At 65.1% G+C, this 56,757-nt stretch carries 51 protein-coding genes (2 of these 51 cut by a window edge); 22 read left to right on the top strand and 29 right to left on the bottom strand.

Features of this window, described 5'->3' with window-relative positions:
- Positions 1 to 14: the 3' end of an NAD(P)H-binding protein gene (locus ACQR13_RS10280; RefSeq protein WP_315754739.1), read on the top strand. It extends 928 nt beyond the left edge of the window; only the last 14 of its 942 coding nucleotides appear in the window; the start codon falls outside the window, past its left edge; it ends in the stop codon at positions 12 to 14.
- 762 nt (positions 15 to 776) lie between these two features.
- Here the strand turns inward: ACQR13_RS10280 and ACQR13_RS10275 are convergent.
- Positions 777 to 2,531 carry a hypothetical protein gene (locus ACQR13_RS10275; protein ID WP_316193913.1) on the bottom strand — a complete coding sequence of 585 codons (1,755 nt, stop codon included), beginning with the start codon at positions 2,529 to 2,531 and terminating at the stop codon, positions 777 to 779.
- Between the two features lie 287 nt (positions 2,532 to 2,818).
- Positions 2,819 to 4,045: a cytochrome P450 gene (locus ACQR13_RS10270; RefSeq protein WP_315754711.1), complete on the bottom strand. Its 1,227-nt coding sequence runs from the start codon at positions 4,043 to 4,045 to the stop codon at positions 2,819 to 2,821.
- A 280-nt stretch (positions 4,046 to 4,325) separates the two neighbouring features.
- On the opposite strand from ACQR13_RS10270, the gene ACQR13_RS10265 reads away from it, so the two are divergent.
- The 3 genes from ACQR13_RS10265 (at position 4,326) to ACQR13_RS10255 (ending at position 9,383) form a co-directional block, all read left to right on the top strand.
- Positions 4,326 to 5,012 carry a TetR/AcrR family transcriptional regulator gene (locus ACQR13_RS10265; RefSeq protein ID WP_315715751.1) on the top strand — a complete coding sequence of 229 codons (687 nt, stop codon included), beginning with the start codon at positions 4,326 to 4,328 and terminating at the stop codon, positions 5,010 to 5,012.
- A 1-nt stretch (position 5,013) separates the two neighbouring features.
- Positions 5,014 to 6,204 (top strand): efflux RND transporter periplasmic adaptor subunit, encoded by a 1,191-nt coding sequence (locus tag ACQR13_RS10260; RefSeq protein WP_315754709.1) that lies wholly within the window; start codon positions 5,014 to 5,016, stop codon positions 6,202 to 6,204.
- An 80-nt stretch (positions 6,205 to 6,284) separates the two neighbouring features.
- Positions 6,285 to 9,383, top strand: coding sequence for a MexW/MexI family multidrug efflux RND transporter permease subunit (locus ACQR13_RS10255; RefSeq protein ID WP_315715753.1), 3,099 nt, complete (start codon positions 6,285 to 6,287; stop codon positions 9,381 to 9,383).
- A gap of 121 nt (positions 9,384 to 9,504) precedes the next feature.
- Here ACQR13_RS10255 and ACQR13_RS10250 read toward each other — a convergent pair whose 3' ends face one another.
- The 11 genes from ACQR13_RS10250 to ACQR13_RS10200 all read right to left on the bottom strand — a co-directional run bounded on the left by ACQR13_RS10250 (position 9,505) and on the right by ACQR13_RS10200 (position 21,629).
- A complete protein-coding gene (locus ACQR13_RS10250) occupies positions 9,505 to 9,786 on the bottom strand; it encodes a hypothetical protein (RefSeq protein WP_315776418.1) in 282 nt (93 codons plus the stop codon).
- A gap of 25 nt (positions 9,787 to 9,811) precedes the next feature.
- Complete coding sequence (locus ACQR13_RS10245; protein WP_316202325.1) at positions 9,812 to 10,642, bottom strand: ABC transporter permease; 831 nt, start codon at positions 10,640 to 10,642, stop codon at positions 9,812 to 9,814.
- A gap of 64 nt (positions 10,643 to 10,706) precedes the next feature.
- A complete protein-coding gene (locus ACQR13_RS10240; RefSeq protein ID WP_316188161.1) occupies positions 10,707 to 11,648 on the bottom strand; it encodes an ABC transporter permease in 942 nt (313 codons plus the stop codon).
- Positions 11,649 to 11,793: 145 nt separating this feature from the next.
- A complete protein-coding gene (locus ACQR13_RS10235; protein ID WP_315715826.1) occupies positions 11,794 to 13,305 on the bottom strand; it encodes an ABC transporter substrate-binding protein in 1,512 nt (503 codons plus the stop codon).
- A gap of 84 nt (positions 13,306 to 13,389) precedes the next feature.
- Entirely contained in the window at positions 13,390 to 14,100 is a 711-nt protein-coding gene (locus ACQR13_RS10230) for a DUF1028 domain-containing protein (RefSeq protein ID WP_316186855.1), read from the bottom strand.
- A 15-nt stretch (positions 14,101 to 14,115) separates the two neighbouring features.
- Positions 14,116 to 15,918, bottom strand: a complete 1,803-nt coding sequence (locus tag ACQR13_RS10225) for a gamma-glutamyltransferase family protein (protein ID WP_434843557.1) — start codon at positions 15,916 to 15,918, stop codon at positions 14,116 to 14,118.
- 48 nt (positions 15,919 to 15,966) lie between these two features.
- Positions 15,967 to 16,962 carry an ABC transporter ATP-binding protein gene (locus tag ACQR13_RS10220; protein WP_315715758.1) on the bottom strand — a complete coding sequence of 332 codons (996 nt, stop codon included), beginning with the start codon at positions 16,960 to 16,962 and terminating at the stop codon, positions 15,967 to 15,969.
- Positions 16,959 to 17,942: an ABC transporter ATP-binding protein gene (locus ACQR13_RS10215; RefSeq protein WP_316225133.1), complete on the bottom strand. Its 984-nt coding sequence runs from the start codon at positions 17,940 to 17,942 to the stop codon at positions 16,959 to 16,961. Before ACQR13_RS10215 ends, ACQR13_RS10220 begins: the two co-directional genes overlap by 4 nt.
- Positions 17,943 to 17,976: 34 nt before the next feature.
- Positions 17,977 to 18,942: an ABC transporter permease gene (locus ACQR13_RS10210; RefSeq protein WP_315715760.1), complete on the bottom strand. Its 966-nt coding sequence runs from the start codon at positions 18,940 to 18,942 to the stop codon at positions 17,977 to 17,979.
- A 2-nt stretch (positions 18,943 to 18,944) separates the two neighbouring features.
- The gene (locus ACQR13_RS10205) at positions 18,945 to 19,925 is read right to left on the bottom strand and encodes an ABC transporter permease (protein ID WP_315715761.1); all 981 of its coding nucleotides are present in this window, start codon (positions 19,923 to 19,925) and stop codon (positions 18,945 to 18,947) included.
- 108 nt (positions 19,926 to 20,033) lie between these two features.
- Positions 20,034 to 21,629 (bottom strand): ABC transporter substrate-binding protein, encoded by a 1,596-nt coding sequence (locus ACQR13_RS10200; RefSeq protein WP_316186852.1) that lies wholly within the window; start codon positions 21,627 to 21,629, stop codon positions 20,034 to 20,036.
- Positions 21,630 to 22,154: 525 nt separating this feature from the next.
- Here ACQR13_RS10200 and ACQR13_RS10195 point away from each other — a divergent pair.
- Both ACQR13_RS10195 and ACQR13_RS10190 read left to right on the top strand, forming a co-directional pair.
- Complete coding sequence (locus tag ACQR13_RS10195; protein WP_315715763.1) at positions 22,155 to 22,415, top strand: DUF6489 family protein; 261 nt, start codon at positions 22,155 to 22,157, stop codon at positions 22,413 to 22,415.
- Positions 22,416 to 22,553: 138 nt separating this feature from the next.
- Positions 22,554 to 23,558, top strand: a complete 1,005-nt coding sequence (locus ACQR13_RS10190) for an alpha/beta fold hydrolase (RefSeq protein WP_315715764.1) — start codon at positions 22,554 to 22,556, stop codon at positions 23,556 to 23,558.
- Between the two features lie 99 nt (positions 23,559 to 23,657).
- Here the strand turns inward: ACQR13_RS10190 and ACQR13_RS10185 are convergent, their stop codons facing one another.
- Complete coding sequence (locus ACQR13_RS10185) at positions 23,658 to 24,578, bottom strand: alpha/beta fold hydrolase (protein WP_315826389.1); 921 nt, start codon at positions 24,576 to 24,578, stop codon at positions 23,658 to 23,660.
- 146 nt (positions 24,579 to 24,724) lie between these two features.
- Between ACQR13_RS10185 and ACQR13_RS10180 the strand changes: the two genes are divergently transcribed.
- The 8 genes from ACQR13_RS10180 to paaE all read left to right on the top strand — a co-directional run bounded on the left by ACQR13_RS10180 (position 24,725) and on the right by paaE (position 31,129).
- Complete coding sequence (locus ACQR13_RS10180) at positions 24,725 to 25,498, top strand: hypothetical protein (RefSeq protein WP_315826485.1); 774 nt, start codon at positions 24,725 to 24,727, stop codon at positions 25,496 to 25,498.
- A gap of 187 nt (positions 25,499 to 25,685) precedes the next feature.
- The gene (locus ACQR13_RS10175; protein WP_315715766.1) at positions 25,686 to 26,162 is read left to right on the top strand and encodes a phasin; all 477 of its coding nucleotides are present in this window, start codon (positions 25,686 to 25,688) and stop codon (positions 26,160 to 26,162) included.
- Between the two features lie 93 nt (positions 26,163 to 26,255).
- The gene (paaX, locus tag ACQR13_RS10170; protein ID WP_434862798.1) at positions 26,256 to 27,137 is read left to right on the top strand and encodes a phenylacetic acid degradation operon negative regulatory protein PaaX; all 882 of its coding nucleotides are present in this window, start codon (positions 26,256 to 26,258) and stop codon (positions 27,135 to 27,137) included.
- A 78-nt stretch (positions 27,138 to 27,215) separates the two neighbouring features.
- Entirely contained in the window at positions 27,216 to 28,205 is a 990-nt protein-coding gene (gene paaA / locus ACQR13_RS10165) for a 1,2-phenylacetyl-CoA epoxidase subunit PaaA (RefSeq protein WP_434862797.1), read from the top strand.
- A 15-nt stretch (positions 28,206 to 28,220) separates the two neighbouring features.
- A complete protein-coding gene (gene paaB / locus ACQR13_RS10160) occupies positions 28,221 to 28,508 on the top strand; it encodes a 1,2-phenylacetyl-CoA epoxidase subunit PaaB (RefSeq protein WP_009025702.1) in 288 nt (95 codons plus the stop codon).
- A 129-nt stretch (positions 28,509 to 28,637) separates the two neighbouring features.
- Entirely contained in the window at positions 28,638 to 29,414 is a 777-nt protein-coding gene (gene paaC, locus ACQR13_RS10155; protein WP_434862796.1) for a 1,2-phenylacetyl-CoA epoxidase subunit PaaC, read from the top strand.
- Positions 29,408 to 29,911, top strand: a complete 504-nt coding sequence (gene paaD, locus ACQR13_RS10150) for a 1,2-phenylacetyl-CoA epoxidase subunit PaaD (RefSeq protein ID WP_316202278.1) — start codon at positions 29,408 to 29,410, stop codon at positions 29,909 to 29,911. The genes paaC and paaD overlap by 7 nt, the downstream gene beginning before the upstream one ends.
- A gap of 138 nt (positions 29,912 to 30,049) precedes the next feature.
- A complete protein-coding gene (paaE, locus tag ACQR13_RS10145) occupies positions 30,050 to 31,129 on the top strand; it encodes a 1,2-phenylacetyl-CoA epoxidase subunit PaaE (RefSeq protein ID WP_434843551.1) in 1,080 nt (359 codons plus the stop codon).
- A gap of 246 nt (positions 31,130 to 31,375) precedes the next feature.
- On the opposite strand, the gene paaK is transcribed toward paaE, so the two are convergent.
- Positions 31,376 to 32,704, bottom strand: coding sequence for a phenylacetate--CoA ligase PaaK (paaK, locus tag ACQR13_RS10140; protein ID WP_315757796.1), 1,329 nt, complete (start codon positions 32,702 to 32,704; stop codon positions 31,376 to 31,378).
- A 43-nt stretch (positions 32,705 to 32,747) separates the two neighbouring features.
- Positions 32,748 to 33,197, bottom strand: a complete 450-nt coding sequence (gene paaI / locus ACQR13_RS10135; RefSeq protein ID WP_315754681.1) for a hydroxyphenylacetyl-CoA thioesterase PaaI — start codon at positions 33,195 to 33,197, stop codon at positions 32,748 to 32,750.
- A 232-nt stretch (positions 33,198 to 33,429) separates the two neighbouring features.
- Here paaI and ACQR13_RS10130 point away from each other — a divergent pair, with 232 nt between their 5' ends.
- Positions 33,430 to 34,476 carry a YeeE/YedE family protein gene (locus ACQR13_RS10130; protein ID WP_434862812.1) on the top strand — a complete coding sequence of 349 codons (1,047 nt, stop codon included), beginning with the start codon at positions 33,430 to 33,432 and terminating at the stop codon, positions 34,474 to 34,476.
- Between the two features lie 191 nt (positions 34,477 to 34,667).
- Here ACQR13_RS10130 and ACQR13_RS10125 read toward each other — a convergent pair whose 3' ends face one another.
- The 6 genes from ACQR13_RS10125 to ACQR13_RS10100 form a co-directional block, all read right to left on the bottom strand.
- Positions 34,668 to 35,885, bottom strand: coding sequence for a bifunctional alpha/beta hydrolase/OsmC family protein (locus ACQR13_RS10125; RefSeq protein WP_316193923.1), 1,218 nt, complete (start codon positions 35,883 to 35,885; stop codon positions 34,668 to 34,670).
- Between the two features lie 860 nt (positions 35,886 to 36,745).
- On the bottom strand, positions 36,746 to 37,111 hold the full coding sequence (locus ACQR13_RS10120) for a hypothetical protein (RefSeq protein WP_315754677.1): 366 nt from the start codon (positions 37,109 to 37,111) through the stop codon (positions 36,746 to 36,748).
- A 151-nt stretch (positions 37,112 to 37,262) separates the two neighbouring features.
- Positions 37,263 to 37,925, bottom strand: coding sequence for a sulfite oxidase-like oxidoreductase (locus tag ACQR13_RS10115; protein WP_434862795.1), 663 nt, complete (start codon positions 37,923 to 37,925; stop codon positions 37,263 to 37,265).
- 41 nt (positions 37,926 to 37,966) lie between these two features.
- Positions 37,967 to 39,289, bottom strand: a complete 1,323-nt coding sequence (locus ACQR13_RS10110; RefSeq protein WP_434862794.1) for an MFS transporter — start codon at positions 39,287 to 39,289, stop codon at positions 37,967 to 37,969.
- A gap of 225 nt (positions 39,290 to 39,514) precedes the next feature.
- Positions 39,515 to 40,939 (bottom strand): amidase, encoded by a 1,425-nt coding sequence (locus ACQR13_RS10105; RefSeq protein ID WP_434862793.1) that lies wholly within the window; start codon positions 40,937 to 40,939, stop codon positions 39,515 to 39,517.
- 79 nt (positions 40,940 to 41,018) lie between these two features.
- The gene (locus ACQR13_RS10100) at positions 41,019 to 41,795 is read right to left on the bottom strand and encodes an SDR family oxidoreductase (RefSeq protein ID WP_316194547.1); all 777 of its coding nucleotides are present in this window, start codon (positions 41,793 to 41,795) and stop codon (positions 41,019 to 41,021) included.
- 158 nt (positions 41,796 to 41,953) lie between these two features.
- Here ACQR13_RS10100 and ACQR13_RS10095 point away from each other — a divergent pair, with 158 nt between their 5' ends.
- Positions 41,954 to 43,027, top strand: a complete 1,074-nt coding sequence (locus ACQR13_RS10095) for a tartrate dehydrogenase (RefSeq protein WP_316185162.1) — start codon at positions 41,954 to 41,956, stop codon at positions 43,025 to 43,027.
- Positions 43,028 to 43,341: 314 nt separating this feature from the next.
- On the opposite strand, the gene ACQR13_RS10090 is transcribed toward ACQR13_RS10095, so the two are convergent.
- From ACQR13_RS10090 to ACQR13_RS10080, 3 genes are all read right to left on the bottom strand, one after another.
- A complete protein-coding gene (locus tag ACQR13_RS10090; protein WP_434862792.1) occupies positions 43,342 to 44,253 on the bottom strand; it encodes an NAD(P)-dependent oxidoreductase in 912 nt (303 codons plus the stop codon).
- A gap of 252 nt (positions 44,254 to 44,505) precedes the next feature.
- A complete protein-coding gene (locus ACQR13_RS10085; protein ID WP_434862791.1) occupies positions 44,506 to 45,756 on the bottom strand; it encodes a Zn-dependent hydrolase in 1,251 nt (416 codons plus the stop codon).
- Positions 45,753 to 46,715, bottom strand: coding sequence for a LysR family transcriptional regulator (locus ACQR13_RS10080; RefSeq protein ID WP_315715785.1), 963 nt, complete (start codon positions 46,713 to 46,715; stop codon positions 45,753 to 45,755). The genes ACQR13_RS10085 and ACQR13_RS10080 overlap by 4 nt, the downstream gene beginning before the upstream one ends.
- A 113-nt stretch (positions 46,716 to 46,828) precedes the next feature.
- Here ACQR13_RS10080 and ACQR13_RS10075 point away from each other — a divergent pair, with 113 nt between their 5' ends.
- The 6 genes from ACQR13_RS10075 to ACQR13_RS10050 all read left to right on the top strand — a co-directional run bounded on the left by ACQR13_RS10075 (position 46,829) and on the right by ACQR13_RS10050 (position 52,419).
- Entirely contained in the window at positions 46,829 to 47,647 is an 819-nt protein-coding gene (locus ACQR13_RS10075) for a putative hydro-lyase (RefSeq protein ID WP_316185165.1), read from the top strand.
- 81 nt (positions 47,648 to 47,728) lie between these two features.
- Positions 47,729 to 48,973 (top strand): ABC transporter substrate-binding protein, encoded by a 1,245-nt coding sequence (locus ACQR13_RS10070; RefSeq protein WP_316185167.1) that lies wholly within the window; start codon positions 47,729 to 47,731, stop codon positions 48,971 to 48,973.
- Between the two features lie 147 nt (positions 48,974 to 49,120).
- The gene (locus ACQR13_RS10065) at positions 49,121 to 49,999 is read left to right on the top strand and encodes a branched-chain amino acid ABC transporter permease (protein ID WP_315715789.1); all 879 of its coding nucleotides are present in this window, start codon (positions 49,121 to 49,123) and stop codon (positions 49,997 to 49,999) included.
- Complete coding sequence (locus ACQR13_RS10060) at positions 49,999 to 51,003, top strand: branched-chain amino acid ABC transporter permease (protein ID WP_315715790.1); 1,005 nt, start codon at positions 49,999 to 50,001, stop codon at positions 51,001 to 51,003. The genes ACQR13_RS10065 and ACQR13_RS10060 overlap by 1 nt, the downstream gene beginning before the upstream one ends.
- Positions 51,000 to 51,731: an ABC transporter ATP-binding protein gene (locus ACQR13_RS10055; RefSeq protein WP_316164358.1), complete on the top strand. Its 732-nt coding sequence runs from the start codon at positions 51,000 to 51,002 to the stop codon at positions 51,729 to 51,731. The genes ACQR13_RS10060 and ACQR13_RS10055 overlap by 4 nt, the downstream gene beginning before the upstream one ends.
- Positions 51,715 to 52,419, top strand: coding sequence for an ABC transporter ATP-binding protein (locus tag ACQR13_RS10050; protein WP_316164359.1), 705 nt, complete (start codon positions 51,715 to 51,717; stop codon positions 52,417 to 52,419). Before ACQR13_RS10055 ends, ACQR13_RS10050 begins: the two co-directional genes overlap by 17 nt.
- Before the next feature lie 242 nt (positions 52,420 to 52,661).
- Here the strand turns inward: ACQR13_RS10050 and ACQR13_RS10045 are convergent, their stop codons facing one another.
- The 4 genes from ACQR13_RS10045 to ACQR13_RS10030 all read right to left on the bottom strand — a co-directional run.
- On the bottom strand, positions 52,662 to 53,564 hold the full coding sequence (locus tag ACQR13_RS10045) for an ABC transporter permease (RefSeq protein WP_315749155.1): 903 nt from the start codon (positions 53,562 to 53,564) through the stop codon (positions 52,662 to 52,664).
- 1 nt (position 53,565) lies between these two features.
- Complete coding sequence (locus ACQR13_RS10040) at positions 53,566 to 54,501, bottom strand: ABC transporter permease (RefSeq protein ID WP_315749156.1); 936 nt, start codon at positions 54,499 to 54,501, stop codon at positions 53,566 to 53,568.
- A 95-nt stretch (positions 54,502 to 54,596) separates the two neighbouring features.
- The gene (locus ACQR13_RS10035) at positions 54,597 to 55,886 is read right to left on the bottom strand and encodes an ABC transporter substrate-binding protein (protein ID WP_315714958.1); all 1,290 of its coding nucleotides are present in this window, start codon (positions 55,884 to 55,886) and stop codon (positions 54,597 to 54,599) included.
- A 35-nt stretch (positions 55,887 to 55,921) separates the two neighbouring features.
- On the bottom strand, positions 55,922 to 56,757 hold the 3' portion of the coding sequence (locus ACQR13_RS10030; protein WP_316185385.1) for an ABC transporter ATP-binding protein. 199 nt of this gene lie beyond the right edge of the window; only the last 836 of its 1,035 coding nucleotides appear in the window; its start codon lies beyond the right edge, outside the window; it ends in the stop codon at positions 55,922 to 55,924.

The following is a 56,757-nucleotide window of genomic DNA, read 5'->3' as shown; positions in this document are numbered from 1 at the left end:
ACGCTGTGTTTTAACCTCGATCTCTCCGCGTCATTGCGAGGAGCGCAAGCGACGAAGCAATCCAGAGTCGCGGGCGCGGCCCTGGATTGCTTCCGCCGTCGCCCTTCGGGCTTTGGCGGACAGGTCGCTTCGCTCGCAATGACGGAGAGATGAGACATGCGGTCTTCTTCTCGCGGCGCGTTTCGCGTCCGAGCTTTACCGTTCGTCCTGCCCTCTTCGAGAAGAGGGCACGGGGAATGCCGGGCGCTGGCCGCACCCATGGCCCGCCTGCGGAAAAAATGCAGGCGGCAGGAACCACAGGTTCAGCCGAGAACACCCGGCATTCCCCGCGCGATGGTTTGACGGCTGCTTCGCGTTCTCCCCGGTGCTCCGGGCTTTCTGGCCACCGTTGCCCGCGCGGCGCGTGAGCGCCGGCGCAAGCGTGACACCAGCGTCGGGGTGTCAGGACCACGCGACTTGACCGTGCGCATCGCTGCCGTTCGTCCGCGCGAGGTTCACTCGCGCGCAGCACCGACACGCCCACCGCATCCCGCACCCGACGTTCGTGACGACCGCGAAGCGCCCCTCGTGTGAGGCGGGACGATAGCTCTATAGCATCTTTCCCGGAAAGTCGAAATAGAAATCTTATTAATCGAAGGGAAATTTCCCAATCGTGAGAACCACTATCGCGGCAATCCCTGTATGCCCCATTGATGCCAGCGCAACTCAGGCCTGACTTAAAGTGTACAACAGGATGAATTTTGGCAAATGGGTTCTCGCGAATCTCTACTGTTTGCTTATCCGAAGACTAAGCTCCAGAGCCGCTCCGGCAGATTCAAATCCGCAACGCCACGAGAAACGCCGAGAATATGGAGGCCGAGCCACGGCATTACATATCCGACTATGCCGAGCAATAGCAGTATCTGAGCGGCGACGCCAAGCGTTGCGCCTACGAACGTTTGAGCGGTGAGTACAAGTGCAATCCAGGGGCGATCAAACGATGGCACAGCCTTTCCGTTAGGTAAGAAACGCAGCAACAGAGCGCGTAAACCTGGGACCCCGCGCAAAAATGCGGCGCCTCCAATCATAAGGTTCACAAAGCTTGGTATCATGGAGGAAATCAAGAGCGCGTAGAGCCACCAATACTCCGGCTCGGCAGGGTGGCTAGCAATTCCGTCAAATAGCGATTGTAGCGGCAGAATGGGCTTGCCGCCATGGTGAATCCTGATCGTGTCAAATGCCTGCACAGCAACCACCATCGCGATGGCTAAGATCATAATGATCATTGCTGCTAGGGCCGTATCTAGTAGCGCGAGCAAGTACGGCCACCAGCCGCCTCGTTCGAGGCCTCGGCGTAAGAGCGCCCTAGTCATTCCCAGGGAGGCCCAATCAAAGGGTGCGTTGACGAGCGTAAGAAGACCGAGAAATAGCAACAATGGGCCTGATGGATCTAAGGAACTCGTTGATGTAAGAACCGCTGGTGCAGATAGGCAGAAGGCGGTTAGCGCCATCACGATTGTGGCGAGCAGTAATCCCTCCTTCTGTTTTGCTATGGCAATACGATTAATTAGGCGTAGAGCAATGATAATCGCTGTGAAGGCAAAGTAAAAAGTGACGGCTATGGCGGTGGCCACGGTCAATACAATTAGCGCGATGGTTAAGACGACAGCCGTTGAAGTAGTGCCCGCATAGGCGGAAGCTGCGCTAACAATCGAAAAAGTCCCTGCGACTGCACCGACGAAAATTATCGCGAAAGCGACCGCGAACGCGACAGCTAGAGCGCCAGCATAGGGGAGCGTGATAGACCCGGTTAATGCGACGGCGATTGCGACGGCGCACACCCCATTGATAACGACAGTGCTAGCGCCCGCACCTGCTACGACCGTAGCGAGAACTACAGTCAGGGCTCCCCATGCATAGATATCTAGCTTGTCTTTTTCTTTGTATGATAGCCAAACGACAAAGCCGGTGATAGCGCAGAACGGGGCCGCCAATACTCGCTGCCAGCCCGCTACTCCGGATTGCAAGCCGAGGGCGGTTTCCGCCGGGCCGGCATGGCCGGAGATTATCCAAATTAGTACTATAGTGGCAAAGGGGTAGATCAGGGCAAGCCATAAGCAACGATCAAAAGCTGGCGCTGTCCAGAGCGGCTGCGGTGCGTGAAGTCCAAAAGCTTTTGGAAAGAGCGTGCGATCTGCCATGCCCGTATCCCCAAGAAAGCGTTCAACTTTGTCGAGAAAGGCGGTGAGACGTTCGTGGTAGATTCTTGCCGCAGTATTGTTGCCAGTCAGATTCTGGCGAAGTGCGTCGTAGGACGTGCGCGCTGGACTCCCTATGGGGGCGCCACCTGCGCCAAGCACCGCGACTGTGCGTCGGTAAAGCAAAGAAAATGCTAGCGCTAAGATCGCAGAAATAAGCGTTAGGCCGGTGGTGAGCAGAATCGTTGCCTGGTTTGAACTACCGGCGAGCCAAGCGCCCGTCGCGGCCGCAGCGGTCACCACAATATGAGTTAATGTCTTGAAAATATTGGTATCAAGCGATTGGCTGGTCATCCTGAGCCTTCCCCGTTGGCTCAACCAAAAGTTATATGATAATCATTCGAAAGATTCTGGTTGGGTGTCAATCCTTCAATCAACGGGTAGGTGAGCGGCCGTACTTTGTCGTATTTGTGGGTGGGCGACCGCAGTGGTATGGCCGAAGGTGGAGCACGGTGCTTGGCTGCTCGTTGCAGGACCTTAAGATGCAGAGTTTGTGAACAACTTCATCATCAGAGCAAGGAAGCAACGACTCCAGGGCAACTGTTGTCCTCTGTTGATGCTATTCGTTTCCAACTAGTCTCTTACGGCTGGCTCTGAACCACACACGGCACGTTCGCAAACCCGCGAAACCGCACCCGGCCGCCGCGCACTGGCTCGCCCTCGAGCTGATAGTTCGGAAACCGCGCCAAGAACCGCCCAATTGCCACGGCGCCCTCCAGCCTTGCCAGCGCCATCCCTGCGCATTGATGGGCGCCGGTGCCGAAGGCGAGGTGGCGGTTGGCGAGGCGGGTGATGTCGAAGCGTTCGGGATCGTCGAACTGGGCGGGATCGCGGTTGGCAGCGCCGATGCACAGCGTGACCGATGTTCCGGGCGCCAACGCGATGCCGCCAAGCTCGACGGCTTCCGTCGTCATCCGATTGCCGAGCTGGTTGGAGCTCTCGTAGCGCAGGATCTCTTCGACCGCGGTGCGGATCAGGTTGGGGGCCTCGATCAGCCTCCTGCGCTCGGCCGGATGCTGGCCCAGCAGCACGAGGCCGTTGCCGATCAGATTGGTGGTGGTCTCGTGGCCGGCATTGAGGAGGAAGATGCAGTTGTGCAAGAGCTCCGTCTCGCTCAGCCGCTCGCCGTCGGCCTCGCCCTGGATCAGCCGGGTCAGCACGTCGCGTTCGGGATTGCCGGGAGCCGCGCGCCGCCGCGCGACCAGGTCTTTGAGATAAGTCAGCATGTCGCCGACCGCCTGGTTGCCACGGGCGAATTGCTCGGCCGACAGCACCGGCTCGAGCGCGCCGAGGATGGCGAGCGACCAGTCGCGCAAGGGGGCGCGCTCCTCGTGCGGCACGCCGAGCAGGTTGCCGATCACTTCGATCGGAATTGCCGCGGCGAAATCCTCGATCAGCTCGAAGCGGTCCTTGGCGGCGATCCAGTCCAGCAGTCCGTCGACCAGCGCGATCAGCGCCGGCTCCATCTCGGCGATCGCGCGCGGCGACAGCGCGCCCATGATCAGGCGGCGCACCCGGGTGTGCGCCGGAGGATCGTTGAAGACGAGGCTCGTCGTGTGATGCTCGTACAGCAGCGAGTTGCCGTATTTGGGCGCGAACTCGCGCTTCTTGTCCGACGAAAACGTCCTGGTTGCCTTGTAGGCGGTGATCAGATCGTCGTAGCGGGTGAGGAAATAGGAGCCGTTGCGCATGCGCTTGACCGGGGCGTGCCGGCGCAGCGCGCGATAGGTCGGGTAGGGATCGGCGTAGAACTCCGGCGTCAGGCTCTCGAGATCGAACTGGCTGGCGAGCGCTGCGTCGTCGGTCATGTCTGGTCCTCCCGGCCGATTCTTGTTTTTGTCCCGGCGACCGTCGCACGGCGAGCGGCGGAAGAAAATGTGCCCGCCGCGGTGGTCTCCGCGCGGCCTTGCGTCCACCGATGGAGCGGTGCCCCAGATCCGCCGCTTTGAGAGGTATAAAATTGCCTTTGGCGCCGGTGAAATCCCGCCTGCAATTTCAGGGACTTGGCCGCCGACCCTGCTGCGCCGCGGCATCTTTCTTGACACAGATCAAGTGAGTATTTACTCACGGCCGATGTCCACTTTGCGCATGACAAGCGATCTCCGCAGGCAGCTGATCCTCGGTGCAGCCAAGCGCTGCTTCGCGCGTCATGGCTATGCCGGCACCACGACCAAGAGCGTGGCCGCCGCGGCGGCGATCTCGGAAGCGCTGCTGTTCAAACATTTCCCCTCCAAGGCGGCGCTCTATGCGGAGATCCTCACCGAGGAGTGCGAGACCGATCCGGATTTCGAGGTGCTGCTCAGCCAGGAACCTTCGACCGCGACGCTGGTCATGCTGATGGCCGGGATGGTCCGGCATTTCCTCGGCATTGCCGACGGCCCCAATGAGGAAGAAGAGCAGCGGCTGCGGCTGATGGCGTCGAGCCATCTCGACGATGGCGAGTTCGCAAGGCTGCTGTATACGAAGATCGATGATCTGATCGGCGCCAAGTTCGTTAACTCTCTGGACAGCGCCGTTGCCTCCGGTGACGCCGTGCGATTGGCGGCCGCGCCGCGCGATCTGTTCTGGTTCGCGCATCACACGGTCTTGATGGCGGCATTGACGCGGCTTCCATCCATTCCCTGTGTGCCGTATGGAACTGCGGCGAGCCTGGAGCGCCAGCTCAGCGAATTCATCCTGCGCGGCATCGGACTGACCGACGCCGCCATTGCGTGCTACCTCGATCACGAATTGTCGCAACCTCCGGCCCGGCCGGCGACGGCAGAAAGTGCATGACATGAACATTGCGACGGAACCCAAGCTCTCAGGAAAGCCGGTCCACGGCAAGCCGCGCAAGCGCACCCGCCCGGTGCTGTGGTTCATCGTGGTTGGCGGCCTGCTCGTGGCGCTGGTCGGCGGTCTCGTATGGTTCAACATGTTCCGCGACAAGATGATCGCGCAGTTCTTCGCCAACATGAAGCCGCCGCCGCTCAACGTCAGCGTCGCGACGGCGAGTTCGGAGACGGTGCCGAACCTGTTGACTGCAGTCGGCGATCTCGCCGCCGTGCATCAGGTCAACGTGACCTCGGACGTCAGCGGCCGCATCACCGACATCATGTTCACGCCGGGCTCCACGGTGAAGCAGGGCGCGCCGCTGGTGCAGCTCTATGACGCGCCGGATCAGGGCGATCTCGCCAACTACAAGGCCCAGGTGACTGTGGCGCAATTGTCGCTTGATCGCGCCAAGCAGCTGGCGTCGCGCCAGTTCGGGCCGCAGGCGACCGTCGACCAGGCCCAGGCCGCCTACGACCAGGCCCAGGCCGGCATCGCCAAGACCGAGGCGCTGATCGCGCAGAAGCTGGTGCGCGCGCCGTTCGACGGCGATCTCGGCGTCCGCAAGGTCGAGGTTGGCCAGTATCTCAGCGCCGGCACGCAGATCGTGTCGCTGACCGATCTGTCGGAGCTGTGGGTGAACTTCACCGTGACGGAGAAGGACAGCGGCCAGCTCAAGGTCGGCCAGACCGTCCGCATCGGCGTCGATGCCTATCCGGGCCGGACCTTCGAAGGCAAGATCACCACGATTGAGCCGCAGATCGCGACCGACACGCGCAACATCCGCGTGCAGGCGACGATCGCCAATCCGGAGCGCATCCTGAAGCCGGGCATGTTCGCCACCGCCACCGTGGTGCTGCCGGACAAGCCGCCGGTGCTGACGGTGCCGGAGACCGCGGTCGACTACACGCTGTATGGCGACTCGGTGTTCGTCATCAACGAGAAGAAGACCGACGACGGCAAGACCGCGCTGACGGCCGACCGCATCTATGTGCAGACCGGCGACCGCATCAACGGCCGCGCGGTGATCCTCAAGGGCCTCAAGGAAGGCGATCGCGTCGTCGCCGTCGGCCAGCTCAAGATCCAGTCCGGCGCCGCGGTCGCGATCTCCACCGATCCGCTGCCGCCGGTCCCGGCGAAGCCGCCGCGCTACTGAGCGACCTCTGATCCAATGGCGGGCCGCCCTGAGGCGGCCCGCCCGGACCTCATCTGACTTCTGCTGACGGGATTGCCGCGATGCGTTTCACCGATATCTTCATCAAGCGCCCGGTGCTGTCGGTCGTGGTCAGCCTGCTCATTCTGCTGCTCGGCCTGCGCGCCGCCTTCGTGCTGCCGATCCGGCAATATCCGAAGCTGTCCAACACCGTCGTCAACGTGACGACCGTCTATCCCGGCGCCTCCGCCGATCTGATGCAGGGCTTCATCACCACGCCCTTGGAGCAGGCGGTCGCATCCGCCGAGGGCGTCGACTACATCACCTCGTCCTCGGTGCAGGGCACCAGCACGATCCAGGTGTTCATCAAGCTCAATTTCGATCCGAACCAGGCGCTCACTGAGGTGCTCGCCAAGGTGAACTCGGTCCGCTACCTCATTCCGAAGGAATCCAACGATCCCATCGTCACCAAGACGACGGGACAGACGACCTCGGTGATGTATCTCGGCTTCTCCAGCGAGGAGCTGTCGGGCTCGGCGATATCAGACTATCTGACGCGCGTGGTGCAGCCGGTGCTGTCGACCGTCGATGGTGTCGCCGCGGCGAACATCCTGGGCGGCCAGACCTTTGCGATGCGGATCTGGCTCAATCCGGAGAAGATGGCCGGCCGCAACGTGTCGCCGACCGATGTGGCGGCGGCCATCGCCGCCAACAACTTCCAGTCCGCGGCCGGCCAGGCCAAGGGCTATTTCATCGTCTCCAACGTCACGACCAACACCGGCCTGACCGACGTCAACCAGTTCAAGCGGATGATCGTCAAGGCCAAGGACGGCGGCTTCGTCCGCATGGAGGACATCGCCACCGTCGAGCTCGCCGCGCAGAGCACCGACGCCAGCGTCGCCTTCAACGGCGAGCGCGCGATCTTCATCGGCGTCGACGCGACGCCGCAGGGCAACCCGCTCAACATCGTCAAGGGCGTGCGCGCGCTGTTCCCGGACCTCGAGCGCAATTTGCCGCCGTCGATGAAGATGAAGGTGGCCTACGATTCCACCAAGTTCATCCAGTCGTCGATCGACGAGGTCGAGCACACGCTCGGCGAGGCCGTGCTGATCGTCATCGTCGTGATCTTCCTGTTCCTGGCGTCGCTGCGCTCGGTCATCATTCCCGTCGTAACCATCCCGCTGTCCTTGATCGGCGTCTGCACGATGATGCTGGCGTTCGGCTTTTCCATCAACCTGCTGACCCTGCTCGCCATGGTGCTGGCGATCGGCCTCGTCGTCGACGACGCCATCGTGGTGGTGGAGAACATCCATCGCCATCTGGAGGAGGGCAAAGCGCCCGTGCAGGCCGCATTGCAGGGCGCCCGCGAGATCGTCGGTCCCGTCGTCTCGATGACGATCACGCTGGCTGCGGTGTATGCCCCGATCGGCTTCCTCGGCGGTCTCACCGGCTCGCTGTTCCGCGAATTCGCGTTCACGCTCGCCGGCTCGGTCATCGTCTCCGGCGTCATCGCGCTGACCCTGTCGCCGATGATGTGCTCGGTGCTGCTGCGCAGCGCCGAGGAGGGCCGCTTCGCGCGGCTCGTCAACCGGGTGTTCGGCGCGATGACGCGCTGGTACGGCCGGCAGCTCGACCGCTCGCTCGACTACCGGCCGGTGACGGCGCTGTTCGCGCTGACGATCCTCGGCCTCGTCGGCTTCCTCTACATGCACACCTCGAAGGAGCTGGCGCCGGAGGAAGATCAGGGCATCGTGTTCTCGATCACCAAGGCACCGAAATACGCCAACATCGACTACATCAACTTCTACACCGACAAGGTCGACAAGGCGTTCCAGAAGTTCCCCGAGACCGACCTTCGCTTCGTTCTGAACGGCATCCTCGGCCCGCAGGGCGGCTTTGCCGGCATGCTGCTCAAGCCCTGGGACGAGCGCACGCGCTCCTCGATCAAGCTGAAGCCGCTGGTGCAGGCGGAGCTGTCCAAGATCGAGGGCATCAACGCCTTCGCCTTCAACCTGCCGGCGCTGCCGGGCGGCCCCGGCGGCCTGCCGGTGCAGATGGTGATCAGCTCGACCAGCGGCTTCCAGGCGGTCTATGAGCAGATGGCCAAGCTGAAGGACGCCGCCCGCAAGAGCGGCATGTTCATCGTCTCCGACAGCGACCTCGAGTTCAATCAGCCGGTGGTCAAGGTCTGGATCAATCGCAGCAAGGCGAGCGATCTCGGCATCACCATGCAGTCGATCGGCAACACGCTGGCCGTACTGCTCGGCGGCAACTACATCAACCGCTTCAACCTCGAGGGCCGCTCCTATCAGGTGATTCCGCAGGTGCCGCGTGACAAGCGGATCTCGCCGGAATCGCTGTCCGGCTACTATGTCGCGACCTCGGCCGGCCAGCAGGTGCCGCTGTCGACCGTCGTCAACATCGAGACCGCGACCGACCCGAACTCGCTGACGCATTTCAACCAGCTCAACTCGGCGACCTTCTCCGCCGTGCCGATGCCGGGCGTCACCGTCGGGCAGGCGGTCGACTTCCTGGAGAAGCAGGCCAAGAACCTGCCGTCCGGCTTCAGCCACGACTATCTCGCCGACGCCCGTCAATACGTCCAGGAGGGCAATCAGCTCGCCATCACCTTCGGCTTCGCGCTGGTCATCATCTTCCTGGTGCTGGCGGCGCAGTTCGAGAGCCTGCGCGATCCGCTGGTGATCATGATCAGCGTGCCCATGGCGATCGTCGGCGCGCTGATCCCGCTGTTCTTCGGGCTGGCGACCATGAACATCTACACCCAGGTCGGCCTGCTGACGCTGGTCGGCCTGATCACCAAGCACGGCATCCTGATGGTGGAGTTCGCCAACGAGCTGCAGCTCAACGAGGGGATGGACCGCCGCACCGCCATCGAGACGTCCGCGCGCATCCGCCTGCGGCCGATCCTGATGACCACGGCGGCGATGGTCACCGGCCTGATCCCGCTCTTGACCGCGACCGGCGCCGGCGCCGCCAGCCGCTTCTCGATCGGCCTCGTCGTCGTCGCCGGCATGTCGATCGGCACCTTGTTCACACTGTTCGTGCTGCCGGCCGTCTACACCGTCATCGCCACCAACCACCAGGCCGCCGCCAAGTCGCTGCGCGCCCGGCAGATCGCCCAGTTCGACGCCGAGACCGACCACGCGCTGAAGGCGACGTGAGCGGGCAGTTTCTTTGGGGGGCTGAAGATCAACGGCGGCTGCTCCTGGCAGTCGCCGTTTTTGTCGGGCCGTCTCTTTCTCCCCTTACTGTCGTCACGGCCGGCGGCGCCCGCCGCGGCGCTCAGCACAGCGGCCTCTTAAAGAACAGATGGTCGAGCAGGATCAGCAGAGCGGCGATGCCGATGATGATGAAAAACGCGAAGGCGTAGTGCAATGACCGATGGAAGTGCGCGCGATAGGCGCGGGAATATTCGTCGGCAGTGACACGGCGGAGCGTGAACCAGCCGCGCCATTCCGGTGCATGGCTCGCCATCAAGACCCGCTCGCGAAACGCCAGCGCCCAGATCACGACGCCAGCCCCCATGTCGACGATCGTCAACAATCGCAGGAGATCCTCAGCCATTCGAGCTAGCATGGAGAGACCTCGCTCACTCGTCCTGCTGCGGATCGAGCGCGTCGCGCAGGCCGTCGCCCAGCAGGTTGAGCGACAGCACGACCAGGAAGATCGCAAGCCCCGGCCAGATCGCCATCCACGGCGCGTTGGTGAGGAAGCGCTGGGCGGCGTTGAGCATGCTGCCCCAGGACGGGGCGGGCGGCTGCTGGCCCAGGCCTAGGAATGACAGCGCGGCCTCGGCGATGATGGCGGCGGCGACCGACAACGTCGCCTGAACCAATAGCGCCGGCATGATGTTCGGCAGGATGTGCCTGACCGCGATCTGCAGGTCGGTATCGCCGACGCTGCGGGCGGCCTCGACATATTCCTCGACCTTGACGCTCATCACCTCGCCGCGGGTCAGCCGGACGAAGATCGGCGTCGCCGAGATGCCGATCGCGATCATGGCATTGCCGAGGCTCGGCCCCAGGAACGCCGCCAGCGCGATCGCCAGGATCAGGAACGGGCAGGCCAGCATCGCGTCGGTGATGCGGCTGATCAGAGCATCGAGGAAGCCGCCGCGGTAGCCTGCGATCATGCCGATCGGGACGCCGATCGCCAGCGCGATGGCGACCGAGATCGCTCCGGCCAGCAGCGAGGCCCGCGCGCCGTAGATCACGCGGGCCAGCATGTCGCGGCCGAGATCATCGGTGCCGAGCCAATGCGCCGCCGACGGCGCCTTGCGCACCAGCGCCCAGCTCGTCTTGATGGGATCGTAGGGCGCCACCACCGGCGCGAGCACGGCGAGGAGGATGAAGGCCGTGATCAGGCAGAACCCGACCATGGCGCCTTTGCGCTTCACCAGTCGGCGCAAGGTGCGCTGCATCGGCCGCTCGAGCGGAGCGAGGGCGCGGGCTCCGTGCGGAGCTGACAGCATCGTCTCGGCCATCTCAGCTCCTCAGCCGCGGATTGACGAGGACATAGGCGAGATCGGCGATCAGGTTCAGCATGATGTAGACGGTGGCGGTGACCAGCACGACGCCCTGCACGACGGCGTAGTCGCGATTGAACACGGCATCGACGATCAGCTTGCCGAAGCCGGGGATCGAGAAGATCTGCTCGGTCAGCACGGCGCCGGACAACAGCGTCCCGAGCTCGAGCGCGCCCAGTGTGATCACCGGCGTCAGGGCATTGCGCAGCGCGTGGCGCAGGATGACCTGGCGTTCAGAGATGCCCTTGGCGCGCGCGGTGCGGATGTAGTCGCTGCTCAGCACCTGCAGCATCGCGCTGCGGGTGTGGCGCATCAGGATCGCGGCGATGGCATTGCCGAGCACGAAGGCCGGCATGATGGTGGCGGCGAGACTGGCCCGCCAGTCCTCGGCGGGCGAGACGTAACCGGAGGCGGGCAGCCAGCCGAGCTGGATCGAGAACAGGAAGATCAGCATGATGCCGAGCCAGAAGTTCGGCGTCGAGATGCCCCACAGCGCAAACAGGTTGGCGGCATAGTCCCAGGCCGTTCCGCGCTTCACGGCGGAAACGATGCCGGCGGGAATGCCGATCAGGAACGCGATCACGATCGCCATCGAGGCGAGCTGCAGGGTCACGGGCAGCTTCTGCAGGATGAGGTCGCGCACCGGCATCTTGATGCGCAGCGACTCGCCGAAATCGCCCGAGAGCACGCCCTTGATCCAGTAGCCGTACTGAACCGGAAGCGGCTGGTCGAGCCGATACTGTTTGCGGATCTGCTCGATCACCGCCGGATCGCGCTCCTCGCCGGCCATCACCAGCGCGGGATCGCCGGGCAGGAGCTGTTGCAGCGAGAAGATGAGGATGGAGACAAAGATCAGCGTCGGGATGATCTGGGCGATGCGGCGGGCGAGGAACGTCAGCATGATCTGCGTCCCTCGCGGCAGTCACCCGGCGCGTCATCGGAAACCGGTCGTGCTCCCAGCGTTCCCTCCCCCACAAGGGGCGAGGGAGCGCAGCGCGCGCGAGGCGTCGCGGTCGCGTCCCAACGAAGGGGGGCCAAGTGACTGCTCACTTCAGCTTCAGGCCGATCACGCGCACCAGGCCGTCCGGCATCTGCTTGTAGCCCTCGAGCTTCTTGGTGTGCGCGATCAGGATGCGTCGGTGGTAGAGGTAGAGAATCGGCTCGTCCTCGATCTCGAGCTTGGTCAGCTTCTCGTAAAGCGCCTTGCGCTGGGCCATGTCGGTCACCAGCCGTGCGTCGCTGAGCGCCTTGTCGGCCTCGGCGTTGGCCCAGACGCTGTAGTTCTGCGGCGCGTTGCTGTGCAGGAACACGTAGCTGTTGCCGTCGGGATCGATCCGGCCGCTCCATGACAACATGAACGCCTGATAGTCGCCGGCCTCGGCCTGCTTCAACGAGGTCGCAAACTCCGTCACTCGGATCTTCATGTCGAAGCCGGCCTCGGCGGCCATCGACTGTACGACCTGGGCGGCCGCCTCGGTCTCGGCGCCCTTCGGTACCATGAAGTCGACCGCGACAGGCGTCGTCACGCCGGCCTCCTTCAGCAGCGCCTTTGCCTTCTCGACATCGCGGGCACGCACCGGGAAGGCCTTCTGATAATAGGGATGCGAGGGATTGACCCACTGGTTGCCCGGCATGAATTCGCCGTTGAAGACCACCTGGTTGAGCGCCTCGCGGTCGATCGCGAGATCGAGCGCCTGGCGCACCTTCGCGGACTGGCTGAGTGGGCCCTTGGCCTTGTCCTTGCCGATGTTGAGCGTGATGCCCTGATAGCCGAGCTCGATCGCGGTCGACAGCGCAAGCTTGGAATCGGCGCGCACGTCCTTGATGTCGGTGGCGAGCACGCGCTCGATCAGGTCGAGGGCTCCGGACTTCAGGTTCGCCAGCCGCACCGTGGCGTCGACGATCGGCTGGTAGACGATCCTGTCGATGAAGACGTTGTCCTTGTTCCAGTAGTCGGCGAACTTCTCGAACACGATGCGGTCCTGCTGGACGCGCTCGACGAACTTGTAGGGACCGGCGCAGACCGGATGCAGGCCGAACTTGTCGCCGGCCTCCTTGGCCGCCTTCGGCGACACCATCATGCCGGCGCGGTCGGTGAGCTGGGCGATCAGCGGCGAGAACGGCGCTTTCAACACCAGCTTGATCGTCAAGGGATCGACGACGTCGACATGATCGAGCGAGGCCAGCTCCGGCTTGCGGAACGAGCCGGGGAGGGTGAGATGGCGGTCGAGCGAGAACTTGGCGGCCTCAGCGTCGAACGGCTCGCCGTCATGAAACTTGACGCCGGGCCGGAGCTTGATGGTGACCTCCTTGCCGTCGGCCGAGGTCTGCTGCGACAGCGCGAGCTGCGGCACGATGTTGAGCTTGTCGTCGATGTCGAACAGCTTGTCGCAGGTCGCGGCGAAGACGATGCGGCCGACATAGGTGCGGGCCATGGTCGGATCGAGAACGTCGGGGTCCTCGGCAAGGCCGATGCGCAAGGTGGTCTGCGCCTGCGCGACCGGCCCCCAAGAGGCGACGACAACGGCCGCGACCGCGGCCAAGCACCAGTTCCTCATCATCCGATGTCCCTCACGCGAATGCAGCCTGCGTTGTTGCACTATCAATACCAACCCCGATCACGCGCCGTGCTTCCGGCTCGGTCATGTCTGGTTCGCGAGCGCGGCGGCGATGCCGGCATCAATCGTGGCGCGATCCGTGATCCCTGCCGGATTGTCGCGCGTCGGCATGAACTGCCGGAACACGGCCCAATGCTTGCGGCTAACGCCCTCCAGTCGTTCGAGCTCTGCCAGCGGATCGGGGTGATCATCGACACGCAGATCGAGCTCGGACCATTCCTCCTTGCCGTGGACCAGAAGAGCGGCCGACTGTTTGCCGCGCTTGTCACCGCCGGCGGCCTCGCCGGCCTTCATGGCCGCGATCAGGCGCAGGGCGAGGGGCAGGGCGCTGTTGGCGAGAAAGGCGTTCGCGGTTTCGTTCAGCACCTGCGGGCCGGCCAGCATGTTGCCGGCAATCGAAAAGCCACGGCCTTCGAGATGGCCGCACCAGTCGATGCAGTCGCGGCCGGTGTGGGCGGCAATCTGGCCGTTGTGATCGAGGATGTGGAGCTGGCGGCTCTCGCGGCCGGGATCGGCAGATGTCAGCAGTTGCACGATCTCGCGCGGATGCCGGCCGTCGTGCAGCAGCGTGACGCCGTCGATGCCGTAATAGGGATTGACCAGCGCCTGTGTGGCGATGCCGCCGTGGCCGGCGACGATGAAGGGCACGCGCGCGCCGACGGCGAAGAAGCGGGTGGCGACGGCGATGCCGATCCGGCCGGTGAGATCGTCCTTGGCAATGATCGACCAGGTCATCGTCGCGTTGCTCTCTTATCGTCCGGCGGCGTAACCCTGCATGCCCCGTGGATTGGCCGCGGCGCGGCGGCGGCGGCCGACGCGTGAGGCCGCGGTGAGCCGGCCTTCCGACCAGTCCGGCCCGACCTCGACGACATGGCCGCGGCGGCGCAGCTCCTCGACGGTCGCCTTGGGCACGCGGCCCTCGACCACGAGCACGCCGGGGCGCGCGGTGCGCGGCCAGAACGAGATCGGGAAATGCTCGGAGTGCCACGCCGGGGCGTCGATCGACTCTTGCAGGTTCATGCCGGCATGGACGTGGCGCAGGAAGAACTGCGTGTTCCACTGGTCCTGCTGATCGCCCCCCGGCGACCCCCAGGCGACGTAAGGCTCGCCGTCGCGCAGCGCCATGCTCGGGGACAGCGTGGTGCGCGGCCGCTTGCCCGGCACCAGCGCGGCCGGATGATCCTCCTCGAGCCAGAACATCTGCGCGCGCGTGCCGAGGCAGAAGCCGAGCTCGGGGATGACCGGCGATGATTGCAGCCAGCCGCCGGAGGGCGTCGCCGAGATCATGTTGCCTCGGGAATCGATGATGTCGAAATGCACGGTGTCGCCGCGCACCTCGCCGAAGCGGCCGACGGTCGGCTCGCCCGAGCCCATTGCGCCGACGGCCTCGCGGCGGCCTTGGGCCTCGCGCAGCTTCACCTTGGCGCCGTAGCCGTCGAGCGTGCCGGGACGCAGCTCGAGCGAGGCCTTTTCCGTAATCAGCTTGCGGCGCTCGTCGTTGTAGGCATCCGATAGCAGCGTCTCGATCGGGATGTCGGCGAAAGCAGGATCGCCGTAGAATGCCTCGCGGTCAGCGAACGCCAGCTTCGCCGCTTCGATCTGCCAATGGATGAAGTCGGGTCCGGTTGGATCGAGGCCGTCGAGCGCAAAGCCCTTGAGCAGCGCGAGCTGCTGCAGCAGCACCGGGCCCTGGCTCCAGACGCCGGCCTTGCAAACGGTGTAGCGGCCATACTGATAGGTCAGCGGTGCCTCGATGGTCGGCTGCCAGCGCGCCATGTCGTCGGCTGTCAGCACGCCCTTGTGGCGCGAGCCCGAGACGTCCATCACTTCCTGCGTCCGGCAGAAGCGGTCGATAGCCTCGGCGACGAAGCCCTGCGACCAGGCCTTGCGCGCGCGCTCGATCTGCGCGTCACGATCAGCACCCGCGCTTTCGCCTTCACTCAGGATGCGTGCGTAGGTTTCCGCGAGCTGTGGATTGGTGAACAGCGTGCCCGGCCTCGGCACCTCGCCATTGGGCAGATAGAGCGCGGCCGAGGTCGGCCAATGCGTCTTGAACAGCTGCTCCACGGTCTGGATCGTCGCCGAGATGCGCTCGACAAGCGGATAGCCGTCGCGCGCGTAGGAAATCGCCGGCTCCAGCACGTCGCGCAGCCGCATCGTGCCGTAGTCGCGCAGCAGCAGCATCCAGGACTCGAACGTGCCGGGCACGCAGGCCGCGAGCAGGCCGGTGCCGGGCACCATGTCGAGGCCTTCGTTCCTGTAGTGCGCGATGGTGGCGCCTGATGGCGCCGGGCCCTGGCCGCAGATGACCTCGGTGCGACCGCGCTTGACGTCGTGCAGGATGATCGGCACGTCGCCGCCGGGACCGTTGAGATGCGGCTCCACCACCTGCAGGGTGAAGGCCGCGGCGACGCCGGCATCGAAGGCGTTGCCGCCGCGCTCCAGCATCGCCATGCCTACCGCGGTGGCGAGCCAGTGCGTGGAGGTGACGACGCCGAAGGTGCCGTCGATCTCGGGGCGGGTCGTGAAGGGATCGGGGTTGATGAAGCTCATGTGACTTTCATTCTGATGATCGGTCCGTCCGCATCACGACTCGTTGCCTCATGCAGGAACGGCCGCGCTCGCCGGCTGGTTCACCGCATGGCAGGCCACGCCGCCGATGAGTTCGGGCGACTGCTGCCGACAGAGATCGAATGCAAGGGGACAGCGTGGGTTGAAGGTGCAGCCCGAGGGCGGATTGATCGGGTTCGGGATCTCGCCTTTGACCGGAATGCGCTGGCGGCCGGACATCGACAGGTCCGGCACTGCGCCGAGCAGCATCTTGGTGTAGGGCATGCGCGGGTCGCTGAACAGCGTGCGGCCATCGGCGATCTCGACGATGCGGCCGAGATACATCACGCCGATGCGGCTCGCCATGTGGCGGACGACTGCGAGATTGTGGCTGATGAACAGATAGGTCAGGCCGAACTTGTCCTGCAAATCGCGCATCAGATTGAGGATCTGCGCCTGCACGGAGACGTCGAGCGCCGAGGTCGGCTCGTCGCAGACGATGAACTCGGCCTCAGAGGCGAGCGCGCGCGCGATGGCGATGCGCTGACGCTGCCCGCCAGAGAATTCGTGCGGGAATTTCTGGCCGTCGTCGGGATGCAGGCCGACCAGCGTCAGCAACTCGCCGACGCGGTCCTTGATCTGGCGCTCACCCTCGATGATGTCAAAGGCGCGGATCGGCTCGGCGATGATGCTATCGACGCGGAAGCGCGGATTGAGGCTCGCGTAAGGATCCTGAAACACCATCTGGATGCGGCGGCGCAGCTTGCGCCGCACCTGGGCCTGGCGCGCTTCGCTCATCGACACGCCGTCGATGATGACCTCGCCCGACGTCGGCGCCAGCAGCCCGACCACCATGCGTGCGACCGTGGTCTTGCCAGAACCGGATTCGCCGACCAGCGCGAAGGTCTCGCCCTTCCTGATGCCGAAGCTGACGCCGTCGACCGCCTTCAGGAACTCCTGCGGCTGACGCTCGATCACGCGGTTGAGCCAGGGTTTCGAGACGTCGAAGACCCGGCGCAGGTTCTTGACCTCGACGAAATCGGTCATGCCGCGGTCTCCGTCGCGCGATCGTACAGATGACAGGCGACGGCCTGCGTGCCCTGGCGCAGCGGCTCCGGCCGGTCGACGCGGCAGCGGTCGAAGGCGAAGCTGCAGCGCGGATTGAACGAGCAGCCGGGCGGGATCGCGGACAGTCGCGGCATCGAGCCTGGGATCTGCACCAGCCGCTTCTCCTCGCCCGCGAGCGTCGGGATCGCGCCCATCAGCCCCTTGGCGTAGGGGTGCAGCGGGTTGTTGATCACCTCCTGCACCGGGCCGATCTCGGCGACGCGGCCGGCATACATCACGGCGACGCGGTCGCAGGTCTCGGCGATCACGCCCATGTCGTGGGTCACCAGCATCACGGCGGTGCCGTGGTCGCGGCCGAGCCGCTTGATCAGCGAGATGATTTGCGCCTGCACGGAGACGTCCAGCGCGGTGGTCGGCTCGTCTGCGATGATCAGCTCCGGCTCGGCGCACAGCGCCAGCGCGATCACGACGCGCTGGCGCATGCCGCCGGAGAATTCGTGCGGATAGCCGTCGATGCGCTTCTCGGGCGCCGATATGCCGACCTCGGCGAGCAGGTCGATGGCTCGCTTGCGCGCCTGCTGCTCGGTGAGGTTGGTGTGGGTCCTGATGGTCTCGATGATCTGGTCGCCGACGCGATACAGCGGATTGAGCGAGGTCAGCGGATCCTGGAAGATCATGCCGATGCGCTTGCCGCGCACCTTGCGCATCTCCTCCGGGGGCAGGTTGTCGATCCGCAGGCCGGAGAGCTCAATCTCGCCGCCGGAGATGCGGCCCGGAGGATCGATCAGGCCGATCACGGCAAGGCCGGTGACGGATTTGCCGGCACCGGATTCGCCGACGACGCCGAGCACCTCGCCCTTGGCGATGTCGTAGGAGACGCCGTCGATCGCGCGCAGGGTGCCGCGCCGGGTCGCGAACTCGACCTGCAGGTTGCGCACGGACAGAACGGGGGCGGTCATGAGCTCAAGCCTCGGAAGGACGCATTCACGCGGGTCATCGCAGTTTCGGGTTGAGGGCGTCGCGCAGCCAGTCGCCGAGCAGATTGATGGCGAGGATCAGTCCGGCCAAAGCGATGCCGGGGAAGGCGACGATCCACCATTCGCCGGCGAACAGATAGTTGTTGCCGATCCGGATCAGGGTCCCGAGCGACGGCATCGTCTCCGGCATGCCGGAGCCGAGGAACGACAAGGTCGCCTCGGTGATGATCGCCAGCGCGAGGTTGATGGTGGCGATCACCAGCACGGGACCGGTGGTGTTGGGCAGCACGTGGCGCAGCATGATGACGGGCGCGGGCAGGCCGATCAGTTGTGCCGCGGCGACGTAGTCCTTGTTCTTCTCGACCAGCACTGAGCTCCGCACCGTGCGCGCATATTGCACCCAGAAGGAGAGGCCGATCGCCAGCACCAGCACGACCAGCATGCTGAGCCAGTCCAGCCGGTTGCCGGACACCGACTTGGCGATGCCGTTGACCAGCAGCGCAATCAGGATCGGCGGAAAGGTGAGCTGGACGTCCGCGATGCGCATGATCACTGTGTCGACCCGGCCGCCGAAATAGCCGGCGATCAGGCCGAGGCCGATGCCGAGCGCGCCGGAAAAGGCGACGCCGAGAATGCCGACCAGGAGTGAGATGCGCAGGCCGTAGAGGATGGCCGAGAGCACGTCGCGGCCCTGCTCGTCGGTGCCGAGCAAGAACGGGCTCTGTCCGTCGGCGGTCCACAGCGGCGAAATCCGCGAGTTCAACAGCTGCAATTGGGCCGGGTCGAACGGGTTCTGCGGCGACAGCAGCGGCGCGAAGATCGCCAGCAGGAAGAACAGCAGCGTGATCACGGCCGCGGCGACCGTCAGCTTGGAGCGGCGGAACGAGTAGAACAGGTCGCTCGCAAGCGCACGCTTCAGCCATCCGTCGGCGGCGCGCGGCGTCTCGACGGGCGTGGGGTGGGGAAGGGCTGCGTCGCTCATGATCAGGCCGGACGGCTGATGGTCGCGCGCAGGCGCGGATCGACCACGGTGTAGAGGATATCAACCACGAGATTGATGGTGACGAAGATCAGCGACACCATCATCAGGTAGGCCGCCATGATCGGGATGTCGACATTCTGCACCGCCTGCACGAACAACAGGCCCATGCCCGGCCATTGGAACACCTGCTCGGTGATGATCGAGAACGCGATCACCGAGCCGAACTGCAGGCCGACCACGGTGATCACCGGCACCAGCGTGTTGCGCAGGGCATGGCCGAAATGAATCGCGCGCGTGGTCAGCCCACGGGCACGAGCGAAGCGGATGTAGTCGGTGCGCAGCACCTCGAGCATCTCGGCGCGAACCAGCCGCATGATCAAGGTCATCTGGAACAGGCCGAGCGTGATGGAGGGCATGATCAGCGCCTTCCAGCCGGAGACGGTGAACAGGCCCGATGTCCACCAGCCGAACCTGACGGTGTCGCCGCGGCCGAACGACGGCAGCCAGCCCAGCGTGACCGAGAACAGGTAGATCAGGAGGATGCCGATCAGGAAGGTCGGCAGGGAGATGCCGATCAGCGACAGCATCTGGAACAGCTTGGCGAGCAGGGAGTCGCGGTGCAGCGCCGAGAACACGCCCATCAGGATACCGCAGAACAGCGCCAGGATCGTCGCGCAGACCGCGAGCTCCAGGGTGGCGGGCATGCGCTCCTTGAGCAGATCGGAGACCGGCTGCCGGAACTGATAGGAGACGCCGAACTTGAACTGCGCCGCGTCGAACAGATAGCGACCGAACTGCACGATGAAGGGATCGTCGAGCCCGAGCGACTGGCGGATGCTGGCCCGTTCCGCGGCCGACGCGTCGATCGGCACGATCTGGCTCACCGGGTCTCCGGCGAAGCGGAACATGGCGAACGCGATGATTCCGACGGCGATCATGACGCCGATGGCCTGAATTGCTCGGCGAAGCGCGAAGGCGAGCATCTGATCCTTTCAGGTCCTTCGAGATGCGGCGGCGCGTAGCATCTGCCGCAGGAAATGAAAAGTCCCGAAAAGCAGTTCTGCTTTCCGGGACTTGTCGTTGCGTCTGGACTACTCGGTCTTGGTGGCGAGGAACAGCAGCACGGCGTTGTCGGCGCGCAGCGGAATCTTCACCTTCTTCGAGACGCCCCAGGCCACCGCCTGCTGATGCAGCGGGATGTAGCCGTAATCGTTGATGCCGATCTCGAAGGCCTGCTTGATCAGTTGATTGCGCTTGGCGGTATCGGTCTCGACCAGGACCTTGTCGGTCAGGGCGTCGAACTCCTTGTTGCAGTAATTGCCGAGATTGGCCTCGCCCCGGGTCGGGTCCTTGGCATCGTCACGGCAGCCCATGATGTCGTGCATCACGTTGTGCGCGTCCATCGAGGAGGGCGTCCAGCCGAGCAGGAAGAACGAGGTGTTGTAGCCGCCGGGCTTCAGCACCTTGGCGAAATACTGCGCCTTGGGCTGGGCGTTCAGGTTCACCTTGACCCCGATGCGGGCGAGCATGCCGACCACGGCCTGGCAGATCGCGGCGTCGTTGACGTAGCGGTCGTTCGGGCAATCCATGCCGACCTCGAAGCCGTCGGGATAGCCGGCCTCGGTCAGCAGCTTCTTGGCGGCGTCCGGATCATATTTCGGCCGGGTGAAGTCCTTCGACAGCGCATAGAGCTGCGGAGCGATCATCAGCGCCGACGGGGTCGACAGGCCGCGCATGACGCGGGTCTTGATCAGCTCGACGTCGATCGCCTTGTAGAAGGCCTCGCGGACGCGGATATCCTTGAACGGGTTCTTGCCCTTGACGTTGGAGTACAAGAGCTCGTCGCGCGTCTCGTCCATGCCAAGGAAGATCGTGCGCAGCTCCGGTCCCTTCAGGACCTGGGCATTCGGGCTGGAATCGACGCGGCCGATATCCTGCACCGGGACCGGCTCGATGACGTCGACCTCGCCGGACAGCAGCGCGGCGACGCGCGTGGCGTCGGAGGCGATGGTGGTGAACACGATCTCCTTGAGATTGTGCTCGGGCTTGCCCCACCAGTTCGGATTGACCTTGAACACGGTCTTCACACCGGGCTGATGGCTCTCGATGATGAAGGGGCCGGTGCCGTTCTCATGCAGCGCGGCGTAGCTCGGCGTGGTTGCCGACACCGGCGTCGGCGCGACCGAGTTGTTGTCCTCGCACCACTTCTTGCTCATGATGTACCACGTATCCCATTGCGAGATCAGGATGGGATTGGGGGCATCGAGCTTCACGTCGACTGTGTAGTCGTCGACCTTGATGAATTTTGCGTCCGGCGGAACGTTGGAGAGGAAGTTGGAACCGGTGGCGCGGACGCGATCGGCGGAGAAGATCACGTCGTCGGCCGTGAAGGGTTCGCCATTGTGGAACTTGACGCCCTTGCGCAGATGGAAGCGCCAGCGGGTCGGCTCGGGCGTTTCCCAGCTCTCGGCCAGCGCGGGGATGATCTTGAGATCCTTGTCGCGCGCGGTCAGTCCCTCATAGACGTGAGCATGGTGCGCAATCGTGGTCGATTCCTTGAAGGTGTAGGGATCGAGCGATTTCAGGGTGCCCTGGTTGGCATAGCGCAGGGTCTGGGCCGAAGCCGGCATGACGGCGAGGCCGAATGCGACCGCTGCCGCGATGAGCAGGGATTTGCGTCCCGACATATGTCCAAATTCTCCGCGTTTGACGCTTGGTTTTTCGGCAGGCGCGATTGTGTCCGGCCTGTTTTGCTTCGAAGTTCGTGTTGTCTGCAGCGCCTCTTGCACGAACTTCAAGAAGCAACAAGACGCCGGGCGATATGCCTGCAAGTCTGATGCCGCGCCGGAATGAACTGATCCCGTTGGCTCTGGCCTGGCGGTGCGTCGTGCGACCCGCGGCAGATCGATCCGAATATGTTGCCAGAGTTCAGCGGCGGCACACAAGTGCAGTTTGTTTAAGCCTAAACGATATGGTTATCCCCCCGCCGCCGCTGTGCGGCGCACGCGAGCGGCGGCTTCCGGGATGGGGCTGAGGGCTCGCCGGATTGACCATGTCCCGGGAATTGCGCACCTGCAGCAACGCGCCGCTTGCTAGAGGGGGGCCGGCGCGGTGATACTGGACCCCCCCTGCCGCGAGTCCGGGATGGTCTTCCTGGTGAAGGGAGCCCGGCCCGGGGCTCGCGTCGGGATGGTTCGAACAGCGGAGCGGACATGAAAGTCAATATCGAGATCGATTGCACACCGCTCGAAGCGCGGCAGTTTTTCGGACTTCCCGATGTCGGTCCGATGCAGGCTGCGGTCATGGACCGGCTGCAGAACCAGATGACGAGCAACATCGACAAGCTCACGCCCGAAGCCATCATGCAGAGCTGGTTCACGTTCGATCCCCGCTTGGCCGAACGGTTTCAGGACCTGATGCTGACCATGACAGGCCTCGGCGGCAGCCGCTCGAACGACAAGAAGTCGGCCTGACGCGGCCGACGGCCGCACGGATTACGCTTGCGCGGAACTCCGAAGGGACGTGGCGTGACGTCACGGCATGGAGCAGGCTCCATGCCGGAGCCGAAGACCGGTCGAAAAAGACCGGCTGAACACTTCAGGGGAGGACGCATGACCGATCCGTCTTGGATGCCGGCGCTGCAGTTCGCGACGACCAACGGCATCCGCATGGGCTATTACGAGGCGGGCCCCGTCAGCGACCGGCCGCCGATGATCCTCTGCCACGGCTGGCCGGAGCTGGCCTTCTCCTGGCGGCATCAGATCAAGGCGCTGGCCGAGGCCGGCATCCGCGTCATCGCACCCGATCAGCGCGGCTATGGCGCGACCGACCGGCCGGAGCCGGTCGAGGCCTATGACCTCGAGCATCTCACCGCCGACCTCGTCGGCCTGCTCGATCATCTGAAGATCGACAAGGCGATCTTCGTCGGTCACGATTGGGGCGGCTTCGTCGTCTGGCAGATGCCGCTGCGATACCCCGACCGAGTCGCGGGCGTGGTCGGCATCAACACGCCGCATCTGCCGCGCGCGCCCGCCGATCCCATCGCCATCATGCGCAAGCGGTTCGGCGACATGATGTACATCGTGCAGTTCCAGGATCCCGCACGCGAGCCGGACCGCATCTTCGGCAGCCGTGTCGGGGAGACCTTCGATGCCTTCATGCGCAAGCCGCTGCCGCGCAGCGATACGCCGCCGACGGAGCCGCCGGACGGCGGGATCGCAGCCTCGCCATCGCTCAACCTGGCGTTCCCGCAGATGATCGCAGCCTATGACGCCGCCAAGGACACGCGGCAGCCGATCCTGTCGGAGGCGGAGAAGCAGGTGTTCGTCGACACCTTCACGCGCACCGGCTTCACCGGCGGCATCAATTGGTATCGCAACATGACGCGCAACTGGCAGCGCGCCGAAGGGCTAGATCAAACGGTGCGCGTGCCGTCGCTGATGATCATGGCGGAGAACGACGCCGTGCTGCCGCCCTCGGCCGCCGACGGCATGGAGAAGCTGGTGCCGGACCTGGAGAAACATCTCGTCCGCGACAGCGGCCATTGGACGCAGCAGGAGCAGCCCGCGGAGGTCAGCGCCAAGCTGATCGAATGGCGGCGGCGACGGTTCGGTTGAAGAACGGCCGAGGCAGATTGCACGTCCGAGTGAGAGGCTGCGGCCGAGCCAAACAACAACAGATGTCGTCAAGCCTGCCGACGCAGCGCGTCGGCTCTCCTAAGCCGCCTGCGGATTCGCGCCGTGCGCGTGCTCGGCGATTGCGTCGATGATCTGCGGCCACATCGGCCGCGGAGTAGCGTGACCCATGCCGTCGATCATCAGGAGCTTGGCATTCGGAATCGACTCCGCCGTGTCCTTGCCGGCGGTGGGATGGACCAGCGGGTCGACCTTGCCGTGGATCACGAGTGTCGGCGCCGTCACCAGATGCAGCCGCGGCTTGCGGCTGCCGGAGGCCAGGATCGCGCGCAACTGACGTCCGACGCCGGCGGGATTGATGCCGCGCGCGAAGCAGCGTTCGGCGAGTGCCACGTCATTTACCTCGTCCTCGGGAAATGAGCCGACGCGCAGCGCCTTCCAGGTCTTCTGGAAGCGCTTGATGTAGTCGTCCTTGGTCTTCGGCGGCGGCGCCATCAGCAGCATCGCGACCTCGCGCGTCGGCGGCGGGATGCGCGGATTGCCGGTCGTCGACATGATCGACGTCAGCGAGCGCACGCGATGCGGAAAGGAGATCGCGATCTCCTGCGCGATCATGCCGCCCATCGACGCGCCGACCAGATGCGCCGACTTGATGTCGAGCGCGTCCATCAGGCCGACCGTGTCCTTGGCCATGTCGAGCAGCTTGTAGGGCGCGGAGACGGGAATGTTGAAGAAGCGCAGCTTGATCAGCTCGAACGGGGTCAGCCGGCGGCCGCCATGCAGCTTGCTCGATTGGCCGATGTCGCGGTTGTCGAAGCGGATCACGCGGAAGCCGCGGCTTGCGAGCTGTTCGCAGAACTCGTCGTACCAGATGATCATCTGGCCGCCGAGGCCCATGATCAGCACGAGGGGAGGGGCCGCCGGGTCGCCGAAGATCTCGTAGCAGATGTCGATACCGTTGGCGCGCACAGTCTGCGGCGGCTGATGAGCAGTTGCAGTCACTTGATCCCTCGTTCAAGGCCTTGGAACCCTCTATGGCATGGTTCTGTTGGTCGAGAGAAGCAAGCTACAAGTTCTCCCGCACCGCAGCGAAGGCGTGCTATGATAAGTTGTGTTTGAGTCTTGTATTGGTCTGAAGGAGCGTGCCGATGGCGAACAAAGCTGGCGACCCGATCGCATTCTGGCAGCAGATGGTCGGAGAGATGCAGAAGAGCTTCAGCGCCTTCACGCGGCTGCGCCCGATGGGTGCGACGCCCCGTCCATCCTCCGATGGTCCCGCAACTGGTTCAGGAAACGGACAGAAGCCCATGGTTGATCTGATGGAAAACTACTTCGCCGGCATGAACGTGCCGAGCCGTGGTCAGCTCACCGCCTTGAATGAGCGGCTCGCCTCCATCGAGGGCGAACTGGCGGAGACACGGGTGTTGTTGAAGGAGCTGCTGGCTTCCGCGCAGGTGCCCGCGACGACGCCCGCCGATCTCGCTCCGCAGTTGAATGAGATCAAGAGCGTGCTGGATTCGCTTCTCTCCGCGTCCAAGGCGCCGGCGCCAGTCGTGGCGCCGCCGCGCGACGTCACGCCGGACTTGAAGGCGATCAAGGACTTGCTCAACGAGCTTCTTGCCGCGACCAAGGCTCCGCAACCGGCGGCAAAACCCGCCGTCGACGTCACGCCCCAGTTGAGCGAGATCAAAGCATTGCTCGACCGGACGCTGAACGCCGCCAAAGCACCCGATCCGTCACCGACAGTCGCGATCGAGGCAGAGCTGCGCGAGATCCGGGCCATGCTCGACACGTTGATGAAGCCGTCTCAGCCCGTCGACGCCGCGCCCAAGGCTGATGAGGCGGCTCCAAAGCCGGCCGAGCCGGCCCGGCCGGGGAAGAACCGCAACAAAAAGCACGGCGGCGCCCCTGCCGAGCACTGAGGCTCACCCGAACGTTCCGACGTGCGGCGGGTCGCTCAGCGGTTGCCAGTCCTTTCCTCCCATCCAGGATGGTGCGTTGCAACATTTATGTTGCGTCGCACCATCCAGAATGATATAGCTGAGTCACTCCGGTTTCATAAGGGACGGAGCGAGCCATAGCTCAGAAGCATTGAGGATGGAGACAGCCATGACCACCGAGACCAATACCGTGTTCGACACCGTCAAGGACGCCTTTGCACCGGTGACCGACGCGTTCAAGAATCTGCAGACGATGGAAGTGCCGGAGTCCGCGCGGGAGTTCGTCAAGAAGACCGCGTCGACCGCCAAGGAGCGCGCTGCGGAGGCCCTCGCTGGCTCCGAGAAGGTGACGTCGGCGATCGAGACCGCCGTGTTCGACGGCGTGACCGAGGCCGGCAAGATCAGCCGGAACATTCAGCAGGCGCTGTATCAGGACACCGAGGCCTTCTTCGACGGCATCGACCGGCTGGCGTCCGCCAAGTCGATCAGCGAAGCCGTTCAGATCCAGGGTGAGCTGGCCCGTGCCCGTGGCGAGGCGCTCGTCGCCCGCGCCAAGTCGACCAGCGAGTATGTCGGCAAGCTCGTCACCGAGGGTGCAAAGCTCGCCCAGGAGAACATGGCCAAGGCCTACAACAAGACCGCCTGAGCGCGTCTCGCGCGTCGGACGATCAACCTGCAAGGCCCGCATCGTGCGGGCCTTTTCTTTTGCGATCGGGTGAAACCGGCTAAAGCCTTCGCCATGCCGCAGCCGCTGTCCCGGATCGTCCATCAGCTCAAGAGCGAGCCGTCGCGCACGGGGTCGCTGATCATCACCGTGTTCGGCGACGCCATCGTGCCGCGGGGCGGCAGCGTTTGGCTCGGCACCTTGCTCGCCTTCTTCGAAGGGCTCGCCATCGACGGCAGCGTGGTGCGCACGGCGATGTCGCGGCTGACGGCGGAAGGCTGGTTCGAGCGCACCAGAATAGGCCGCAACAGCTTCTATCGCCTGACCCGGCGCGGCGAGCAGACCTTCGCCGGTGCCACCCGCCACATCTACGATTCGCCGCCGGCGGAATGGAACGGCAGCTTCGAATTGCTGCTCATCGGCAGCGCCGATGATCGCGAGCAGGCGCGCGCCGCCCTGCGCGATGCCGGTTTCGGCAGCCCGCTGCCCGGCGTGTTCGTGGCCCCCGCGAGCATCGCCGTCCCTGACGCTGTGGAGGGGGCTGTCCGCCTGCAGGCCTCCGCCGGCTCCGACATGGCGCGGCGGCTCGTCGCGGAGAGCTGGGCGCTGGAGCGGACGGCGGAGGCGTACCGCAAGTTCAGCGCCTCCTTTGCGCCGCTCAAGGACAGCATCGCGCGCGGCGAGGCGCTGTCCGACGGGCAGGCCTTCACCGCCCGGATCCTGCTGATCCACCACTATCGGCGCATCGTGCTGCGCGATCCGCTGCTGCCGGCCGAGCTGCTGCCGGGGAATTGGCCGGGACGGCAGGCCCGGGCGCTGTGCGGCGAGATCTATCGGTTGCTGCTGCCGGGTTCCGAGCGCTGGCTCGACGCGCATGCGACAAATGAGGAGGGGCCTCTGCCGGCGGCCGGAGCGGCGCTGCTGCGGCGTTTCGCCGTCGAAAATGAGGTCCGTTGATATATTACAGAATTCGATTGCACGGATGAAATCTCGTTATATATTGGCGTCAACCAAGTCCTGGGAGGACGCCGCCGCATGTACACGCAGGCGCTCAATTCGCCCGAGGAGGGCAGCTTCGCCGAGGACGCTGGACGCGCCTCGCGCTTTCAGGCGCGCATCGATGCCGAAGAGCGCATCGAGCCGAACGATTGGATGCCGGCGGCCTATCGCAAGACGCTGGTCCGGCAGATCTCGCAACACGCCCATTCCGAAATCGTCGGCATGCTGCCCGAGGGCAACTGGATCACGCGCGCGCCGAGCCTGCGCCGCAAGGCGGCGTTGCTCGCCAAGGTCCAGGACGAGTGCGGCCACGGGCTGTATCTCTACGCCGCCGCCGAGACGCTCGGCGCCTCGCGCGAGGAACTGGTCGATGCGATGCTCGCCGGCAAGGCCAAGTACTCCTCGATCTTCAACTACCCGACCCTGACCTGGGCAGACATCGGTGTGATCGGCTGGCTGGTCGACGGCGCCGCGATCATGAACCAGATTCCGTTGTGCCGCTGCTCCTATGGTCCGTACGCGCGCGCGATGATCCGCGTCTGCAAGGAGGAATCGTTCCATCAGCGGCAGGGTTACGAGATCATGCTCACGCTCTGCCGCGGCACGCCCGAGCAGAAGGCGATGGCGCAGGACGCGCTGAACCGCTGGTGGTGGCCGGTGCTGATGATGTTCGGCCCGCCCGACCAGGCCAGCCAGCACAGCGACACCTCGACCAAGTGGAAGATCAAGCGCTTCTCGAACGACGAGCTGCGCCAGAAGTTCATCGATGCCACCGTGCCGCAGGCGCAGTATCTCGGGCTCACCATTCCTGATTCCGAGATGACGCAGGACGAGCAGGGCCATTGGGTGCACGGCCCGATCGACTGGAACGAGTTCAAGCAGGTGCTGGCCGGCAACGGCCCGTGCAACCGCGATCGCATGGCCGCGCGCCGCAAGGCGCATGCCGAGGGCGCTTGGGTGCGCGAGGCCGCGACCGCCTACGCCGAGAAGCGCGCGCGGCGCCGGATGGCACAGGCTGCCGAATAGGACAGGGAGATCGAAATGGCGACGCCGAACACGCCGTTGTGGGAAGTCTTCATCCGCAGCCGCAACGGGCTTGCGCACAAGCATTGCGGCTCACTGCACGCGCCGGATGCGACCATGGCACTGCAGGCGGCGCGCGATCTCTACACCCGCCGCGGCGAGGGCCTGTCGATCTGGGTGGTGCCGTCGAGCGCGATCACCGCGTCCGATCCGGCCGACAAGGGCATGATGTTCGAGCCGGCGGAGTCGAAGATCTATCGGCATCCGACGTTCTACGAGGTGCCCGAGGAAGTCGGGCATATGTAAGTGCGGACGGCCGTCAGCCGTCGTTATTGCGAGCGCAGCGAAGCAATCCAGACTGCCGGCTCGGATGAATCCCCGGATTGCTGTGCTCGCAATGGTTGAGTTCGTGGCGGGCCTGATCGGATCACAACCATGACCGCTCCCTCGATCACCGTCTGCGAAACGCCGCTGGTGCTCTACACCTTGCGCCGCGCCGATGATGCGCTGATCCTCGGCCATCGCCTCTCCGAATGGTGCGGCCATGCGCCTGTTCTCGAAGAGGACATGGCGCTCTCCAACATGGCGCTCGACCTGATTGGCCAGGCGCGCGAGCTCTATGGCTACGCCGCCAAGGTGGAGGGTCACGACAATGACGAGGACAAGCTCGCCTATCTTCGTGATGTCAGGCAGTACCGCAACCTGCTGCTGGTCGAGCGTCCCAATGGCGATTTCGCGCACACGATGGTGCGGCAGCTGTTTTACGCCGCCTTCGCCGATCTGTATTGGCGCGGCATGATGGGCTCGACCGATGCGACGCTGGCGGCGATCGCGGCCAAGTCGGAGAAGGAATGCGCCTATCATTTGCGCCACGCCAGCGAATGGGTGATCCGGCTCGGTGACGGCACCGACGAAAGCCACGCCCGCGCGCAAGCCGCGATCGATGACCTCTGGGCCTATACCGGCGAGATGTTCAGCGTCGACGAGAGTGAGCGCGGTCTGATCGACGCGGGTATCGCGATCGATCCGACGCAACTGCTGCCGGAATGGCTGTCGAGCGTGTCGCATGTCGCGCGCGAGGCGACCCTGGTGCTGCCGGAGAACGAGTGGATGCAGCAGGGCGGCCGCGACGGCCGCCACAGCGAGCATCTCGGCCATCTTCTCAGCGAGCTGCAATATATGCAGCGCAGCTTTCCCGGTGCGACATGGTAGTTGCGGATTTCAGCCCGGCCGAGCTGCGCCAGCGCGCCTGGGACGCCGCGGCATCGGTGGCCGATCCGGAAATTCCGGTGCTGACGATCGACGATCTCGGCGTCCTGCGCGAGGTCGAGGTCGTCGGCGACCGCGTCGAGGTCGCGATCACGCCGACGTATTCCGGCTGTCCGGCGATGAACATGATCGCGCTGGAGATCGAGCTGGCGCTGGAGCGCGCCGGCTTCCGTGATGCCCACGTTCGCACGGTGCTGTCGCCGGCCTGGACCACGGACTGGATGAGCGAGGCGGGGCGGCGCAAGCTGCGGGAGTACGGCATCGCGCCGCCGCAGCCGTCGAGCGGGCGCCGCGCTCTGTTTGGCGTGGCCGAGGTCGCGTGTCCGCAATGCGGATCCGTCGACACCGAGCAACTCGCCGAGTTCGGCTCGACCTCGTGCAAGGCGCTGTGGCGCTGCAGATCGTGCCGCGAGCCGTTCGATTATTTCAAGTGTCACTGATGCAGCAGCCGTCATCGCGAGCGCAGCGACTTGTCCGCCGAAGCCCGAAGGGCGTAGGCGGAAGCGATCCAGAGTCCCGCGCGCGGTCCTGGATTGCTTCGTCGCTTCGCTCCTCGCAATGACGGGAGGATGAACCCGATGTCGACCACGCCACGCTTCCACCGTCTCGCTATCCGTGACCTGCGCCGCGAGGCGCCCGATGCCGTGTCGCTGACCTTTGCCATTCCGAACGAGCTGGCGGCGGACTATCAGTTCGCGCCGGGGCAATATCTCACGTTGAAGACCACGCTCGGCGGCGAGGAGGTGCGGCGCTCCTATTCGATCTGCTCCGGCCCCGATGATCACGAGATCCGCATCGCGGTGAAGCGCGTCGATGGAGGCGCGTTCTCCAGCTTCGTCACTGACGAACTGAAGCGCGGCGACGAGATCGACGTGATGACGCCAACTGGACGTTTTGGCGTGGCATTGCAGCCGGAGGCCGCGCGCACCCACGTCGGCTTCGCGGCGGGCTCCGGAATCACGCCGATCCTCTCGATCGTGAAGGCCGTGCTGGCGCGGGAGCCGCACAGCCGCTTCTTCCTGTTCTACGGCAGCCGCACCACCGCAGGCATGCTGTTCCGCGAACAGCTCGAGGAGCTGAAGGATCGCTTTCTCGACCGCTTCTCGCTGTTCCACGTCATCTCCGGCGAGGAGCAGGATCTGCCGATCCTGCACGGCCGGCTCGACGGCGAGAAGGTGCGCGTGCTGCTGCGCTCGCTGGTGCCGGCCGAGAGCGTCGATCACGTCTTCATCTGCGGTCCCACCGGGATGAGCGAGGATATCGAGGCCGCCTGCCGCGCGCTCGGGATCTCCGACGACCGCGTCCATGTCGAGCGCTTCGTCTCCGGCGCCGGCGGCAAGCCGCGGCCCAAGATGGTCGTTCCGGACTCGGCGCCGCCGAAGGCCATCGCCGCCCTGATCATCGACGGCAAGCGCCGCGAGGTTCCGGTCGCCGACGGCGAAGCCATCCTCGACGCCGCGCTGCGCGCCGGCGTCGACCTGCCGTTCGCCTGCAAGGGCGGCATGTGCTCGACCTGCCGCGCCAAGCTGGTGGAGGGGAGAGCGGAGATGGAGCTGAACTACTCGCTGGAGCCATGGGAGCTGCAGGCTGGTTTTGTGCTCACGTGTCAGGCCAGGCCGGTGACGGAGCGCGTGGTGGTGGACTACGATCATGTGTGAGGTAGTGGCCGCGAAATTTCGACTGCTGATCGAGGCTTATGTGATCACGCTCGCTCGGCTCGCTCGCTGCACCTCGCCCCGCTTGCGGGGAGAGGTCGGATTGCATCGTTAGATGCAATCCGGGTGAGGGGGACTCTCCGCGAGTTCGGTGCGTGGAGAGTCCCCCTCACCCCAACCCTCTCCCCGCAGGCGGGGCGAGGGAGCTCACCGTCATCGGCGCTCAATCTCGATTTCATCTCTGAACGGCTACCCCACCGGCCGCTTGTCCTTGATCCGTTTCGCCTTGCCGGCCGAGCGCTCCAGCGTGTCGGGTGGGACGACTTTCACCTTTGCCGTGAGGCCGATGGTGTTCTTGATGTGGATGGAGATGCGCTCGGCGTGCGCGCCGAGGCCGGTCTCGTCCCAATGCTCGGGGCGCGACTCCGCGTAGATGGTCAGCTCGTCCATGCGGCCCTCGCGCGTCAGCTCCAGCATGAAATGGCCGCCGCACCACTCGGTCGACAGCAGGATCTCCTCGATCTGTGACGGGAACAGGTTGACGCCGCGCAGGATGATCATGTCGTCGGAGCGGCCCGTGACCTTCTCCATCCGTCGCATTCCCGGCCGCGCGGTGCCCGGCAGCAGCCGCGTCAGATCGCGGGTGCGATAGCGGATGACGGGAAAGGCCTCCTTGGTCAACGAGGTGAACACCAGTTCGCCCATCTCGCCGTCGGGCAGCACCTTGCCGGTGTCGGGATCGACGATCTCCGGATAGAAATGATCCTCCCAGATGTGCAGCCCGTCCTTGGTCTCCAGGCATTCCTGCGCCACACCAGGGCCGATCACCTCGGACAGGCCGTAGATGTCGGTGGCGTCCATCGCGAACGCATCCTCGATCTCGGCGCGCATCGCATTGGTCCACGGCTCGGCGCCGAAGATGCCGATCCTGAGCGAGCTCTGCCGCGGATCGAGGCCCTGACGCTTGAACTCGTCGAGGATTGCCAGCATGTAGCTTGGCGTCACGGTGATGATGTCAGGGCGGAAATCATTGATCAGCTGCACCTGCCGCTCGGTCATGCCGCCGGAGATGGGCACCACCGTGCAGCCGAGCTGCTCGGCGCCGTAATGGACGCCGAGGCCGCCGGTGAACAGGCCATAGCCGTAGGCGTTGTGGATGATCATGCCGCTCCGGCCGCCGGCGGCGCGGATCGAGCGGGCCATCACGGCCGACCAGGTCGCGATGTCGTTCCTGGTATAGCCGACCACGATCGGCTTGCCGGTCGTGCCCGAGGAGGCGTGCACCCTTACCAGTTGCTCGCGCGGCACGGCGAACATGTTGAACGGGTAATTGTCGCGCAGGTCGGTCTTCACCGTGAACGGAAACTTGGCGAGGTCGGCGAGCTCGCGGAAGTCGGAGGGATGCACCCCCGCCTTGTCGAAGGCGCGGCGGTAATGGGCGACGTTGTCATAGGCGTGCTTCAGCGACCAGGCGAGCCGGCTCGTCTGCAGCGCCATGATCTCGTCGCGCGAGGCACGCTCGGCAGCGTCCATCTCGGGAACGTAGCTGCCGGTCGATTGAAGCTTGGTCGATGTCATGGTCAGGTCCTCCGGCAGGGGCGCGGGGCGATGGGGAAGCGGATCAGCTCGCGGCGGCCGGGACCAGCGTGCCGCCGATGCTGCGGGAATGGCCGCGGAATTCGGCGATCACCGTGTCGCCTGCCGTAACGCGGACATCATAGATGCCTGAGCGCCCGCTGCGGGATACCTCGTGCGCGCGAGCAAGCAGAACGTCGCCGAGCTTGCCGGGGCGGATGAAGCTGATGCTGCCCTGTGCGGCCACGGTGCGGTCGTTGTGCGAGTTGCAGGCAAAGGCGAAGGCGGAATCGGCCAGCGTGAAGATGAAGCCGCCATGGGCGATGCCGTGGCCGTTGACCATGTGCGGCTGCACCGTCATCTGCAGCGTGGCGCGTCCGGGGCCGATCTCGACGATGTGCATGCCGAGCCCCTGGCTGGCGCGGTCGTCCTGCCACATCGCGTCGGCGCAGGCGCGGGCGAGAGCGTCGGCGGAAAGTGTCGCCACGCCGCTCACCGTGCGGCCTCCATGCATGCGCAATGCGTCGGCCACCCCTGAGGATGCGCTTCTGAAATCACGGCGTTCTCTCCCGTCGATGCTTGTTGGAACAAGCATTCTCATCTAGTTAGGTGCGACATCGTGGCAAATATTCTGCGCGCGTCAAGCGAAAGCGCTGCCTGCGCAACGCGCGTGTTGTCCGCAACCGGAAGGAATCCCGAACGTGCCCGAAGCCGCCAATCTGGCCATGATGGCCGGTCTCATGATCGGCCTGGTCTATGGCGTGGTGGGGCTGCTCAGCGGCTTCTGCATGATGAGCAGCCTGCGCGGCTGGTGGGCCGACGGCGACCGCCGGCTGGTGCGAACTTACGCCCTGGCGATGGGCATTGCCATCATCGCCACACAGCTGCTCGCGGCCAACGGCGCCGTCGATCTCGGCAAGTCGATCTATCTGCAGCCGACGTTCTCGGTGCCGCTGATGCTCTTGGGCGGTGTTCTGTTCGGCTACGGCATGGTGCTCGCCAACGGTTGCGGTTCGCGCGCGCTGGTGCTGCTCGGCCGCGGCAATCTGCGCTCCCTCGTCGTCGTGACCGTGCTCGCGATCGCGGCGGAGATGACGTTGAAGGGCCTGATCGCGCCGCTGCGCATCGCGCTGATGCAGGGCTCGCAGACCGCCGCGACCGCGACGTCGCTGCCGGCTGTGCTGTCGGTCGGTGGCCTGCATGGTGCAGCGGCGCGGCTGCTGCCGGCGCTCGGGCTCGGCGGCGCGCTGATCGTCTTCGCCCTTGCGCACGCGCCATTCCGGCGCGCGCCCGGCCAGATGTTCGCCGGCCTCGTCGTCGGCCTGCTGATCGCGGCCGGCTGGTTCGCGACCGGCACTCTCGGCGCGGACGATTTCAACCCCGTGCCGGTCGCGTCCCTGACCTTCGTCGCGCCGATCGCCGATGCCCTGCAATACATCATGCTGTCGACCGGCTCGACCGCCAATTTCGGCATCGCCACCGTGGCCGGGGTGCTCGCCGGCAGCCTCGTCACCGCGGTGGCGACGCGGCGCTTCAAGCTCGAAGGCTTCCACTCTCCGCATCACATGCTGCGCTCGGTTGGCGGCGCCGCGCTGATGGGCATCGGCGGCGTGATGGCGCTGGGCTGCTCGGTCGGGCAGGGCCTGACGGGACTGTCGACCCTGGCGCTGCCGTCCTTCGTCGCCATCGCGGGAATCTTCATCGGCACGGCGGCCGGCCTGCGCGGAGCGTTGCGCGTCAGGCCGCTGAAGAGCGAGCCGCAGGCCGCGCGTTAGTCTCATTGTGTCACGACCACCGTCGTTCCGGGGCAATCGTCGATGCGAAGTCGCGAAGCGGCTGCGCGTCGGCGATTGAACCCGGAATCTCGACATTGCCGGAAATGGACGCAAGACAATCTCGGGATTCCGAGTTCAAGGCCTCACGGCCTTGCCCCGGAATGCGGTGGTTGTGACTCAGTCGAATGAGCTCACTCCGTCGCGCGCGTGACGATACGGATCTCCGACGTCAGCGTCCGGTGCACCGGGCATTTGTCGGCGATCTCCATCAGCTTCCTGCGCTGCTCCTGATCGAGCGCGCCGTCCAGGTGGATCTCGCGGTCGAGCTGATCGATCAGCCCGACCTTGGTCTCGCACTCCGCGCAGTCCTCCGCATGGATCTTGCTGTGGCGCAAGGTGACCGTGATGCGGTCGAGCGGCAGGAATTTGCGGTCGGCATAGAGCCGCATCGTCATCGAGGTGCAGGCGCCGAGCGCCGCGAGCAGGAGGTCGTAGGGGCCCGGGCCGGTGTCCTGGCCGCCGACCGAGAGCGGCTCGTCCGCGGTGAGATGATGCGGGCCGAGCGCGATGGCCTGCTGCAGCTTGCTCGACCGGGTCTCGCGCACGACCACGTCGCGCGGACCATCTGCGGGCGCCGGCTCGGCGGCCGCGGGCGCGACGTAACGGCCGGCCCAGCTCGCGATCACCTCGGCGATGTAGGCTGCGTCCTCCTTCCTGCTGATGAGATGATCAGCGTGATCGAGCGAGATGAAGCTCTTCGGATGCCTGGCGGCGATGAAGATCTTCGTCGCGTTGTCGATGCCGACGGTGTCGTCGACAGGCGAGTGCATCACCAGCAGCGCCTTGTGCAGATGCTTGACCCTGTCGAGCAGGCGCTGCTCGACGACGTCGTCGAGGAACGAGCTGCTGATGCGGAACGGACGGCCCGCGAGCGAGACCTCGGCCGAGCCGTCGCGGCGGATCGCCTCGAGGCTGTCCTTGAATAGCGCGGTGACGTGGCCCGGGTCCGAGGGCGCCGCGATCGTCACCACGGCTTTCGCATCGGGAATGTCGCCGGCGGCGGCCAGCACGGCGGCTCCGCCGAGGCTGTGGCCGATCAGGATCGCCGGCGCCTGTCGGGTCTCGCGCAGATGATTGGCGGCGCGGACGAGGTCGGCGACGTTGGAGGAGAACGTCGTATTGGCGAAGTCGCCTTCGCTGGAGCCCAGGCCGGTGAAGTCGAACCGCAGCACGGCGATGCCATGCGCCGTCAGCGCCATGGCGATGCGCCGCGCCGCATGCGTGTCCTTGCCGCAGGAGAAGCAATGCGCGAACAGCGCATAGGCCCGCGGCGCGCCATCAGGCAGATCGAGCGCCGCGGAGAGCTTGTCGCCGCCTGCGCCTTCAAACTGGAAACGTTCGGTCGGCATGATGTGGTCTCCATCCGTTGCGTCTTCACCGCCGTGCGAGGCGATGACACGGCATCGTTCCCCGTTGTCATACAACAGATCTGGCCATACGCGTAGACATGGTGGCATACCCTCGCGGCCTGCACGGCCCGAGCTCTGCGGATCTTCCACCCTCTTGAAACAAGAGGGCGCAGGGAAGGTCGGGAGCCTGCCGCCCCCATGGCCCGCCTGCGGAAAAAATGCAGGCGGCAGAACCACAGGTACGGCTGAGGACATCCCGGCCTTCCCTGCGCAATGGTTGGAACGGCTTATACGTGCTCTCTCCGGGGAACGGCTTTCTTGCCCCCGTCATCGCGATGCGCGTCATCCGCACCACGACTTGACGCCAGCACCGCGGCGCCGAGACCACACGATTTCACCGTGCGCACCGGATCGTTCGTCCGCACGGAAGACCATGCTGCGACCCGTCGCGCCCACCGCATCCCGCGCTCCACGTCCGTGACGATCGCGATACGCCCCTCTGCAACGAGGCGGGATGGCGAGGAGTAAATCACGATTTTCAGAAATTAGCAAGAGGGAGATTATTTGGGGGGCGAGGCTGGACGTGGGACCACATGATTGACGCCAACACCTTCCGGTCAGACCGAGGGCTATCGCATTTGACGATCGGAGTTTTGTGCCGCCTGTCTCCAGGTCGTCATGGCAGGGCTTGTCCCGGCTATCCACGCCGTTCGGCATGCTGGGAACGAAGTGGATGCCCGGGACGAGCCCGGGCATGACGGAGTAACTAACTGGTGTGATGGTTCGTTACGACGTAGGTCAATATGCGATTGGACTGCGATCGGCCCGGACCAGCGATCGATCTCACGACCAGGCGCCGATCAGTCTCGCGGCGGCAACAGCTCGATCTCCTGTTCGCCATGCCGGATCGCCGTCGGCAGGTCCTGCGAGACGAGATCGGTAATCCATCGGACGAGCGCCGGCAGCGCTTCGTCCTTCGCTTGCCGGCGGAGTGGGGGCAAGTCCCGCTCGTGCGCGGTGCCGACCTTGATGTTGAGACGCTCATAAGGAATGTCGCCGTCCGGCGGCCGATATCGTGCATCGAACAGACGCCTGCCGTGGCTGCGAACGAGGTGGATGCGAATGCCGCCGAGATCTCTTGCGGTCAGTGCGGCGAGGATGACGCTCGGCTTGAGAAGGTACCCATAGCCTTTGGGGATCTTGCCGGTTTCTGAAGTGAACTCCATGCTGCATCTCTGGCATGTTCGAAAATTGAGCGCGTAGGGTGGGCGAAGCGAAGCCTGCCCGCCATTCTTTTTCCATTCAGCTTTATTCAGAACAGGCGAGGGTTGGCACGACGCTGCAAGCCTTTGCCCACCCTACGGTCCTGTCAGCCCGTCAGTCCGAATAGCGCTGCTCGGCCCAGGGATCGCCGCGGTTGTGATAGCCGCGCACCTCCCAATAGCCGGGCTTGTCGGAGTCGAGAAACTCGATCGCCTTCAGCCATTTCGCGCTCTTCCAGAAATACAGATGCGGCACGACGACGCGCACGGGGCCGCCATGCTCTCCAGTCAACGGCGCGCCGGACCAGCTATGCGCGAGCAACGCATCCTCGGCGGCGAAGTCTTCGAGCGTCAGGTTCGTCGTGTAGCCGTCATAGGAATGCAGCACGACGAATTCAGCGCTGTCACGCGGCCGGCAGGCGGCGAGCAGGTCACGTGTGGCGAGCCCTTCCCATTGATTGTCGTAGCGCGACCAGGTCGTGACGCAGTGGATGTCGGAGACGAACTGGCGCTGCTCCTGGGCGAGGAAGGCGCGCATGTCCCAGAACAGCGGGTTCTCGACGGCGCCATAGACATCGAGCCGCCAGCGCTCTGATGTGACCGACGGTGTCAGGCCGAGGTCGAGCACCGGCCAGTCGCGGGTCAGATGCTGCCCCGGCGGCAGGCGCTGGTCCTCCGGCCTGATGATGCGGCCGGTCAGGAATTTGCCCTCGCGCGCCCAGCGTTCCTTGCTGCGGGTCAGCTTGCTCTCGGGCGGCAGGCTGGACTCGTCGGCCATCTCGACACCTCGTCAATTCGTGCGGGCTTTTTCGTGCGGACTCATTCGTGCCGGTGCATCGCGGACGCATGCTTGGTATCGCGCATGCTCGCATAGATCAGCAGCGACAGGAAGATCACGCCGGTGAGATAATAATAGAACCACGTCTCGTGCCCTATGCTCTTGAAGTAGAGGGCGATCGCCGGCGCGGTGCCACCGAACAGCGATACGGTGATCGCATAGGGCAGGCCGACACCGAGCGCGCGGACATTGGTCGGAAACAGCTCGGCCTTCACCACCGCATTGATCGAGGTGTAGCCCGCCGTGAAGATCCAGGCGCCGCAGATCAGCAGGAAGGCTGTGAACGGCTCCTTGGTGCCCTTCAGTACCGTCAGGATCGGGATCGTCGACAAGGTGCCGGCGACGCCGAAGAAGATCAGCAGCGGCTTGCGACCGATGCGGTCGGAGATCGCGCCATACAGCGGCTGCAGCACGCAGGCGAACAGCAGCGAGCCGAAGATCACCATCGTGGTCTGGTCCTCGGTGAGGCCGACCGAGAGTTTCACGAAGGTCTGCATGTAGGTGGTGAAGGTGTAGAACGCGGCGGTGCCGCCCGCGGTCAGGCCGACCACCAGCAGCAGCTCCCGCGGATATTTGAACAGGGCGGTGATCGAACCGGAAGGGCCTACGGTCTTCTTGGCCTCCACGAAGGCTTCGGTCTCGTGCAGGTTCCGCCGCATCACCGCGACGAAGATTGCGAGGCCGGCACCGATCGCGAACGGAATGCGCCAGCCCCAGGCTCGCAATTCTTCCGGGGTCAGGAACACTTTCTGCAACAGCAGGAGCACGATGATCGCGGTGAGCTGGCCGCCGATCAGGGTGACATATTGGAAGCTCGAATAGAAGCCGCGGTGCTTGGCGTCGGCGACCTCGGAGAGATAGGTGGCGCTGGCGCCATATTCGCCGCCGAGGCTGAGGCCTTCGATCACGCGGGCGAGCGCCAGGATGATCGGCGCGGCGATGCCGATGGTGGCATAGGTCGGCGTCACCGCGATGATCAGCGAGCCGAAGCACATGCAGAGCACCGAGACGGTCAGCGACAGCCGCCGGCCATGGTGATCGGCGAGATAGCCGAACAGCCAGCCGCCGAGCGGGCGCATCAGGAACGTCGCGGCGAACACGACGGCGGCGTTGAGCTGCTCGACCACCGGGTCCTTCGACGGAAAGAAGGCCGGCGCGAAGTACAGCGCGAACGCCGTATAGGCATAGAAATCGTACCACTCGACCAGGTTGCCGGCCGAGCCGATCAGGATCGCCTTGATGCGCCGCTCGACGTCGGAGAATGTGGTAGTGTCCGCGGCAGGCGGTAGCGCCTGGTCTGTCATATCCGGTCTCCGGCAAGCATGATTTGCGGCCCTTCTACGGCAGCCGCCCGGATTGCCAACAGCCGATAACGGACATGGGTCCCATGTTCAGAGCATGGAACTCGGCGGATGGCCGCCTTGAAAAAAAGCCCCGTTCGTCGGCCATCGCGCCACGAAAGCAAGTCCCGATCCTCATGGTGAGGCGCGCCGCAAGGCGCCTCTCGAACCATGAGGCCGCCGACCAAACTAGCCCTTCGGCGCGCGCGGATCGATCGGGGTCGAGCTGGCCACGCCAAGAACATCTTCCAGCAACTTGGCGCCAGCGAGCAGCTTGGCGTCGGCGCGCGGCGCCGCGATCATTTGCAGGCCGATCGGCACGCCCGTTTCCGTGAAGCCGCAGGGCAGCGACAGGGCTGGGCAGCAGGCCAGCGTGATCGCATAGACGATGCCGAGCCACTGCACGTAGTTGTCGAACTTCTGCCCGGCGCATTCGGCGACGTAGCGGTTCTCGACCGGGAAGGGGGGCACGATGGTCGCCGGCGCCAGCAGCAGATCATACGTCTCGAAGAACTTCACCGCGCGCGCGGTGATCGCGACGCGCTGCGCCTCGGCGCGCGCGATCTGCGCGACCGTGAGCTTCAGCCCTTCCTCGATGTTCCAGATCACCTCGGGCTTGAGCAGGTCGCGCTTGGTGCGCAGCAGCTCCGCCTTGCTCATCGCGAAGTCGAGCGCGCGCAGCACGTGGAAGCATTCATGCGCCTCGCTGAAATCGGGATGCGCCTCCTCGACGATCACGCCGAGCTCGGCGAAGCGCTGCGCCGCCTTGCGGGTGACGGCAGCGACTTCGGGATCGACGGGCGTGATGCCGAGATCGGGCGAGTAGGCGACGCGGACCGGCTTCCTGCCGGAGCGCGCGGCGGCCAGGAACGACGTCGCAGGCGAGGGCAGCGAGATCGGATCCGCGGCGTGCTCGCCGCTCATCGCGTCCAAGAGCAGCGCGAGGTCCGCGACGTTGCGGGCCATCGGGCCCTGGACGGCGAGATTGCGGTCGATGGCCACCGCCGGCGTATTCGCGACGCGGCCGAAGCTCGGGCGCAGGCCGACGATGCCGCAGAAGCTGGCGGGGTTGCGCAGCGAGCCGCCCATGTCGGAGCCGTGTGCCAACCAGGCCATGCCGGTGGCGAGCGCCACCGCGGCGCCGCCGGAGGAGCCGGCCGCCGAGCGGGACGTGTCCCAGGGATTGCGCGTCGCGCCGAACACCTCGTTGAAGGTGTTGGCGCCGGCGCCGAACTCCGGCGTGTTCGACTTGGCGTAGATCACGCCGCCATTGGCTTCGAGATGCTCGACCACGAGATCGGAGCGTTCCGGAATCCGGTCCTTGAAGATCGGCGAGCCCTGCGTCGTCAGCACGCCGGCGACGTCGGTGAGGTCCTTGATCGGCACGGGCAGCCCGGCCAGCACGCCGCGCTCGGCAGCCGGCTTCTGCATCAGCGCCTTGGCGTGACCGCGCGCGCGGTCGAAGCACAGGGTCGGCAGCGCATTGACCTTGCCGTCGACGGCTGCGATGCGCGCTTCCAGCGCGTCGAGGCAATCCAGCGGCGTGACCTTGCCGGACTTCAACTTGTCGACGACGGCGCAGGCGCTCTCGCGGATCAATCCCTGGTCGGCCAAAGCTTAGTTCTCCTGATGGCAAGCGTCCCGGCGCCACGTTGTAGATCACGTTTCGGCTGAGGTGGAAAGGTCGCGGCGATCAACCCCACCCTGCGCTGATGCCGCCATCGACGGTATAGATCACGCCGGAGGTGTAGCCGGCACGGTCCGAGGCCAGGAACGCCATCAGGTCGGCGATCTCGCTGACATGCGCGGGACGGCCGAGCGGCAGGCTTTTCTGGAATTCCGTGTAGCGGCTCTCGTCACCGAACAGATCGCGGGCGCGGGTCTTGAGCAGGCTGACGTGGCGATCGGTACCGACCGGCCCGGGATTGATGCCGACGACGCGGATGTTGTCGGCGAGGCTCTTGGAGCCGAGCGCGCGGGTGAAGGCCATCAACGCCGCATTGCCGGCGCTGCCGCAGATGTAGTTGACGTCGAACTTCTCGCCGGCCGCGCCGATGTCGTTGATGATCACGCCGCCGCCGCGCGCTCTCATCTGGGCATAGACCAGCCGGGTCAGGTTGATGAAGCCGAACACCTTGAGGTCCCAGGCATGCCGCCAGGCCGCCTCGTCGATCTTGTCGATCGCGCCGCCCGGAATATCGCCGGCATTGTTGACGAGAATGTCGATGTCGGACGCCTCCTGCGCCAGCCGCGCGACGTCTTCGGATTTCCGCAGGTCCACCACATGCGCGGCTGCATCGATCTGGTGCTTCGATCGGAGCTGCTCGACCAGGGCGGAAAGGCGATCGCCGCTGCGCGCAGCGAGCCGGACGTGGCAGCCTTCCTCGGCAAAGGCTTCGGCCGCCCCGGCGCCGATTCCCTTGGACGCGCCGGTGATGAGAACGCGCTTGCCGCGCAGATGAAGGTCCATGGAGGTGCTCGCTGAGGGGAGGGAGACCGGATTGTCGGGCGCGTCAGCCATGCGGTCAATCTTGCACCGCAGCGTTGCGCTTCCCGGCCGTTTGGTCCATTCAGGCGTCGACGATTTCAGCCGGGACAGTCCGGCAGCACCATCTGAGGATCCGCTCGATGAGCAAGAAGCCCTATCGCATCGCAGTCATTCCCGGCGACGGCATCGGCAAGGAGGTCATGCCCGAGGGCATTCGCGTGATCGAGGCCGCCGCCAAGAAGCACGGCGTCGCCGTGCAGTTCGACCATTTCGACTTCTCGAGCTACGACTACTACGAGAAGCACGGCCAAATGATGCCGGACGATTGGAAGGCGCAGATCGGCGGCCATGACGCGATCTATTTCGGCGCCGTCGGCTGGCCGGCCAAGATCGCGGACCACGTCTCGCTGTGGGGCTCGCTGATCAAGTTCCGCCGCGAGTTCGATCAGTACGTGAATCTCAGGCCCGTGCGCCTGATGCCCGGCGTGCCGTCGCCGCTGGCTGGCCGCAAGCCCGGCGATATCGATTTCTGGGTGGTGCGCGAGAACACCGAGGGCGAGTATTCCTCGGTCGGCGGCCGCATGTTTCCGGACACCGACCGCGAGTTCGTGACGCAGCAGACGGTGATGACCCGCACCGGCGTCGACCGCATCCTGAAGTTCGCCTTCGAGCTGGCACAGTCCAGGCCGAAGAAGCATCTGACCTCGGCGACCAAGTCCAACGGCATCTCGATCACGATGCCGTATTGGGACGAGCGCGTCGAGGCGATGGCGAAGAACTATCCGGGCGTGAAGTGGGACAAGTACCACATCGACATCCTCACCGCGAACTTCGTGCTGCACCCGGACTGGTTCGACGTCGTCGTCGGCTCCAACCTGTTCGGCGACATCCTGTCCGATCTCGGCCCGGCCTGCACCGGCACCATCGGCATCGCGCCGTCGGGCAACATCAATCCCGAACGCCATTTCCCGTCGGTGTTCGAGCCGGTGCACGGCTCGGCGCCCGATATCGCGGGGCAGGGGATCGCCAACCCGATCGGCATGATCTGGTCGGGCGCGATGATGCTGGAGCATCTCGGCGAAAAGACCGCGGCGCAGTCGATCGTCGGCGCGATCGAGCGCACGCTCGCCGAGCGCACCTTGCGCACGCGCGATCTCGGCGGCAATGCCGATACCGAGGCGTGCGGCAAGGCGGTCGCGGAGATGGTGGACTAGGAACAGCTATTGTTGTCGCTCCCGGCGAACGCCGGGTTGCATAGCCAGGGCGGGTTAGCGGGGCGTAACCCGCCTTACTAATCGTTGCTGGACGACGGCGGATTACGCTCCGCTAATCCGCCCTACGCGATTGCCACCGTCCGCTCTCGATCAATCACGCGGTATGATCCCGGCATTCGCCGGGACGACAGTGGTAGTTTAGGCGACAGCTCGACCAACAACCTCATTGCGAGGAGCGCAGCGACGAAGCAATCAGGGTCGCCGCGGGACTCTGGATTGCTTCGCTTCGCTCGCAATGACGGAGGAGAGAGCGTTTACTCTGCCGCCACCCGCCGGCAGTGCTCCCACGCGGCGTGGATCAGGTTTTCGCTCGCCTCCGGGGTGCGGAAGGCCGAGTGCGCGGACAGCGTCACGTTCGGGATCGTGGTCAGCACGTGACCGGCGGGCAGCGGCTCGGTGTTGAAGACGTCGAGGCCGGCGTGGCGGATGTGGCCGGCACGCAGGGCGTCGATCATCGCGGCCTCGTCGATGATGGCGGCGCGGGCGGTGTTCACGAAGATCACGCCCTTGCGCATCTGCGCGATGCGCTCGCGCGACAGGAAGCCGCGGGTCTCGTCGTTGAGCAGGAGGTGCAGCGAGACGACATGGCTCTGCTGCAGCAGCGTGTCGAGGTTGACGAAGTCGACGCCCGGATGGCTCTTCGGCGAGCGGTTCCAGGCGATCACCTTCATGCCGCTGCCCGACGCGATGCGCGCGACCTCGGCGGCGATGCCGCCGAAGCCGATCAGGCCGAGCGTCTTGCCGGTCAGCTGCATGCCGTCGTCGCGCAGCCAGTTGCCGGCGCGCATCTCGCGGTCCATCTGCGCGATGCCGCGCGCCGAGGCCCACATCAGCGCGATCGCGGCCTCCGCCACGGCCGTGTCGCCATAGCCCTTGATCAAATGCACGGTGATGCCGAGCTGGCTAAGCTCCTCGGGGTTCATGTAGCTGCGCGCGCCGGTGCCGAGAAAGACGACGTGCTTGAGGCCCTTGCACTGCTTCGCGACCTCGGTGGGCAGGGCGGTGTGATCGACCACGCCGATCTCGGCGCCGTCGAGGATCGCCGGCCAGTCCTCCGGCTTGATGTCGGGGTTGAGATGCACGCGCATCTCGGGATCGCCCGATTTGCGCTGCCGCTCGAATATCTCGGCAAGCGACTCGTTGGCGTCGATGAATACTCCGCGCATGTGAGGGTCTCCTTTACGAAGGATGCGAAGTGGCTGCGCAGGCACAGATGCGCTCCCTCCCCCCTTGTGGGGGAGGGCTGGGGAGGGGGGCTCCGGGCGAGATTGCCCGTGCGGACCCCCGCCCCCGACCCCTCCCCGCTGCCGACAATCGCTGTGCGATTGCGGCGGGGGGGAGGGGAGCTCAGTGTGCCCGCGCGATTGAGGTCTATGATTGACGACTAATAGTTCGGCGGAGCCGATTGAAGCAGCCCATCACGACGCCACGCCCGCCAGCGACAGGACGGTGTGCAGCAGGACATTCGCGCCGGCGGCGCAGTCGGATTGCGTCGCGTCCTCGAGCTCGTTGTGGCTGATGCCGTCCTTGCAGGGCACGAACACCATGGCGGCCGGCATGATCGTGTTCAGATTGCAGGCGTCGTGGCCCGCTCCCGACGTGATGCGCCGGTGCGAATAGCCGAGCGTGCCGGCGGCGCGCTCGACGGCATCGACCAGCTTCGGATCGAAATGCGTCGGCGGCTTGCGCCAGACCTGGTCGATCGCGATCTCGACGCGGCGCTTCTTCGAAATCTCACCCGCCGCCGCACGCAGGCTGGCATCGAGTGCCTCCAGCGTCTCGGCGTTGGCGCTGCGGCAGTCGATGGTGAAGGCGATCTCGCCGGGGATCACGTTGCGCGAGGGATTGGCGATCACGGCCTCGCCGATGGTCGCGACCGCGTTCGGTCCGAGCTTGAGCGCGATCTGCTCCAGGGTGAGCGCGAACTCCGACAGCGCCAGCAGCGCGTCGCGGCGCAGCGGCATCGGTGTCGAGCCGGCATGGCTCTCGAAGCCCGTGACCTTGCCGTCGTACCAGAACACGCCCTGGCCGTGGTCGACCACGCCGATGGTCTTGTTCTCGGCCTCCAGGATCGGACCCTGCTCGATATGCAGCTCGACGAAACCGGAGAATTTCTGCGTGCCGACGGCGGTCGCGCCGCGATAGCCGATCTCGTCCAGCGCCGCGCCCACGGTCATGCCTGCGGCATCTGTCCGCGACAAAATGTCCTCGACCGTGAAGTCGCCGACATAGGCGGCCGAGGCCATCATCGCCGGCGCGAAGCGCGAGCCTTCCTCATTGGTCCAGTTGACGATGCACAGCGGCGCGTCGGTCTCGATGCCGGCGTCGTTGAGGGTGCGGATCACCTCCAGCGCGCCGAGCGTGCCCAGAATGCCGTCGAACTTGCCGCCCGTGGGCTGGGTGTCGAGATGCGAGCCGAGCCCGACCGGCGGCTTCGCCATGTCGCGCCCCTTGCGAAGTGCAAACATCGAGCCGAGCGTGTCGACGCGCACTTCGAGCCCGGCATCCTCGCAGGCTTTCCGGAACCAGTCGCGGACCTGCTTGTCCTCCTGGCTCAGGGTCAGCCGCCGCACGCCGCCCTTCGGCGTGGCGCCGAACCTGGCGGTCTCGTGGATGCTGTCCCAGAGGCGGGCGGAATCGATCTGCAGATTGGTGACGGCGCGGCTCATGCTTGAATTCCCTGTACTCCGGCATCCTGTCCATCGCGCGCCGCGACGAGCCCGTCAACCGATGCAGAGGGATGGCTGGCCGTCTGCGCCGTCCGGACTGCGAGCTCGGCGACGCGCTCGATCGCGATCATCTCGGGCGACGACAGCCAGCTCGCGGTGAAGGTCAGCGGTGGAATCCTCAGGTCCGTCTTCAACTCCTGCAGGCGGCCGCTCTCGATCTCGTTGGCGACGATCGCGGCCGGAATAACGGCGACGCCGAGCCCCTCGACCGCCATGTGGATCACGGTCGCCAGCGAGGCGCTGGCGTGCAGCCGCATCGGCGGCAGATGCGGGCGGTTGAACAGCGAACGCACGTTGTCATAGGGCTGGGTGTTGCGCGGAAAGGTGATGATCGGAAACCGCGCCATCTGCTCGGCGGTGACCACGCCCGTGCCGAAGCCGAGGGCAGGGCTGGCGAGGAAGCTGATCGGATAGTCGCACAGCACGCGGCTGCGGATGCCGGACTCGGAGGGCGCGCCCAGCGCGAAGGCGAGCTCGATCTCCTGCGCCAGCAGCCGCGCGTGCAGATGGGGCGTGACGTCGACCTCGATCTCCAGCGACAGATTCGGATAGCTCTCGTTGACGCTCTTGATCAGCCGCGGCAGCCAGTCGTGCACGATGGTCTCGGCGACGCCGAGCCGGAGCACGCCGCGCATCGCCGAGCGGTCGCCGACCTCGGCCAGCATCTCCGCGCGCAGGCCGATCAGCTTCTCGGCATAGACCAGCATCTGCCGGCCGCTCGCGGTCGGGGACGCCACGCGATGATCGCGGTTGAGCAGCTTGACGCCGAGCTCGCGCTCGAGCTGGGCGATGCGCTGGGAGATGGCGGGCTGGGTCGTATTGAGGCGCTGCGCCGCGCCGCGGAAGCTGCCAAGCTTCACGACCCAGAGGAAGGTCTCGATGGAACGGAAATCCAGCATCGCGCCCCGCTCGGATCAATTTGTCTTATCGATCCTGATTAAAAACGAAGATTAGACTTTATAGCATGGCTGATGTTCAGTGAGTTTGTCGAGATATTAGGCAAGTGGCACAAATGACTGTTTCTGCGGCAGTGCAGCAATCAGCCGGCGAGACGGATCTTCTCCCGAGCCATCGGGCCCGCCTGGATTATCGCGCGGGCAGGGGCTGGAGCACGGCGGGCGTCGCCAACGGCTTCGTCCAGGGCAATCTGGCTGTTATCCCCGAGCAGTACGCCGGCGCCTTCCACCGCTTCTGCCAGCTCAACCCGAAGCCGTGCCCGATCATCGGCATGTCCGATCCGGGCAATCCGCACATTCCGGCGCTCGGCGCCGATCTCGACATCCGCACCGACGTGCCGCGCTATCGCGTCTGGCGCGATGGCGAGATGGTCGAGGAGCCGACCGATCTCATGGCGCATTGGCGCGACGACCTCGTCGCCTTCGTGCTCGGCTGCTCGTTTTCCTTCGAGGAGGCGCTGATGGCCGACGGCCTGCCGATCCGCCACATCGAGCAGGGCTGCCGCGTGCCGATGTATCGCACCAACATCGCCTGCACGCCGTCGGGGCCGTTCGCGGGGCCGATGGTGGTGTCGATGCGTCCGTTCAAGCCGGCGCAGGCGATCCGCGCGGTGCAGATCACGACGCGCTTTCCCGCCGTGCACGGCGCGCCGGTGCATCTCGGCCATCCCGACCAGATCGGCATCGCCGACATCAGCAAGCCGGACTACGGTGACCCGGTGCCGGTTGGCGCCGACGAAATTCCTGTCTTCTGGGCCTGCGGGGTGACGCCGCAGGCGGTCATCGCTGCGGCCAGGCTGCCCTTCGCCATCACCCACGCACCGGGCCTGATGCTGATCACCGATCTCAAGAACAAGGATCTCGCCGTCCTCTAATCAGGCAGCCATGCTGCTCATTGAGCCTTTACCGTCGACCTCAACCGCTTCATCGATGCGCTTTCATCAGAGGATCTTGCCATGACCATCACGCGCCGAAACGTCCTGCTTGGAGCCACCGCCGCCGCTGCGCTCGGTCCGATCGCCGCCCGCGCCCAGACGTCGGAAGTGAAGATCGGCGTCATCTATCCGTTCTCCGGCGCCAGCGCCCAGATCGGCGTCGATGCGCAGCGCGCGTTCGAGACCGCGGCGGAAATCATCAACGGCAAGTATGATTTCGATCTGCCGCTCGCCCGCACCGAAGGCCTGCCTAGTCTCGGCGGCGCCAAGATCAAGCTGGTGTTCGCCGACCACCAGGCCGACCCGCAGAAGGGCCGCGCCGAGGCCGAGCGCCTGATCACCCAGGAGAAGGTCGCAGCCGTCATCGGCTCCTATCAGAGCGCCGTCGCGGTGACGGCGAGCCAGATCTGCGAGCGTTACCAGATCCCGTATCTGTCGGCCGACAATTCCTCGCCGAGCCTGCATCGCCGCGGCCTGAAGTATTATTTCCGCGCCGCCCCGCATGACGAGATGTTCTCGCAGGCGATGTTCGACTTCTTCGACGCGATGAAGAAGAAGGGCACCAAGATCGACACGCTGGCCCTGTTCCACGAGGACACCATCTTCGGCACCGATTCGAGCAATGCCCAGCTCAAGCTCGCCAACGAGCGCGGCTACAAGATCGTCGCCGACATCAAGTACCGCGCCAACTCGCCGTCGCTGTCGGCCGAGGTGCAGCAGCTCAAGGCCGCCAATGCCGACGTGCTGATGCCGTCGAGCTACACCACGGACGGCATCCTGCTGGTCAAGACCATGGCCGAGCTCGGCTACAAGCCGAATGCGATCGTGGCGCAGGACGCCGGCTTCTCCGAGAAGGCGCTGTATGACGCGGTCGGCGACAAGCTCGAAGGCGTGATCTCGCGCGGCTCGTTCTCGCTCGATCTCGCCGCCAAGCGGCCGATGGTCGGCAAGATCAACGACATGTTCAAGGCCAAGTCGGGCAAGGACTTCAACGACTACTCGTCGCGCCAGTTCATGGGCCTGATCGTGATGGCCGACGCCATCAACCGCGCCAAGTCCACCGACGGCGAGAAGATCCGCGACGCGCTGGCCGCGACCGACATGCCGGGCGAGCAGACCATCATGCCGTGGAAGCGGGTGAAGTTCGACGAGAACGGCCAGAACAACGACGCCGATCCGGTGCTGCTGCAATATGTCGGCGGCAAGTTCGTCACCATCTTCCCGACCCAGGCCGCGGTGGCCCAAGCCACCTGGCCGATGAAGTAAGCGTCTTCGGCCCGAGGGGCGGGGAGACCATGGCGGAGCATCTGTCGTGCTCCGTCATTGCGGGGAGCGCAGCGACGAAGCAATCCAGGGGCCGCAAAGAAGGTCTGGATTGCTTCGCTTCGCTCGCAATGACGGGGAGCAAGTGAAGTGACAGCAGAAACAATCATCCAAAGTCTCGCCAGCGGCCTCTTGATGGGCCTGCTCTACGGGCTGATCGCCGTCGGCCTGGCGCTCATCTTCGGCCTGATGGACGTCGTGAACTTCGCCCACGGCGAGTTCCTGATGATCGCGATGTACGCGACCTTCTTCCTGTTCGCCTATTTCGCGCTCGATCCGCTGCTGTCGGCGCCGATCGTGGCCGCTGCTCTCTTCGTGTTCGGCGCGGTGGTCTATCTTCTGATTGTCAGATTTGCGGTCAGGGCGAAGGCCAATACCGGCATGGTGCAGATCTTCTCCACCTTCGGTCTCGCCGTGCTGATGCGCGGTGTCGCGCAGTACTTCTTCACCCCTGACTATCGCAGCATTCCGCACTCCTGGCTGGGCGGCAAGACGATCTCGATCGCCGGCATCTATCTGCCGCAGCCGCAGCTGGTCGGTGCCCTCATTGCGATCGCCGCCTTCGCCGGCCTGTACTTCTTCATCCACCGCACCGATTTCGGCCGCGCGCTGGAGGCGACGCGTGAGGATGCCGGCGCGGTGGCGCTGGTCGGCATCGACAAGAACAAGGTGTTCGCACTCGGCTGGGGCCTTGGTGCGGCGCTGGTCGGCCTTGCCGGTGCGGTCATGGCGATCTTCTTCTATGTCTTTCCCGACGTCGGCGCGTCGTTCGCGACCATCGCCTATGTGACGGTGGCGCTCGGCGGCTTCGGCAGCGTATTCGGCGCCTTTGCCGGCGGCATCGTGGTGGGCCTCGTCGAGGCCATCACCACGCTGATCCTGCCGCCGTCGCTGAAGACTGTCGGAATCTACGGGGTCTATCTCCTCGTCGTCTTCATCCGCCCGCGCGGCCTGTTCGGATCGATCTGATGGACAAGGCATTCATCCAACGCCGTCGGCGCGACCTCGTCCTCGCCGCCTTCCTTGCGGCCATCGCCGCCGTCGTGCCGTTCTTCGTCAAGGACGTCTACGTCCAGAACATCATGGTGCTCACCCTGATGTACGCGGCGCTGTCGCAGAGCTGGAACATCCTGTCCGGCTATTGCGGCCAGATCTCGCTCGGGCACGCGCTGTATTTCGGGCTCGGGGCCTACACCACCGCAATTCTGTTCACCAAGTTCGGCGTGCTGCCGTGGTTCGGCATGCTCGCCGGCGGTCTGATCTCGGCGCTGATCGCCATGGCGCTCGGCTATCCCTGCTTCCGGCTCGGCGGCCATTACTTCGTCATCGCGACCATCGTCATCGCCGAGATCACGCTGCTCTTGTTCCAGAACTGGGATTGGGCGGGGGCGGCACTCGGCATCGACATTCCGGTGCGGCGTGACTCGTGGCTGACCTTCCAGTTCACCCGCTCCAAGCTGCCGTACTTCTACTTTGCACTCGTGCTCGCCTGCGTCGCCTGGTTCGTGACCTGGTGGCTGGAGGATTCGAAGTGGGGCTATTGGTGGCGCGCGGTGAAGGACAACCCGGTCGCCGCCGAGAGCCTCGGCGTCGACGTGTTCAACTCCAAGATGGGCGCGGCGGCCGTCTCGGCCTTCCTGGTCGCGATCGGCGGCAGCTTCTATGCGCAGTTCGTGTCCTACATCGATCCTGAAAGCGTGATGGGATTCCAGTTCTCGCTCTTGATGGCGCTCCCGGCCGTGCTCGGCGGCATCGGCACGCTGTGGGGACCGATGCTGGGCGCGGTCATCCTGATCCCGCTGACCGAGTTGACCCGCTCCTTCATCGGCGGCTCCGGCCGCGGCGTCGACCTGATCGTGTATGGCGGCCTGATCGTTGCGATCTCGCTGGCGCGGCCGCAAGGTCTGGTCAGCCTGTTCTCCCGCAAGCCGAAGCCGGCCGTTCAGCCCGCGAGAGAGGCGGTGGCGTCATGACCGCGCTGCTGGAAACCCGTAAAATCACCCAGCGCTTCTCGGGCCTGACCGCCAACTCCGACGTCTCCATCAAGGTGGGGCATGGCGAGATCGTTGGCCTGATCGGTCCGAACGGCGCCGGCAAGTCGACCTTGTTCAACCTGATCGCCGGTGCGTTCAAGCCGACCGAAGGCGCCATCATCTTCGACGGCGAGGACGTCACCGCGCTGCCGGCCGCCGAACGCTGCCAGCGCGGCATCGGCCGCACCTTCCAGGTGGTGAAAAGCTTCGAAAGCATGACGGTGATCGAGAACGTCATCGTCGGCGCGCTCGTCCGCACCACCAACATGCGCGAGGCGCGGCGGAAGGCGCATGAGGTCTTGGAGTTCTGTGGCCTCGGCGCCCGCGCCGATGTGCTCGCCAGCGATCTCGTGCCTTCGGAGAAGCGGCGCCTGGAAGTGGCGCGTGCGCTCGCCACTGAGCCGAAGCTGCTGCTGCTCGACGAGGTCCTGACCGGCCTGACGCCGGTCGAGTCACAGAAGGGCGTCGAGCTCGTGCGCCGCGTGCGCGACACCGGCATCACGGTGCTGATGGTCGAGCATGTCATGGAGATCGTGATGCCGCTGGTCGATCGCGCCATCGTGCTCGATCTCGGCAAGGTGCTGATCGAAGGCAAGCCCACGGACGTCGTCCGCGATCCCAAAGTCATTTCCGCCTATCTCGGAGACCGCCATGCTGTCGGTGCGTGACATCACCACCGCCTATCAGGGCCTGGTTGCGATCTCGAATATCTCGATCGATGTCGAGAAGGGCGAGATCGTCTGCGTCGCCGGCGCCAATGGCGCGGGCAAGTCGACCTTGTTGAAGTCGATCGCCGGGGCCGAGCGGCCGCGTGCCGGCAGCATCACCTTCGACGGCAGCCGCATCGACGGCATGGCGCAGCACCTGATCACGGCCAGGGGCATCGCCTATGTGCCGGAGAACCGCCGGCTGTTCCCGCGGCTCTCGGTGCGCGACAATCTGCGGCTCGGCAGCTATCTCTATCGCGGCGAGGCCAACCGCGAGGAGCCGCTCGACTTCGTATTCACACTGTTTCCGCGGCTGTCCGAGCGGCTCGAGCAGCGCGCCGAGACCTTGTCCGGCGGCGAGCAGCAGATGCTGGCGATCGGCCGCGCTCTGATGACCCGGCCGCGGCTTCTGATGCTCGACGAGCCGTCGCAGGGCATCATGCCGAAGCTGGTCGACGAGATCTTCCAGGCCGTCAAGCGCATCCGCGACGCCGGCATGACCGTGCTGATCGTCGAGCAACGCATGGCCGAATGCCTGGAGATCGCCGACCGCGCCTACATCCTCCAGACCGGCCGCGTGCTGATGCAGGGCACGGCAGCGGAGATCAGCGGCAACAAGGATGTGCGGAAGGCGTATTTGGGGCTGTGAGGCGATATGTTCAATTGCCTGCTCTGCGTCGTTGTGTTCGCGGCGCGTAGCGAAGCCATCTAGAGTCCCGTCCGAGGCCCCTGGATCGCGTCGCTGCGCTCGCGATGACAGCGTTCGTGGAAGGCGCGGTGTCCGCCACAACCGTCATTGCGAGCGCAGCGAAGCAATCCAGGGGCCAAGGCAAAGTTCTCTTTGGCTAAGATGTCGAGCAACAGCGGCGACTGTTCGGTCAGCCGCCGCGGCTACACCATCCCCTTGCCGGCGTCGGACCCCTGGCGGCGCTGCCGCGCCTGCAGCATCAGGATCACCGACAGCGCGGCGAAGATCACGACGAAGGACACCGCCGATGTCAGCGTGCCCAGCGCGTAGATGTCGGGCTTGGTGACGGTCGTCGTCAGGCCCTGCAATTCCAGCGGAAGCGTATTCACCGAGCCGATCGCCTGGCTGGAGCGGGCGAGTTCGTCCCAGGACAGGGTGAAGCCGAACAGGCCGATGCCGACCACGGATGGCAGGATGATCGGCAGCACGACGTGGCGGAAGGTCTGCCAGGGCGTGGCGCCGAGGTCGCGTGCGGCTTCCTCCAGCCGGCCGTCGAAGCGGTTGAAGATCGCGAACATGATCAGGAGTCCGAACGGCAAGGTCCAGGTCAGATGCGCGCCGAGGCCCGAGGTGAACAGGCCCATCGCGGTGGTGTAGCCGTCTGCGAGCCAGCCGAGCCCGACATCGGCGCCGTGCTTGTTGATGAAGTCGTCGATCAGCCGGAACTCCAGCGCGATGCCGAGCGAGGTGATGATCGAGGGCATGATCAGGCTGGCGATCGCTGTGTAGAACAGGATCGAGGCGCCACGGAACGGCTTGCGGAACGCCATGCCGGCCGCGACCGACAGCACCACCGTGATTACCATCACCACGAGGCCGAGCGCCAGCGAGCGCTTGAACGCGGCGCCGATGTCGACGATGCCGCCGCCGGAAAACACCTTGCCGAACCAGGTCAGCGACACGCCGTTCATCGGAAACGTCAGGCCGCCATCCGGTCCTTGGAACGACAAGATGTAGATCGCGATCATCGGCCCGTACAGGAACAGCACATAGGCTGCGAAGAAGGCCGCAAGGATGTAGAAGGAGCGGGGGCGCTTGTCTCCCATCTCAGAGCTCCTTGCGCACGTCGACGATCCGCGTCAGCGCGGAGATGATGATGATGGTGATGCCGAGCAGGATCACGGCATTGGCCGCGGCGGCCGGGAATTGCAGTGCCGACAGCCGGGACTCGATGATCTTGCCGGCGGAGGCGATCTGCTGGCCGCCCATCACGCCGACGGTGACGAAGTCGCCCATCACGATGGTGATGACGAAGATCGAGCCGATCACGATGCCGGGCTTCGACAGCGGAATGACGATGTTGACCAGTGTCTGCCAGCCCGATGCGCCGGCATCATAGGCGGCCTCGATCAGGCGCTTGTCGATGCGGATCATCGAATTGAAGATCGGCACCACCATGAAGAACGTGAACAGGTGCACCAGCGCCAGCACCACCGAAAATTCGGAGAACAGCAGCCATTCGATCGGCTTGTTGACGATGCCCACACCTTGCAGGCCCTGATTGACGAGGCCGTTGCGTCCCAGCAGCGGGATCCAGGCGATCATCCGGATCACGTTGGAGGTCCAGAACGGGATCGTGCACAACAGCGACAGCACGATCTGCCAGGTCTTGCTGCGAACGTGGAAGGCGAGGAAATAGGCGACCCAGAAGCCGATCATCAACGTCAGGCCCCAGGTCAGCAGGCACAGCTTCAGCGTCTTCAGATAGGTCTTCAGGATCGTGCACAGTTCGGGCAGGTTGGCGACGCAGCCTTCGAAGGTGTCGGTATAGCCGCGGAAGCTGAACGCCGGGATCATCTCATATTCGTTGTAGTCCCAGGCGCTGACGACGACGACGAGCACCAGCGGCAACAGGAAGAACAGCGCGAATACCAGCATCATCGGGCCGGCCTGCAGCCACGCGATCGAGCGCTGGGTCAGCTTGCGGAAGGTGCTCTCCGCGGGCGCTACGGTGTCGGGCGAATTGTCGATCGTCACGGCCACGTGGGAAACCTGTCGTCCGGTGCGGATGTTTCGAAACGTCTGAGACGAGCTGCCGCGCCCACGACGTCGCGGGCGCGGCAGCAATGGCGGTCACATCAGGCGGCGATGAACTCGTTCCACTTGCGGACCATGTAGTCGTTCTCGTCCATGACGGCGTTCCAGCAGACGACGTTGCCCATGCGGTCCTCGTAGGAGCCGCCGTCGCGCACGGCGCCGGCCTTTTCCATCAGGGTGCCGTCGGGGGCCTTGATGTCGTTCTTCGCCGGCTTGCCTTCCATCCAGTAGCCCCACTCGTCCTCGGTCATGTTGGCCTTGGCGGTGGAGAGCACGGCCGAGTAGTAGCCCTGGCGGTTGAGATAGGCGCCGGCCCAGCCGGACAGGTACCAGTTGACGAACTCATAGGCCCAGTCGAGCTTCGGGCTGCCGCCCACCGCCTTGGAGACGCAGAAGCCCGAGGCCCAGGAGCGATAGCCTTCCTTGAGCGGCTGGAACACGCAGGGGATGCCCATCGAGCGCACCTTGGTGACGGCCGGCGACCACATCGACTGGATCACGGTCTCACCCGAGGCCATCAGGTTGACGGACTCGTTGAAGTCCTTCCAGAACGCGCGGAACTGGCCGGCCTTCTTGGCCTCGGTCAGCACCTTCATCGTCAGGTCGATCTCGGCCTTGGTCATGTTGCCCTTGTCGGCATATTTGTATTGGCCGGTCGCCTCGACGACGAGGGCGGCATCCATGATGCCAATCGAGGGAATGTTGAGGATCGAGGCCTTGCCCTTGAATTCGGGGTTGAGCAGCTCGGCCCAGGAGTTGATCGGGCGCTTGATCAGGTCGGGGCGGATGCCGAGCGTGTCGGCGTTGTAGACGGTCGGGATCAGCGTGACCCATTCGGTCGGGGTTGCCGAGAAGGTCTTGGAGTTTGCGCCGTCGAGATAGAGCACCTTCCAGGGCGCGGTGCCCTGGCCGCCGATCTTCTTGCCGTTCGGCAGCTCGCCCTTGGTGAAGACGGGCGTGATGTTGTCGAATTCCTTGATCTTGCGCGCGTCGAGCGGGAAGATGTTGCCCGACGGCACCAGCTTCTTGAGCGAGAAATATTCGGTGTCGAGCACGTCGAAGGAGTTCGGCTGGGTGATGACGCGCTTGGTGACGTCGTCGGTCGTCGCCGTGATGTATTCGATCTTGATGCCGGTGTCGGCGAGGCACTTCTTGGAGATCTCGTCGCCCTCGTTCACGGCGGTGCCGAGATAGCGCAGCACCTTGGCGTCGGCGGCGTGGACGTAGGGCGCGCTGAGCAGCGTGCCGGAGCCGGCGAGACCGGCAACGCCCGCCGCGCCCTTGAGCAGCGAGCGGCGGCTGATGGATGTCGTCTTCGATCGATCAGTCATGATCATCTCCTTGGGAAAGAACGAGCAAACGAAAATCAGGTGACCAGCTCCGCAGCCGGAGCGGCTGCGGCAGGGCGGGGCGTCAGTGCGTCAGCGAAGGCCATGTTCCAGGTGACGACGACGCGCTCGCCGATGCTGTGGGTCTGTGCATCGAACTGATCGTCGCTGAGCTGCGCCGAGATCTCGGGGCCACCGTCGGTCGCGACCGCGACCAGCACATAGGTGCCCTGATATTCGATCTTGCTGATGGTGCCGGGCACCATCGGGCCGTCGATCGCCGCATTCGGCGCCTTGAGCTGGATGCGGTCGACGCGCACGGCGAAGGTCTCGCCGTTCAGCGGGATCACGTTGTGGCCGCCGATGAAGCGGGCGGCGAATTCGGTGCGCGGATGATTGAAGATGTCGCGCGGGCTGCCCTGCTGCTCGATGCGGCCGCCATTCATCAGCACCACGAGGTCGGACAGCGCCATGGCCTCGTCCTGGCCATGGGTGACGTGAACGAAGGTGAGCCCGAGCTCGCGCTGCAGTCGCTTCAGCTCGGCGCGCATGCGCAGGCGCAGGAACGGGTCGAGCGCCGACAGCGGCTCGTCGAGCAGCAGGATCTGCGGCGAGGTGATCAGCGCACGGGCCAGCGCCACGCGCTGCTGCTGGCCGCCGGAAAGCTGCGCCGGCAGGCGGCCAGCATAGCTCTGCATGTCCACCAGCTCGAGCAGCTCGCGTGCCTTGGCGTGGCGCTCGGGCTTGGACACGCCTTTCATCTTCAATGCAAACGCGACGTTGTCGATCACCGACAGATGCGGAAACAGCGCATAGGACTGGAACATCATCGCGGTGCCGCGTCCTGCGGGCGGCAGCTCGGTCACGTTCCTGG

This window comes from Bradyrhizobium sp. HKCCYLRH3059, assembly GCF_051168035.1.
In the GTDB taxonomy this organism is placed as follows: Bacteria; Pseudomonadota; Alphaproteobacteria; order Rhizobiales; family Xanthobacteraceae; genus Bradyrhizobium.
The sequence above is the reverse complement of the archived record's forward strand: the minus strand, read 5'-3'. Positions and strand labels throughout refer to the sequence as shown.

Bases quoted from the DNA above. Each gene is read 5' to 3' on its own strand.
- ACQR13_RS10200 (WP_316186852.1), bottom strand. From the start codon at position 21,629: ATGTCGGGACGCAAATCCCTGCTCATCGCGGCAGCGGTCGCATTCGGC.
- ACQR13_RS10190 (WP_315715764.1), top strand. From the start codon at position 22,554: ATGACCGATCCGTCTTGGATGCCGGCGCTGCAGTTCGCGACGACCAAC.
- paaE (WP_434843551.1), top strand. From the start codon at position 30,050: ATGTCGACCACGCCACGCTTCCACCGTCTCGCTATCCGTGACCTGCGC.
- ACQR13_RS10255 (WP_315715753.1), top strand. From the start codon at position 6,285: ATGCGTTTCACCGATATCTTCATCAAGCGCCCGGTGCTGTCGGTCGTG.
- ACQR13_RS10195 (WP_315715763.1), top strand. From the start codon at position 22,155: ATGAAAGTCAATATCGAGATCGATTGCACACCGCTCGAAGCGCGGCAG.
- ACQR13_RS10070 (WP_316185167.1), top strand. From the start codon at position 47,729: ATGACCATCACGCGCCGAAACGTCCTGCTTGGAGCCACCGCCGCCGCT.
- ACQR13_RS10275 (WP_316193913.1), bottom strand. From the start codon at position 2,531: ATGACCAGCCAATCGCTTGATACCAATATTTTCAAGACATTAACTCAT.
- ACQR13_RS10230 (WP_316186855.1), bottom strand. From the start codon at position 14,100: ATGACCTGGTCGATCATTGCCAAGGACGATCTCACCGGCCGGATCGGC.
- ACQR13_RS10210 (WP_315715760.1), bottom strand. From the start codon at position 18,942: ATGAGCGACGCAGCCCTTCCCCACCCCACGCCCGTCGAGACGCCGCGC.
- ACQR13_RS10085 (WP_434862791.1), bottom strand. From the start codon at position 45,756: ATGAGCCGCGCCGTCACCAATCTGCAGATCGATTCCGCCCGCCTCTGG.
- ACQR13_RS10130 (WP_434862812.1), top strand. From the start codon at position 33,430: ATGGCCGGTCTCATGATCGGCCTGGTCTATGGCGTGGTGGGGCTGCTC.
- ACQR13_RS10115 (WP_434862795.1), bottom strand. From the start codon at position 37,925: ATGGCCGACGAGTCCAGCCTGCCGCCCGAGAGCAAGCTGACCCGCAGC.
- ACQR13_RS10270 (WP_315754711.1), bottom strand. From the start codon at position 4,045: ATGACCGACGACGCAGCGCTCGCCAGCCAGTTCGATCTCGAGAGCCTG.
- ACQR13_RS10110 (WP_434862794.1), bottom strand. From the start codon at position 39,289: ATGACAGACCAGGCGCTACCGCCTGCCGCGGACACTACCACATTCTCC.
- paaD (WP_316202278.1), top strand. From the start codon at position 29,408: ATGGTAGTTGCGGATTTCAGCCCGGCCGAGCTGCGCCAGCGCGCCTGG.
- ACQR13_RS10090 (WP_434862792.1), bottom strand. From the start codon at position 44,253: ATGCGCGGAGTATTCATCGACGCCAACGAGTCGCTTGCCGAGATATTC.
- ACQR13_RS10245 (WP_316202325.1), bottom strand. From the start codon at position 10,642: ATGCAGCGCACCTTGCGCCGACTGGTGAAGCGCAAAGGCGCCATGGTC.
- ACQR13_RS10100 (WP_316194547.1), bottom strand. From the start codon at position 41,795: ATGGACCTTCATCTGCGCGGCAAGCGCGTTCTCATCACCGGCGCGTCC.
- ACQR13_RS10125 (WP_316193923.1), bottom strand. From the start codon at position 35,885: ATGCCGACCGAACGTTTCCAGTTTGAAGGCGCAGGCGGCGACAAGCTC.
- ACQR13_RS10205 (WP_315715761.1), bottom strand. From the start codon at position 19,925: ATGCTCGCCTTCGCGCTTCGCCGAGCAATTCAGGCCATCGGCGTCATG.
- ACQR13_RS10060 (WP_315715790.1), top strand. From the start codon at position 49,999: ATGGACAAGGCATTCATCCAACGCCGTCGGCGCGACCTCGTCCTCGCC.
- ACQR13_RS10055 (WP_316164358.1), top strand. From the start codon at position 51,000: ATGACCGCGCTGCTGGAAACCCGTAAAATCACCCAGCGCTTCTCGGGC.
- paaC (WP_434862796.1), top strand. From the start codon at position 28,638: ATGACCGCTCCCTCGATCACCGTCTGCGAAACGCCGCTGGTGCTCTAC.
- ACQR13_RS10095 (WP_316185162.1), top strand. From the start codon at position 41,954: ATGAGCAAGAAGCCCTATCGCATCGCAGTCATTCCCGGCGACGGCATC.
- ACQR13_RS10225 (WP_434843557.1), bottom strand. From the start codon at position 15,918: ATGAGCTTCATCAACCCCGATCCCTTCACGACCCGCCCCGAGATCGAC.
- paaA (WP_434862797.1), top strand. From the start codon at position 27,216: ATGTACACGCAGGCGCTCAATTCGCCCGAGGAGGGCAGCTTCGCCGAG.
- ACQR13_RS10215 (WP_316225133.1), bottom strand. From the start codon at position 17,942: ATGACCGCCCCCGTTCTGTCCGTGCGCAACCTGCAGGTCGAGTTCGCG.
- ACQR13_RS10220 (WP_315715758.1), bottom strand. From the start codon at position 16,962: ATGACCGATTTCGTCGAGGTCAAGAACCTGCGCCGGGTCTTCGACGTC.
- ACQR13_RS10075 (WP_316185165.1), top strand. From the start codon at position 46,829: ATGACTGTTTCTGCGGCAGTGCAGCAATCAGCCGGCGAGACGGATCTT.
- ACQR13_RS10250 (WP_315776418.1), bottom strand. From the start codon at position 9,786: ATGGCTGAGGATCTCCTGCGATTGTTGACGATCGTCGACATGGGGGCT.
- ACQR13_RS10050 (WP_316164359.1), top strand. From the start codon at position 51,715: ATGCTGTCGGTGCGTGACATCACCACCGCCTATCAGGGCCTGGTTGCG.
- ACQR13_RS10035 (WP_315714958.1), bottom strand. From the start codon at position 55,886: ATGACTGATCGATCGAAGACGACATCCATCAGCCGCCGCTCGCTGCTC.
- paaK (WP_315757796.1), bottom strand. From the start codon at position 32,704: ATGACATCGACCAAGCTTCAATCGACCGGCAGCTACGTTCCCGAGATG.
- ACQR13_RS10175 (WP_315715766.1), top strand. From the start codon at position 25,686: ATGACCACCGAGACCAATACCGTGTTCGACACCGTCAAGGACGCCTTT.
- ACQR13_RS10235 (WP_315715826.1), bottom strand. From the start codon at position 13,305: ATGAGGAACTGGTGCTTGGCCGCGGTCGCGGCCGTTGTCGTCGCCTCT.
- ACQR13_RS10180 (WP_315826485.1), top strand. From the start codon at position 24,725: ATGGCGAACAAAGCTGGCGACCCGATCGCATTCTGGCAGCAGATGGTC.
- ACQR13_RS10120 (WP_315754677.1), bottom strand. From the start codon at position 37,111: ATGGAGTTCACTTCAGAAACCGGCAAGATCCCCAAAGGCTATGGGTAC.
- ACQR13_RS10080 (WP_315715785.1), bottom strand. From the start codon at position 46,715: ATGCTGGATTTCCGTTCCATCGAGACCTTCCTCTGGGTCGTGAAGCTT.
- paaX (WP_434862798.1), top strand. From the start codon at position 26,256: ATGCCGCAGCCGCTGTCCCGGATCGTCCATCAGCTCAAGAGCGAGCCG.
- ACQR13_RS10240 (WP_316188161.1), bottom strand. From the start codon at position 11,648: ATGCTGACGTTCCTCGCCCGCCGCATCGCCCAGATCATCCCGACGCTG.
- paaB (WP_009025702.1), top strand. From the start codon at position 28,221: ATGGCGACGCCGAACACGCCGTTGTGGGAAGTCTTCATCCGCAGCCGC.
- ACQR13_RS10260 (WP_315754709.1), top strand. From the start codon at position 5,014: ATGAACATTGCGACGGAACCCAAGCTCTCAGGAAAGCCGGTCCACGGC.
- ACQR13_RS10265 (WP_315715751.1), top strand. From the start codon at position 4,326: ATGACAAGCGATCTCCGCAGGCAGCTGATCCTCGGTGCAGCCAAGCGC.
- ACQR13_RS10045 (WP_315749155.1), bottom strand. From the start codon at position 53,564: ATGGGAGACAAGCGCCCCCGCTCCTTCTACATCCTTGCGGCCTTCTTC.